Below are 55,158 nucleotides of genomic sequence, written 5' to 3' on the forward strand. Positions count from 1 at the left end.
CCAGGTTCGCGGCCTCACGCCGGTACTCCGGCGTGTACTTCTTGCGCTGTTGACTCACAATGAACATCCTCTCCTACGGACACAAGATCCGTACAAATAGGGTGTCCACTAAACGAGGGTAACCTCACATCTGCATGTAAGTGGGTAGGTAACCGAGGACGCCGAACATCGCGATACCCAGTACCAGTCCGGCCAGGGTGGTGAGCGTGAAATTGCGGTTGCGGAAGAACTGCAGCGGAATCAGCGGATCTTCCGCTCGGGATTCCACGAACACCAACACAACGGCGGCCACTAGGCAGGTTGCGATCAAACCGATGATTACAGGGTCAGACCACTCGTAGGTTGATCCACCCCAGGTGGTGAACAAGATCAGGGACACAGATGCGATGATCATAAATACGGTACCCAAGTAATCCCAGCGAACCTGTTGCTTTGGCAACGCCGGAATCTGGATGAATTTCCAGGCCACAGCGATCGCGAGCAAGCCCAGCGGGAGGTTCATCCAGAACGCCCAGCGCCAGCCAATTCCCTCGGTGAACCAGCCGCCCAGTAGCGGACCGAGCACCGCGGAGAGACCGAAGACGCCACCCATCACGCCCATGTAGCGCCCGCGCTCACGGGCTGGAATGATATCCGCGATGATCGCCTGGGAAAGAATCATCAGGCCACCAGCGCCAATGCCCTGCACTGCGCGGCCGGCAATGAGCAAGGTCATGGTGTGCGCGAGGCCGCCGAGCACCGATCCCACCAGGAAAATCACCAGGGCGCCGATGAAGAGGTGCTTGCGGCCGATGAGATCGCCGAGCTTGCCGTAAATTGGGAGCATCACGGTCTCTGCGAGGAGGTAGGCGGTGATCACCCAACTCATGTGGTCCATGCCGCCGAGCTCGCCGACGATCGTCGGTAGCGCAGTACCAAAAATCATCTGATCGAGGCTTGCGAGCATCATGGCCACCATGAGCGCAGAGAGTACCCACCAGGCGCGGCGCTGCTGTTCTGGGGTCATCACAGACCCTTGGGTTTGTGTAGTCGTGGTCAACAGGGGTTCCTTTGTTCGTTTAAGCGATGTGTCGGATACCTTGGAGCATTTGCTCGCCCAAGGCGCGGAGCTCTTCTGGTGCTAGGAAATTCTCATTACTGTTCGCAGCGGCACGCATGGCTGCAAAGCTCAGATTGCATAGCAATGAAGCCTCAACTTCCAGACTGAGCGCGGTGCGTCTTTGGTTTGGGTGAGCTTCCAAATAGCGCACGATGAGCGATTCAAAGTGCGGGTGGAGGTTGTGGACTCGGCTCATGAACTCGTGGAAGAGCGCAGGGTCTTGATCGATGATCGCCTTGCGGCGCCGCTGTGTTGCAGCGTCAAAGTAGAGGTCGTGCTCAGGGCTCAACGCGGCATTGGTGCACAGGCGTAACACCGCTAAGGGGAGGTCCGGGTGCACGGTAGTGAGGAAGCGCTGTTCTTCCTCCTCCGTTGGACGCCGAGGGCCCGTGCCCAGCACCGCTTGCTGTTTGTTTTGGAAATAGTTGAAAAATGTCCGCTTGGATACGCCAGCGGCCTGTGCGATCTCTTCCACCGTAACCAGTGAATAGCCGCGCTCCAATACCAAAGTTGTTGCGTGGAGTTCTATCAGTTTGTACTGGTTGATGTGTTTTGAGCGCCGGCTCGAGGCGGCATCGTGTTGCGGCATGGCTTGAGCATAATCCTGTTTTTGCACCGAGTGCAAAAAGTATGAAAACAACAGAAAAACCCACACCGTGTGGTGTGGGTTACAAAAGGTTTGTTTATTGAGATTCGGCCTCGTCGGTAGGATCCGCCGTAACCTCGCCGCGCTCAACGCGGGCTTGGGCTAGGGCAGTGCGGGCCTCGCGCAGCCAGGTGGGCTGATCCGCCAGCAATGCTTTGATTTCCGCAGTGGTGAGCGCGCGGTCGTAGTCATTGCGCTTCAATGCGGTGATGGTGATGCCGAGTTTTTGTGCCACCACGGGGCGGGGGTGCGGGCCTTCACGGCGCAAGTCAACCAGCCACTGTGGTGGGTTTTGTTGAAGGGCCACAAATTCATCATGGGTCAAAGCGTTTGCTTGGAACTCCTCTGGAGTGGCTGGCAGGTAGATGCCGAGCTTCTTTGCTGCGGTCTGGGGTTTCATTGCGGTGCCAGACGGCTTGCGCACAGATTCTTCATTCACAACCACAACGGTAGCATTGCGTGCATGCTGCACCTATCTTTTGTGACTGGCACCGAGCCCGGCAAGTGGTTTGAACGCTACCGTGACCGCACCACCTACGGCTTGGAAACCACCCCGAGCGATGACCCTCTGGCCCAACTCCTGGACCCAAGCGACCCCACCAACCTGGCCTTAGTACGCCTGCCGGACGAGCGTGCCCTCAGCGATACTCTCCACCTGGTGCGCCTGTACGAGGAGAGTCCAGGTGTGGCGCTGCCAAAAGAGCACACCCTCACTCTTTTTGAACCCGTTCCCGTGGCGGAGCTCGCCGGGGAACACGCCAACTATCTGTTTCCAAGTGCAGCCCCTGGAGACATCGCGGCGCTGCGGGATGCGCTCGGTGTGGTGGCTGCGAACGTCGGCTACGCAACCGGCCCGCGACCCTTGCTAAAGGTGCTGTCTGGAAAGCAGATTGAACATCGCGAGCTCGCCGGGGCGGATTTTGCCACGCAGATCGCGTTAGTGTGGCACAAAACTGATGATGGGGAGATGATTCAGGACTTCGTGGGCATTGCAAAGGGGCGCACTCTGGCCTCCTCACGCCAGGCCGATCAGCGGAAGAAACCAACGAAGAAGCGGGTGAAAAAGCCAGGACAACGCCCCGCGAAAAAGGCCAGCGGCAACCGAGGTGGCAGGAAGCGGAAATAGAAGGAACAATACTTGGTTATGACTAGCTTGGATTCCGGCCGCGACTTTGTGATTCGCCCATTCCGCCGCACCGACTTCGGCCAAGTGCAGCAGATCTACCTGTTAGGCCTCGGCACCGGGCACGCGTCCTATGAGACTGAGGCACCCAGTTGGGAGCACTTCTCCACCGCGAAACTGCCCGGGACGGTGTTTGTGGCCGTGGAAGCTGACGACGACGAAAAACTCCTCGGCTGGGTCTCCGCCGCACCCATCTCCACGCGCCGGGTGTTCCATGGCGTGGTAGAAGACTCCATTTACATGCACCCCGACGCCGCCGGCCGTGGAATCGGCGGGGCGCTGTTGGATGCGCTCATTGACAAGTGTATTGAACTGGGGAAATGGTCCATCCACTCGTGGATCTTCCCGGAAAACGAGGGTTCCGCAAAACTACATCTCTCCCGCGGCTTTGAAAAAGTGGGCACTTTCTCCCACCTCGCAAAAATGACCTACGGGGAGCTCGCGGGGCAGTGGCGCGACACCGACATCTACGAAAAGCTCCTCCCGAAGCCGGAGATTTCCGACGCCACCGCCGCGGGCGTTCACCCCGGAGGAGGCCACTAGGCCAAGTGGAAACGAACGGTGTCGCCGGGTCCGAGCTGCGCGGCACGGTCGCAACTTCGCGATGTGAGGACCGCGATCACCGGATAGCCGCCGGTCACGGGGTGGTCCGGGCCGAACACCACTGGCTGCCCATTGGGTGGGACCTGGATGGAACCCCGGACCATGCCCTCACTTTGCAACTCTCCGGTGCGGAAGCGTTCCAAGGGTTGCTCGCCCTGAAGGCGCAGGCCAACACGATTCGAGTCTGCGGTGATCGTGTACTCCTGACGCAAAAACAGCAGCAGGGAGTCAGCGGTGAACCAATCCTGGCGCGGGCCAGGGATCACCGTGAGCGTTTCCTGTTCCATCCTCTTCCACAACGTGGGTAGCGTGCGGATCTGCGGCCACCAGGCGGGGTCTTCCACCAGGTTATCCACGTGCAGGATATCGCCTACGCTCAGCGGGGCAGGTCCGAGCCCTGAAAGGACGTCAAAACTTGCCGAGCCAAGCTCGCATTCCACGGCAAATCCGCCGCGAACCGCGAGGTACGCCCGCAGCCCATATTCGGCGGGGCCGAGGGTGATTTCGTCGCCAGCCTCCACATCAAGCACATAGTTGGTGGGGCTATGCACCGTGGAGCCATTCGCCTTAGTGATGGTGATTGTGGCTTGGGTACCGGTCACCGCCACCATTGCCCTGTGCAGGCACCGCAAGTGCAGTCCACCCATGAGCACCTCAAGGACAGGCGCCTGGGGCTGATTGCCAACCGCATGATTGGCTCGGGCGGCAGAGAGGCGGTCGAACACCCCGGAAGCCCCCACACCCGTGGCGGCATATCCAAAGCGTCCTCGATCCTCAAACAATGCCAGCGGGCCCGTTGCTAAGACCTCAAACATGAGCTTTCACCTGCACAAAGCGCACCACATCACCCGGTTGGATGAGAGAGGGTTGCTCGCGGGTGGTATCCCACATCTGCGCATCCGTGTGACCAATCAATTGCCAGCCACCGGGTGAGGCCTTTGGGTACACCGCTGAAAAAGGTCCCGCAAGCGCCACCGACCCCGCGGGAATCTCGGTGCGGGGGCTGGTTCGCCGAGGCACCGCCAACGGGGCCTCATGGTGCGGCTGCAGATACATGAACCCTGGCGCAAATCCGCCAAAAGAGGCAATCCACTGCGTCTGACCATGCCAATCAATGAGCTCCGGCACGCTCATCTTTACCTGGTTCGCAACCTCCTGAAGGTCCTCGCCGGTGTACGTCACCGGGACTTCAACAACCTTCCCGCTGCCTTCCTCAGCCCCCGAATCCAACGTGAGGGAACCGACGATCCTGTGGGCGTCGGCAAGGCTAATCTTGCGCGTGTCCAGTGTGAGGAGCACAGTGTTTGCGGCGGGGACGATGTCTATGATCCCTGGAACCGCGGCCTTGCGCAGCGCGGCGTTGAGGGCTTGGACCTGGTTGCTGGGAAGGTCGATGAGCACCGCCTGGTCACCGCAGGGGAGGATCTCTATCATGGCTTGACCTCAACGCCTGCCTCTTGGAGGGCAGCGCGGATGCCGCGGGCCATTTCCACTGCGGCTGGGGTGTCGCCATGGACGCAGATGGATTCAGCTTGAAGGTGAAGGTCGGAGCCGTCGATGGCCACTACCGGCTCACCTGTCGCCAACGCCTTGGCTTGGGCAATAGCCGTCAGTGGATCGTGATGTACCGCGCCTGGGATATTGCGCGGAACCAGGGTGCCCTCAGGGGTGTAGGCCCGGTCAGCGAACGCCTCCTGAATGGTGCGCAGTCCAGCATCTGCCGCCCAACCCACAATCGGCGCTCCGGCGAGGCACATCAGGCGCAGATTCGGATCCACCGCCTGCACCGCAGCGATCACCGCCTTCGCCAACGCGGCATCTTGGGCGATGGTGTTATACATCGCACCGTGGGGCTTGACGTATTCCACCGAAACTCCAGCAGCCGCCGCTGCCGCCTGCACGGCGCCGATCTGGTACACCACCTCAGCAAAAAGATCATCCGGGGAGTAGGCGATGTTCCTGCGGCCGAAACCCTGAAGATCGCGGTACCCAGGATGCGCGCCCACTCGGACGCCGAGCTCTGCCGCCTTGCGGACTGTTGCCAACAGCACCTGCGGGTCTCCGGCGTGGAAACCGCATGCGATGTTCGCGCTGGAAACCACCTGGAGCATTTCGCTATCAGCACCAATGATGTATGCGCCGAAGCTTTCGCCGAGGTCAGCGTTGAGATCAATATGCGCCATGATTGCAATCCTAACGTTGTGTGCCGCTAGCCGGAGATGCCGAGCAATTGGAAGACGCCGCCGAAGCTACGCCATGCCAACCACCACGCCACCACCATCGCGGCGAGGCCAATGGCGATGAGCCACTTTGGGTATTGGTAGCCGTGCAGGAGATCCTTCGAACGCATCGCAGCTACATAAATGATGAGGGAGAATCCAATTGGCAACACCAGGCCGTTGAAGGCGCCGGCGAACACCAGCAGGGCGGCTGGCGCGGTGCCCAGCACCAGGAACACGCTGCAGCTCAGCACAATGAAACCGATGGTGATCCAGTTCTGCAGTTGCTTCTTTTCTGGCTTGTTGGCCACCAGGAAGGATGCAGAGGTGTAGCTCGCGCCAATTACGGAGCTGAGCGCGGCAGCCCAGAGGACCGCGCCGAAGAAGCGCAGGCCGATTTCACCGGCAGCGGACTCGAATGCCTGTGCCGCTGGGTTTGCCTTGGTGTCCAGCACCACGCCACCTGCAACAACACCGAGCACGGCGAGGAAGAGGGCAATGCGCATCACGCCGGTCAGCAAAATGCCAGTCACGGAGGAACGGGAGACTTCCTGGACGTGCTCCTTGCCGGTGAGGCCAGAGTCCAGCATGCGGTGTGCACCAGCGTAGGTGATGTAGCCACCCACAGTGCCGCCAACGAGCGTAGTGATGGTGAGCCAGTCCACCTGCTCGGGCAACACACTGTTGCGCAGGGCATCACCCACTGGTGGGTCAGACACGAAGGCAACGTAGATGGTCAGCGCCATCATGATGACACCCAGAGCAACCAAGATCTTGTCTAGTGCAGCGCCGAGCTGTTTGAACAGGAAGATAGCGATGGCGATTACCGCCGTGATTGCGCCACCAATTTTGGCGTCCAGGCCCAACATTGCGTTGAGCCCCAAGCCGCCGCCGGCGATGTTACCGATGTTGAACACCGCTCCACCGATGGCGATGAGCACCGCGAGCACCCAACCAAGGCCTGGCAGCACGCTGTTGCCCAACTCCTGGGCGCGCATGCCGGAAATGCCGATCACGCGCCACACATTGAGCTGCACCGCGATGTCAATGATGATTGAGACCACGATCGCGAAGGCAAAGGCGGCGCCCAGCTGTGCGGTAAACGTTGCAGTTTGGGTGAGGAAGCCCGGGCCAATTGCGGAGGTGGCCATCAGGAAGATCGCCCCGAGCAGGGTGCTGCGGGTAGTTGCGCTTGCTGCGGCCTGTTTCAGCGTGGGGCTGTGCTGTGGGGCACCGTTTTGTAGGGCACCGCTTCGCTGGGCACCGTGTGACTCTGGCATGTATCCCTCCTTGAACGTGACTTGTTCAACAATTTTGTTCAACAGTTGAGAGGATAGTAAGCCTTTGTAGTGCGCAACACAATATTTTGATCCAAATTATTTGAAACACTTTGCGCCAATTACACTCTGAGTTATGGCATCAACCCCTGCATCCCCTCGCACCAAGCCCGCGCGCCCGGTGAAACTCACAGTTCAGGCCGTCATTGAGCAGATATCGGAAGACATTCTGCACGGAACCCACTTGCCAGGGCAGCAGCTCCACGAGATTTCCATGGCGGGGGCACTGGGGGTATCGCGCAATACATTGCGTGAAGCGTTCCGGGGCCTGGTGCATAACGGGTTGTTGGACTACTTCCCGCACCGGGGAGTTTTTGTGCGGGTGATTACCACTGAACAGGCCCGAGAGCTCTACCGTTCCCGCCGAATCGTGCAGGTTGCCGTGCTGCAGGCGCTGGAACATGGCGAGCTACCCTCTCAAGCGGTTGCAAAAGGCCTCCAGGGGATGCGCAACGCCGTGGAGCGTGCCTTGGATGCTCGAGTGCAAGGGGACTGGATGGAGGTGGGTAGCCAGAACTACGCCTTCCACCAAGCAATGTTTGACCTTGCGGGTTCCGAGTACATAAGCAAAGCGGGCCGAGGGGTGCTCATGCAAACCAGGGTTGCATTTTTTGGGGCAAGCTCCGCTGAGCACATGCATGCGAGCTTTGTTGAACTAAACGTGGAGTTGCTTGACCTTCTGGAGCGGCAACAGTATGCCCAGGCCATCGCTGCGCTCCGCGCCTACCTGGATGTGGCAGAGGCACGGGTGGCGGAGTTGCTGCCCTAAGGAGGCACGGCAAAAGCCGTGAGGGGAGGGTTCCCTCACGGCTTTTTCGGTTGTGAGTAATGGTTAGTCGCGGTCGGTGTTTGCCATTGCGAGGACGTCGAGGCGCTTGTCCAGCTCTTCCTCAGTAAGGGTCTCGCCGTCCACAAAGCCCATGTCAATCACGGTCTGGCGGATGGTCTTGCCTTCCTTGAGAGCGGTCTTGGCAACCTTCGCTGCGTTCTCGTAGCCAATGGCGGAGTTCAGCGGGGTCACAATGGAAGGGGAGGACTCAGCCAGAGTGCGCATGCGCTCCTCGTTTGGCTCGATGCCGTCCACTAGGCGCTCAGCGAATACGCGGGCGGTGTTAGCAAGCAGGCGAGCAGACTCCAACACGTTGCGCGCCATCACCGGGATGAACACGTTGAGCTCAAAGGCGCCCTGGGAACCGGCGAATGCCACGGCGGCGTCGTTACCAATCACCTGGGCAGCAACCTGGGTTGCGGTTTCGCAGAGCACTGGGTTCACCTTGCCAGGCATGATGGAGGAACCTGGCTGCAGGTCTGGCAGGTGGATCTCGCCGAGTCCGGTCAGTGGGCCGGAGCCCATCCAGCGGATGTCATTGGCGATCTTGTTCAGGGAGACAGCAACGGTGCGCATTGCTCCAGAGAACTCCACCAAGCCGTCGCGGTTTGCCTGAGCTTCAAAGTGGTTCACGCACTCGCGCAGCTCGGATACGCCGGTGAGGCTCACCAGTTCAGCGGTGACCTTCTCGCCGAAGTCGGCTGGGGTGTTCAAGCCGGTGCCCACTGCGGTGCCGCCGATTGGCAGCTCGCCCAGGCGTGGCAGGGTGGCCTCGATGCGCTCAATGCCCGCCTCGATCTGGCGTGCGTAGCCAGCGAACTCCTGGCCCAAGGTAACAGGGACGGCGTCCATGAGGTGGGTGCGGCCGGACTTCACAACGTGCTTCCAAGCCTTCGCCTTCGCATCGAGGGAAGCGTGCAGCACCTTGAGGCCGGGGATAAGGTCCTTCACGGCTGCCTCGGTTGCCGCAACGTGGGTGGCGGTTGGGAAGGTGTCATTGGAAGACTGGCCCATGTTCACATGATCATTGGGGTGCACCTCAACGCCATTGTTCTTGGCAATGGAGGCGATGACCTCATTGGTGTTCATGTTGGAGGAGGTGCCAGAGCCGGTCTGGAATACATCAATTGGGAACTCGGCGTCGTGCTTACCCTCAGCGATTTCCTTGGCGGCAGCGATGATGGCGTCGGCCTGCTCGGCTGGGAGCAGACCACGATCCTTGTTCACCTGGGCACAGGCGGCCTTGAGCAGGCCCATTGCGCGGATCTGCGTGGATTCCAGACCGCGGCCGGAGATTGGGAAGTTCTCCACTGCGCGCTGGGTCTGTGCGCGCCACAAAGCGTTGACGGGAACCTTCACTTCACCCATGGTGTCGTGCTCAATGCGGAACTGCTGCTCGGTCATGTAAAAGATCCACCTTTTGTGTTGATGTGCAAAAACGTATGTGATGTTCCGGCATGCGCCAAGAACCCTTTGAACATTGTACGTCCGCGGCGTGACGCGCGGAAAAAAGGCCCACGAATGTGGGCCAGTTCACTTACTTGGCGTTCTGGGAGTAGTCCACTACGGAGTATTCCTGCAGCTTGGAAAGCTGGTGGACGGATTCAATGAAACGCACGGTGCCGGACTTGGAGCGCATCACCAGGGAACGGGTGGTTGCACCGTCCTTGCGGTAGCTCACGCCGCGCAGCATGTCACCATTGGTCACGCCGGTGGCCACAAAGTAGCAGTTGTCTGAGGTCACCAGGTCATTGGTGGTGAGCACCTTGCTGAGGTCATGGCCTGCGTTTCGCGCCTTGTCCGCTTCCTGCTCGTCTTTTGGTGCGAGCATGCCCTGGATTTCACCACCCATGCACTTCATTGCGCAGGCGGTGATGATGCCCTCGGGGGTGCCGCCGATGCCCATCATGATGTCCACGGAGTTCGTGTTTTGCGCTGCGGCTACTGCACCGGCAACGTCGCCGTCGCGGATCAAGCGTACCTTCGCGCCAGCATCCCGGATATCCCGGATGAGGGTCTCGTGGCGGGGGCGGTCCAGCACCACAACGGTGACCTGCTCAGGGGCAATGCCCTTTGCCTTGGCAACGGCGCGGATGTTGTGCTCCACAGGGGCCTGGATATCAATGGTGCCGGCGGCCTCCGGGCCCACAGCGATCTTGTTCATGTAGAACACAGCGGAGGGGTCATACATGGAACCACGTTCGGCAGCTGCTAACACGGAAATTGCATTCGGGCGGCCTTCTGCCATCAACGTGGTGCCGTCGATAGGATCTACGGCGATGTCTACCTCGGCGCCGTCGCCGGTGCCCACTTCCTCGCCATTGAACAACATTGGGGCTTCGTCTTTTTCGCCCTCGCCAATCACCACCACGCCGCGCATGTGGACGGAATTGATGAGTTTGCGCATGGCGTCCACTGCGGCGCCGTCGCCCTCGTTCTTCTTGCCGCGCCCCACCCAGCGGCCGGAAGCGAGCGCTGCCGCCTCCGTGACTCGAACGAGCTCGAGGGCGAGGTTACGATCCGGGATTTCCGCATTCATGCGAGATGCCTCCAAAAGTTGATACCTGTGCTACCCGTCTAATTTTGGCATTACTTTCGCCGAAAGTGTGGAAATTCTAACCCCAAAAGTGGTTAGCGGGTCCTGGAACCATCCACCCGTTCCTAACCCTCATCCCACTCGCATCCGCTGTTTCTGTTTGTCCAGCGTGCATGCCATACTGGTGAGCGTGGCTGAAGAAAAACCTCGTATTTTCCAAGACGGCAAAGACATCTTCTACTCCCTGGGTGCCATCGTGGTGGTGATGATCCTGGCCGTGGCGTTCACCGGCATGTGCAGCTTTGGGCGAGATACCGCGGAGAACGTGCCTGTCAACGAGGTTGATGCGCAAACATTCCTGAGCCTGGAAACCGGTGCGATGGACTTCCCCGTGCGATATCCCACCGTGATGGAGGAACAAGGCTGGGTCCCCAACTCTGCGCGGCGAATGGCTGTGGCAGGGGAGAGCGCAGTCTCCGTGGGCTGGGTGAAAGGCGTGGACGGCTACCTGCAGATGGTACAAACCGGCGTGCCCGCCCAGAACGCGGTGAAAGGCTTTGACCAAAACCCCCGCGAACTGGAACATAGCTACGAGGTAGATGGCGCAACCGTAGAAGTGTACGGTTCTCAGGAGCGTGATGTTCGCGACATCCGCGTGGTGGACCTCAGCGACGTCCGCATGATCTTTACCGGCGCCGCCCAGGACGAGGAGTTCAACGCCCTCATCTCCGCGGCCGTGTCTACTCCTCCTCTGTAGTCTCCTCCTCAGAAGCCACACCGAGGGCCTGCTCCACGCGCTTCGCGGCACCGTCGAGCTGCTGCTCACACCGCGCGGCCAACGCCTCACCCCGCTCCCAATATGCCAGCGCCTCATCCAAGCTCATCTGACCGAGCTCCAAGATGCGCACGATTTCCACGAGCTCATCGCGAGCCTGTTCGTAACTAAGTTCCTCAACTGGGGTAAAAACGCTCATTATCTTCCTTACTTCGCTGCTTGAGTTTGCATGGCTGCCGCGGTGATGGCGCCGTCGGCAACGCGAATGCGCAACTGGCTCCCCGGGGGAGATTGCATGATCGACGTCACCACCTCGGGCTCCGACCCGTCCCTTGGCAACACCTGGACCACGGCATAACCGCGCGCCAAGGTAGCGCCCGGGCCCAATGTGGTAACTTGCGAGCGCAACCCCGCAACCTGCGCCCGCTCCTTGTCTAGCCTGTGGCCAATTTCGCGCCTGACCTGCCCTAATGAGCGCTGCACCTCGTCTCTGCCGGCGGTGATTCGTACCATGGGATCAGCCAAAACCGGTCGTGAGCGGAGCGCCGCGAGTTGCTGGTGCTGGGTGGTTACCCAACCGCGCAGGGCGTGGGCGTTGCGCACGCGTAGTTCTTTGATGAGCGCGATTTCCGCGATGACATCGGGGACCACCCGCTTGGCGGCGTCGGTAGGAGTGGCGGCGCGCAGGTCCGCGACGTTGTCAAGGATCGGCGTGTCTGGCTCGTGGCCGATGGCTGAGACAACCGGGGTCTGCATCTGAGCCACCTGGCGCTGCAAGGCTTCCTCGGAAAAGGGGAGGAGGTCTTCTACCGAGCCGCCGCCGCGGGCCACGATGATCACATCTACCTCAGGGTTGGCCTCCAACTCCTGCAGTGCAGCGACTACTTCTGTGACGGCGCGGGCGCCCTGCACCGCGGTGTTGCGCACGGTGAAACGCACTCCCGGCCAGCGAGACTGAGCCACCGCCAGGACGTCGCGCTCAGCCGCCGAACCGCGGCCGGTGATTAATCCGATGTTGTTGGGCAAAAAGGGGAGGGGCTTTTTGCGGGCGGGGTCGAATAACCCTTCAGCGGCCAGTTGGTGGCGCAGCCGCTCAATGCGGGCGAGGAGTTCACCCACACCCACCTGGCGGATCTCTGTGACCCACAAAGAGAAGGAGCCCCGGCCGGAATAGTAGGCGGGCTTGCCATAGACGGCGATCCGGTCTCCGTCTTGCAGGTTCAACGCCCGCATCAACTGCGTGTTGCAGGTGATCTGGACGCTTTCTTCCTTTTCTGGGTCCCGCAGCGTGAGGTAGCTCAGTTTCCAGGAGGGTTTTATGCTGAGCTGGGTGATTTGGCCTTCCACCCACACAAAGCCCAAACGCTCAATCCACGCCTTCACCTTGGCATTAAGCACACTCACCGGCCACGCGGCCTCTGGTGAGTGCGCTGCCTGCTCTGCTTGGCTCATCGTTTTTGCCCGCCTTCTTGCTGCATTCCACCATCATATAAGCTCTTACAAGCCGAGCTCGGGAAATAGGTTAGGCTGGTTGCCATGACTGACGCAGCAAACCCAGCAAACGCAACCACCGAAAGTGCCTTAGCCCCGACCCCTGGCCACGGGCGCGTTCTTCTGGCTGCGCCACGAGGCTACTGCGCTGGCGTGGACCGTGCCGTGGAGACCGTGGAGAAAGCACTGGAAAAGTACGGTGCACCCGTGTACGTGCGCAAAGAGATTGTGCACAACCGCTATGTTGTGGATACCCTCGCCGAACGTGGCGCGGTGTTTGTGGATCAAACCTTTGAAGCGCCAGAAGGTGCTCACCTGGTGTTTTCTGCCCATGGTGTGAGCCCAGCGGTCCACGAAGAAGCCCGTAGCCTCTCCTTGAAAACCCTGGACGCCACCTGTCCACTGGTAACCAAAGTGCACAACGAGGTCAAGCGCTTCGCTCGCGATGGCTACCACATCCTGCTGGTGGGCCACGAGGGTCACGAGGAAGTAGAAGGCACTGCCGGTGAAGCTCCCGACGTCACCCACCTGGTAGATGGCGTGGAAGGAGTAGAGAAGCTCCCTGATTTCCTGCACAACGAGAAGCTGGTGTGGCTTTCCCAAACCACGCTATCTGTGGATGAAACCATGGAGATCGTGAAGCTGCTGCACGAAAAATTCGAGCACCTCCAGGATCCCCCAAGCGATGACATCTGCTACGCCACCCAAAACCGCCAGGTAGCGGTGAAGGCAATCGCCGCAGACAGTGACCTTTTCATTGTGGTGGGTTCCCAGAACTCATCGAACTCCAAGCGCCTCGTGGAAGTAGCCCTACAGGCCGGTTCTAAGGCGGCGTACCTGGTAGATTACGCCAAGCAGATCGACCCATCATGGCTGGAAGGCGTACACACCGTGGGCCTCAGCTCCGGGGCGTCCGTGCCGGAAATCTTGGTGCAGGAAGTACTGGCGTTCCTTGCTGAGCGCGGCTTTAGTGATGTGGAAGAGGTCACCACCGCAGCGGAGAAAATCACTTTCGCCCTGCCGCGCGACCTACGGCCGCAGCACAACTAATCTTCTGCGTAGAGGTCCTCGCTGAATCGGCGAGGGCCTTTGTTCTGAGCTGGCTGCGGGGTGACTGGCTGCGGGGTGGCTGGCTTTGGTGCCTGAACGGGCTTCGCGCTGGGTTTGGGAGCATACGTGCGCGCGCCGCGGGTCTCGGGGGAGTCCAAAGACGAGCGCCTGTTGCGCCGCGGGTTGCGTGCAAGCAATTCCTCAACCGTCACTGATCCTGAGGTCCTGGAGCGTTGCGCCTGCGTGCGGCTCTTCGTGGCTGCTTGCTGGAGAACGTCGTTACTGCGCTGCTGATGCTCCCGCGCGCGTTCTGCACGAGCCGCGCTGTTACGTTGCTGGCGGCGCAGCAGGCCGACGCGCCCAAAGGCGAGTGCCGCTGCCGCGAGGGTGGTCAGCGCCATCCACGGGAAATGTTGGGTGAGCGGATAGATTGAAGTGACAAGTTGTGTGCGGCCAAACGCGTTTCCCGAGCTCATCACCACAATAAAACCCGCCGCCAGCACGCTGAGGCTAAACCAAAATGGCAGTGCAGCCACAAATAAAAACAACGCCTTGGGTTCCGTGATCAGCGCAAACACAAGCGCGAACACCACGAAGAGTACCAAGTGGAAGGTGCTGATGGTGCCCGCGTAGACGCTAAACAATGTTCCCACCGCGAGCGCTATGAGCAGCGCTGTGTACGCGGTCCACAGGGAAAACCCGTAGAAAGGACCATTGGCAGCGTGGCTGCGAGCGCGCTTGCGGGGAAAAGCTTGAGACACGAGACTACATTCTACCGATCGTGGAGGCGTCCGAACAATTGCGTGAAGCGATCAGAGGCATCGGTGATCCGGTTGCGCTTGGCGGCGCGAACTTTGCCGGCTTCCTCGCCGTATTTACCGGACATCGAGCCGGCGAAGGTAGCGAACTCGATCTGGTCGGCCGTCTTTTCGCCACTTCGCAGCGCCGTCATATCTTGGAGGTAGCGCAACAGCACCGCAACCATGGCCGCGAATGGCACGGCCAGCAATGCACCCACGATCTGGAAGAGGCTGCCACCCACGGTCACTGAAAACAGAATGATCACAGGGTGCAGGTCCATCGCCTTCGACTGCAGCATAGGGGAGAGGATATTGCCCTCGAGCTGCTGTACCGCGATGATGATCACCAGCACGATGATCGCCTCTGTGATACCGAGTGACACCAACGCCACCAGCACCGCCAGGAAACCAGCGACGAAGGCGCCAACCAGCGGCACAAACCCGGCAATGAAGGTGAGCACCGCAAGCGCCAAAGCCATTGGCACGCCCACGATCACCAGGCCCAGGCCAATGAACACCGCGTCCACCAAACTCACGATGGCCTGCGCTCGGATGAAACCGCCGAGGGTGATCCAAGACCGAGTGAGCCACTCAGTAAGGTGCCAGCCTGCGCGGCGGCCAACAACTGAGCGTAGCCACGGCAGGAAGCGGTCGCCGTCTTTGAGGAAGAAGAAGGTCAGCACCAGCACCATACCGAGGGTGACCAGTGCACTCGTGGCAGCGCCGATGCCTGAGAAGATTTCGCCCGCAATGGAGCCACTGCGCTGTTGCACCCATTGCACCGCGCGGTTGATTTGCTGGTTGAGTTCGTCAGCGTCCAGATTCAGCGGCGGGCCCTGTGCCCAGATCTGCAGCGTCTGGATTCCCTCGAACGCTTGGAAATACAGGGTTTGGGATTGCCGCCCAATGTCTGGGGCGATCATCCAAATGAGTGTGCCAAAGGCACCAAAGGAGGCCAGGATGGTGAGCAGGGCAGCCACACCGGGGTGCAAGCCGGCTTTCCGCAACGCTAAGGTGGGCGGCCACAGGACGGTGCACACAATCAGGGCCAAAATGAGCGGCAGCAGGCCGCGCCAGAATTGCTGGATCAGGTAGAAGCTGGCAAAGGTCGCGGCGGCAATAATCAGCAGGCGCAGGCTCCATTGCGCGAGGACCCGCACGCCGTCCGCGATCACCTCAGTTCGGTCAACCTCGCCACCTGCGGCCTCCAGCTCTTCAAACACCTGCTCAGCTTGCTCCGCCGAGGGAGAGTCGCTGGGATGCAAAAACGCCTCACGTTCCGCACCGGAATCCGCGTTGGTAGTAGCGCTCGAATTCGGGGCGTCTTCATGAGGCGTTTGAGGTGCATTGGGAGCGTTCACAGCTCACCATTTTGCACTATTGCGCACTATTTTGCTTCCTCCTGGGCAATGAGTACTTCATCGGTGGCGTACTCGGCATCACCGAGTTGGCCGGAGGTTTCATCAGGGTGCTTCATCAAGGAAGTGAGGGAGAAGGCGAACCCGCCCCAGATCACCACGATGAACAGCAGCATCATCATGATTGCCATACCGGACATGGTTATTTCTCCTCTCGAGTCTTGCGGTACTGCTCAACTGCAAAGCCGGCTACCCGCTGAGGGTCGTATTTGCGTGGCTTGCCAGGGATGCGGGTGAGCACTGGCTCCACGCCGAAGTCCGAGCCAGGAGGGCCGTCGATTGGGGTGTCCTTCGGCCAAGAGAGCATACTCAGCACCAGCGATGCCACAACAATCAGGCCAATCACGCCCCAACCAAACCAACCAAGTTGGGTGGTGGTGTATCCACCGTAAGGTTCCGCAATCAGTCCGGCGATCTCCTGGAACAGCGTGAAACCCAGCACCAGGGTGGTCACGTTGATCACACAGATGCGCCAAATGGTGCCAACCTGGAAGGAAGACACCATGTTGAGGTGTGCTGAGAATTCCTCGATGCGGCGCAAAATCCAGTCGATCACGATGATGGAAATCAAGGCGATGGCCACGATGCCGATGTTGTTGGTGAACTTGTCCATGATATCCAGCGAGGCAAGCCCCGAGGTGGTAGAGAACAGCACCAAGGAAATCACAGCCATGAGCAAACCAGTTGCAATTGCGGTGGTCTTGCGCGGCAAGTTCAGCTTGTCCTTGACGGCGGAGACCACAACCTCGAACAGGGAGAACAGGGAGGTGAAGCCGGCGATGGTCAAGGAGCCGAAGAAGAGCACACCGAACAGCGCGCCAAACGGCATCTCATTGATCACGGCAGGGAAGGCTACAAAAGCCAGGCCAATACCGGAGGTAGCCACCTCATCCACGGCAACCCCTTGACTCAGCGCCATGAAGCCCAACGTTGCAAACACGCCAATGCCTGCGAGCACTTCGAAGGAGGAGTTTGCGAACGCAGTGGTGAGCGCGGTACCAGTGAGATTGGAGCGCGGCTTGAGGTAGGAGGAGTAGGTGAGCATGATGCCGAAGCCCACTGAGAGGGAGAAGAAGATCTGGCCGTAGGCCGCAACCCAAACGGTGGGGTTCTTCAGTGCTTCCCAGTTCGGGGTAAAGAAGGCGTTGAGGCCATTGATTGCGCCATCCAAGAACAGCGCGCGCACCACCACGATGATAAACAGCACGGTGAGCAGCGGCATGAAGAACTTGGACACGCGGCCAATGCCTGCGTCCACGCCCATCGCCAAGACGACGATCGCTGCAATCCACACGAGCGCCAGGGCGAGGGTGATCGATGGCACGAAGTCCAAGGAGAACGCAGCGGTTTCATCGAATTGCAGGAAGTCCGCAAAGAAGTAGGTGTTGGTGTCCGCACCCCAGGCGCGGTTGAAGGACTTTACGGTGTAAATGGCGGCCCAAGCGATGATGGCGGCGTAATACACGGTGATGAAGAAGCTGATTCCTACCTGGATCCAGCCCACAGCCTCTGCTTTCGGGTGGAAGCGGCGGAACACCAGTGGTGCGGAGCCGCGGTAGCGGTGGCCCAATGCAAAGTCGAGGAACAGCAGTGGGATGCCGGCGGTAAGAAGTGCTACGAAGTAAGGCACAAGGAATGCGCCGCCACCGTTTTCGTAAGCTACGTAAGGGAAGCGCCAAATGTTGCCCAAGCCCACAGCGGAACCGATAGCTGCGAGGATAAACACCCACCGTGAGGAGAATGTTTCGCGGCGCTGACTCTGAGTTTCCATGAGCCAACCTTTCAAAATAATGATTTTCAGGTTTCAGGCGCTTGCTCGGTGGTGCTTGGTGGGCTCCTGGGTAAGCGCGTGCCCTCACACAGTGGCCTGCGAGTAAGGGTGGTTGCAGGACTGTGAGGAGGTGAAGGTACGCCTAAAACTACTGCATAAACGGATTTAATCCCAACATGTGGGAAACCAAAAGTTGGGGGAGTGGGCAGTCCCGCGGGGAAAAGTGCAAGAAAAGATTGCTAGGATAGCCCCTTGTGAGTCTTACACTTGGTATCGTCGGCCTGCCTAACGTGGGCAAGTCCACCCTTTTCAATGCCCTTACCCGCAACGACGTCCTCGCGGCGAATTACCCCTTCGCTACGATCGAGCCCAACGTCGGTTTGGTGGAGCTGCCGGACACCCGCCTGAACCGGCTCGCCGAAATCTTCGGCTCTGAGCGAATCCTGCCCGCAACCGTCTCTTTTGTGGACATCGCCGGCATCGTGAAGGGTGCTTCCGAGGGCGAGGGCATGGGCAACGCCTTCCTGGCGAACATTCGCGAAGCCGACGCCATCTGCCAAGTTGTCCGCGCATTCGCCGATGACAACGTGATTCACGTGGACGGCAAGGTGGACCCCTCCACGGACATTTCCGTGATCAACACCGAGCTCATCCTCGCGGACCTGCAAACCATTGAGAAGGCGTTGCCGCGGCTGGAAAAGGACGCGAAGAAAAACAAAGACCTTGCTGAAGTGGTGTCTGCAACGCAAAAAGCCAAGGAAATCCTGGAGGATGACCGCACCCTGTTCTCTGCAGCAAAGAACGGCGAAATCGACCTCACGCTCATCCGCGAACTGCACCTCATGACAGCCAAGCCGTTCCTTTACGTATTCAACTCCGACGAGGAAGTGCTCACTGACGACGCGCGCAAGGCTGAACTTCGGGCACTGGTTGCTCCGGCGGATGCGGTGTTCTTGGATGCAAAGACGGAAACCGACTTGCTGGAGCTTGACGAAGAAGAAGCCATGGAACTGCTGGAGTCCGTTGGCCAAACCGAGCCTGGCTTGCACTCTCTGGCTAAGGCTGGCTTTGCCACTTTGGGCCTGCAGACCTACCTCACCGCCGGCCCCAAGGAAACGCGCGCCTGGACGATCCACAAGGGTGACACCGCCCCAAAGGCAGCCGGCGTCATTCACACCGATTTCGAGCGTGGCTTCATCAAGGCCGAGATCGTGTCCTTTGATGACCTCGACGCCGCCGGCTCCATGGCAGAAGCCCGAGCCCAAGGCAAGGTCCGCCAAGAAGGCAAGGACTATGTGATGGCTGACGGCGACGTGGTGGAGTTCAAGTTCAATGTGTAGCTAGGTGCTGTCGGTCGAGGCGGGGGCTCGACCAGGGTGCAATGCCTAGGAACCAGGCGCTTTACTAGCTGATGATTGACTACTTGCTGAGTACTCAGTATTCTGACGCTATGGGTGAACGTAGTGAACGTACTGAACGTCGTATTGAACTTGAACTGACCCAAGCCGACGCAGCTCGACAGGCTAAGGTCTCTCTCGCGACTTGGCGACGCTGGGAATCTGACCCTGACTCGGTTAGTGTGAAAACTCGGATCGCTTGTGGGGACGTTCTCGAGGGTACTTCTGCGTTCGAGCGAGCGCTCGTAAAATCGGCTGAGGCGTTCACGAGTTCATGGCGAAATTCGCCTCGGCTTACGCCACGGCAAGCTTATGCAATAGCTGTCGAGCTGGACAGTTGGGCCGATGGTGAGATTGCGGAGTGGCTGCAGGATCCGAGTGCACCACTCCACGAAGTTGCTCCTTTTTGCCATTTCGATCTTCGCGTCATGATGCTTGTGGGGGAGAATCGGGCCTGGGTAGAAGGTGTCAAGCAACGCTGCCGAGTCATCTCAAACGAAATCGAGGCGGGCACGCTTCCCTTTGACCGTACAGGGCCTCTAATCGACGAGATTCTGATCGGCGCAGCACTCGATGGTGCGCAGTCGTTGCTGAAGGACATGCCTGAACTCTTCGAACGGATCCCGTCGCAGGGTGCCGTCGATGATGATGACGACTTTTACCTGATCGGGGACGACGACTGGGACGTTGTATCGGATGGTTTCGATGATATCTGTAGATGGGACGAATGGGAGGTTCCGATCCTACAAGGGCACCCGCTTCTTCCTGCTATTCTGGCCGAACGTCACCCATTCACTTGGTTCGATGGGGGCGAGGCCTCCGGGAGAGGCTACTTACAGCGACTATCAGGTCTGGTTGTCGATGAATAAACCTACGGCGCGGTGCATCGCATTGAACCACCAGGTAGAGCTGACCCGCTTCCTTGACCTGAAGCGGGCACAGGGTGTAGACTTGAACCAACACGACAGGCTTGCTTCTCGCGATGAGACGCGGGTCTGTTCTTTTTTGTCCGCGCCCCGGTGTCTGGGGACACGAGGGTGATGATTGCGTGACGACTCCGGATAGTTCTTATGCGAAACCTTTTCTAAGTGTCCCCGAACAGATTCGCCGACTACGTTCGCGTGGCATGGACTGCGGCGATGACGTGTACGCGTCCAGCATCCTCGAAAAATACGGATATTATCGGCTCTCGGGGTACTGGCACATCTACCGTGACCACCCTGAGCCTCCTGGACCCCGGTTCAATGATGCTGGCCAAGAGATCCGTCTGGACACGTTCTTACCTGGGACCAGCCTAACCCGTGTCGTGGCGCTCTATGAGTTTGATCACGAGCTCCGCGGCAGGCTCGGGGACGCGCTCAGTATCATCGAGACGGCGTTCCGTTTTTTCATCGGTCACCGACTCGGTAGGATCGGCACATTCGCGCACCGCGATCCTGAGGCTTTAGGCGCAATGACGCGGGCTCCACAAGAGTCACCGCTGCTGCGCACTGTACCGACCACCGCTTACTGCGAATGGCTCGAAGAATACGACCGCCACGAGAGACGCGCGAAAGGAGACTTCGTTCTTCACTTTCGTGAGCATTACGGCCCTCACTTACCGATTTGGGTGGCCACGGAGGTGATGTCATTCGGACTGCTGAGTAACCTTTACAAACTAATGCCACAGTCTGACCAGGAGATTCTCGCTGCACGCTTCCAAGTCCACTCCGCCGATGGTCGTGGAGATCGCGGCGCACTGGCCAACTGGCTTAATTCCCTCAGACAGTTGCGCAACATTTGCGCTCACTATGGCCGTGTGTGGAATCGCGCTTTTGACGTCCTAATTGACGCGCCCGGTCAGGCACGCAAAAGCAACGAGGATCTCCTTGCTCCGCTCGTTGATAATAGGGTGAACAACAAGCTCTACGGCGTGCTCCTTGTGATGAGATACCTTCTGTTGAGCATCGATCCCGCTGACAACAGCGTGGCGGACCTCGTTAGATATATCGAGCAGCGGTCCCGCGACCTTGGTTTTGGCATCGGGCAACTGGGATTCCCACAAAATTGGATGCAGAACCCCCTTTGGGATAGGGGTTTTCACATTGATCGTGGACCAATGGTTGCCGCTAGTTTGCTTGACCGAGTAGACATCCTCACTGCGGCTCAAACTCGTGCAACTCTTACTTTTGCGGAGCCGAGGCCCACGGCGAAGTCTCGCACACCCGAACAGTGGGCAGCAGCTAAACGGGCAGCTCAGAAAAGCCTTCTTCGCGCATACCGCAGCCATGAAGTAGTCATTGAGGTTGAATTAGGAGGCCTGAGGTATTATCCCTCCTTCCAGTTCCGCGGCGGAAAGATCATTGACGCCCTTGCTGAGATCAACAAAGAGCTCCTCTCTTCGTGCACACAACTGAATGGGACTGACAAAGCGAGGGCGCTGCTGGACTGGTGGCAGACTCCACTTCCAAACCTGGTTCCAAATGCGATTGGGGGCAACCAGTCACCGCTCCACCTGTTGAACCAGGTCCCGGAAGCACAGTTCGAGGCGATAGTGCAAGAGGCGGGCGCACTGAAGACATTCAATCCGTAGGCGTGCCTGCTTCTTTGATCGAGCATCTGATGGCCTACAGACTATTGGAGGAATGCATACTGAAATACTTGCCGGGTGTTTTGCTATTGCGCACGAATTCTGGATCAACTCACGTTGCCTGAGCCACACGAGGCGGCGGCAGATAAAAATTGTAGACCATCTGTATCAGCAAAACTTGGTGGAGCTTAGATTGAACGAGTTTCGCAGCTCACATCCACCCGAGCAGGGCATCAATTTCGCGTTTCGCCTGCTCAGCGCCGGCTTCGTAGTTTGCCTGAAGTTTTGCTAATTTGCGCTCGGAGTTGCCGATCAGCATGCGTTCCGGGTAATACACATACGCCGCGCCGCTTTGCTCCAGTGCGTCGATCTCATCGGCGGTGGCGTTGTACCGTTCATGGCGAGTGCCTATGGCGCGTGCGACAGCGGGGTAGCGGCGCAGTACTCGCCCAGCGGAGCTCGGCTTCCGACGAAACCCTCGCGGCCGCGAACGCAACACCACAAAACGCTCGTAGCCAGCCTCTTTGGCCGCATCTAGGGCCAGGCCTCCAGAGGCACCAAGAGCGCCATCTACATAGGGGGCACCGTCAATGTAGGTGATTGGCATGAACAGGGGCATGGTGGAGCTTGCGCGTACACGTACCACAAGATCGTCTACGGTTGGGCAGTCCTGTTTGCCCCAATGCACTGTCTCCCCGGTGTCCGCGCGCATGGCACTGATGTCCATTGCGCTGGGATGCTGCCGGAATGCCTCAAAGTTGAAGGGGTAGGGCCCTTTGGTGGATTCCTCGTAGATAAAGCGCGAGTTGAAATACCCCTGGCCGCGCAGCCAGGAACCAAAGCCCCCTGCCCGCGGGTCCACCACCATGTCGATGAAGCTGGCTTTGGCCCGCTCCGCATCCCTGGATAAGTACGCCACAGCCAGCGACGAGCCCGCACTGATCCCCGCAACCATCCCGAAGTCCTGGCGCGCGTCGATAAGCAGCTCCACCATGGGGGCGAGGTAGCTGTTGCGCGTGCCGCCGCCTTCAATGATCAGCGCAGTGCCGCTCATGCTGGTGCTTCTTGTGTGGAATGAAGTGCATGATGGCCACTACGACCGCGCCCACGATGAGGCCGAAGATGAGGGAGAAGAATGTGTCTACCAGCCACATCACAAAACCGCCCAGGTGCTCCACCTTGTCCGTCATGGAGTGGACAAAGCCGTAGGGAGCGTGCCAGCCGAGCTCGTCGAGGCCCACGAGGAGGATATGGCCGCCAACCCAGAGCATGGCGAACATGCCGATGAATGCAATGACCTTGAGCACCTTTGGCATTGCGGAAACCAGCCCGCGGCCAAAGCGCTGAGCAGCTCCGCTTTCTTTCTTGGTGAGCGCCAGACCCATGTCATCCATCTTGACCAGCAGCGCCACGGCGCCGTACACGCCCACGGTTACTGCGATTGCCACGGTGATCAGCACGGCAGCTTCCATCCAGATGGTTTGGTCAGCCACCTCGTTGAGGGAGATCGCCATGATTTCCGCGGAAAGGATGAGGTCCGTGGTGATTGCGCCGCGGACCAGCGAGTCTTCGTCCTTGGCGCCTGCCTCGTCCTCTTTTTCATGCTGCTGGCCGGAGACCAGCTCCCACACTTTCTCTGCACCCTCAAAGGCCAGGTACACGCCGCCCACCATCAGGATCGGGGTGAGCGCCCACGGTGCGATGGCGTTCAACACCAACGCGATGGGGAGGATGATCACGAGCTTGTTGAACATCGAGCCCTTGGCGATACGCCAAATGATCGGCAGCTCGCGGGCGGGCTGCACGCCCTGCACGAAACGCGGGGTCACGGCGGCGTCGTCTACCACCACACCCGCAGCTTTCGCGGAAGTTTTTGCGGCAGCGGCCGCCACATCGTCAACGTTTGCCGCTGCGGTGCGCGCGATCAGCGCGACGTCATCAAGCAGGGCAGCGAGTCCACCGGCCATAACAATTACATCCCATCTTGAAGGTGATTCGTCCCGCTCATTCTATGCGTTGGGAAAGCAGATTCCTCATAGAGCGCACTCTTTGTGATGTAATTGCGGAATGGAAGTCTTGTTTGCGTTTGGTCTCACCTTGTTTGCGGGGCTTTCCACGGGGATTGGCGGGGCAATTGGCGTTGCCACCAAAAGGTCCACTGACCGTTTCCTCGCCGCCACGTTGGGGTTTTCCGCCGGAGTGATGCTCTACGTCTCCTTCATGGAGATCTTGCCCAAGGCCACCGAGGAACTGGGCGCTGCATTGGGGGAGGTGCCCGGGAACTGGGCAGCGGTAGCATGTTTCTTTGCCGGGATTTTGCTGATCGCTGTGATCGACCGCCTGGTTCCCACGGCCATCAATCCACATGAGCGGCAGGGGGTGGAGCAGCGTAAGCGCGCCATGAAGCAGATGGGTGTGCTCACCGCCATCGCAATTGGTATTCACAACTTTCCGGAGGGCTTTGCCACCTTCCTGGCGGGCCTTACAGACCTGTCTATTGCATTGCCCGTGGCCGTTGCTATTGCAATTCACAACATCCCGGAGGGTATTGCGGTGGCTGTGCCCATGCGGGAGGCAACCGGGTCCAGGAAAGCGGGCTTTTGGTGGGCGTTCATCTCCGGCCTTGCGGAGCCCGCGGGGGCACTCGTTGGATACCTTATTCTCTTGCCATTTTTGGGTCCGGTTGCGCTGGGGGTGGCGTTTGGCATGGTGGCAGGCATCATGGTGTTTATCTGCCTGGACGAGCTTCTGCCTACCGCGGTGGCCACAGGCAAACACCACACCGCTATTTACGGGCTGATCGGGGGCATGGCAGTGATGGCGCTTTCACTGCTTTTGTTCCTGTGATATAAACATGAAATTAGTTCTACGGGTGCTCAAAAAGTGGGCTGAGAAAGACCGTTGAACCTGATCCGGGTAATACCGGCGATAGGGAGTGAACGATGCAACGTTGGCGTGTTATTGATATCCTCATTGCTTCCGTTTTGGGCATTGCCTGCGGATTGCTGTTTTGGATTTGGAATTCTATTGGCTACGCGTGGTACACCGCCGCGGACGCGTTAACACCTGGTTTCGGGGGTATAGCCACTGGCATTTGGCTGATCGGCGGGCCAATTGGTGCCCTGGTGATTCGCAAGCCGGGTGCCGCGATCTATGTTGAGGTGCTGGCTGCCGCGGTGAGTGCGGCGATTGGCAACCAGTGGGGGATTGAAACCCTGTATTCGGGTCTTGCCCAGGGCATTGGTGCCGAGATCCTCTTCTTGATCTTCGCGTACCGCCGCTTTGGCCTGGTTGTTGCGGCGCTTTCCGGCGTCGGTGCCGCTGTAGGTGCCTTCCTGTTGGAGCTTGTGACCAGCGCAAATTACGCAAAGTCCTTGGCTTTCAATCTCACTTACCTTTCCACGATGGCCATCTCCGGCATCATCCTCGCCGGTGGTCTGGCGTACTTCTTGGTCAAGGCTTTGGCCGCGACTGGCGCCTTGGACCGTTTCGCCGCAGGCCGTGAGGCGCGGGAACTGGTGTGATTCCTGGTGAAGTTGTAGCGCTTGGCTATGGGTACCGCCACGCCAGCCGCAAAAACCCCGCATTCACGGGGCTAGACTTCCATATTCGCCCAGGCCAGCGAGTGCTGCTGCTGGGGCCCTCCGGGGCGGGCAAATCAACACTCCTCGCTGCAATAGCAGGGCTTGACGACGAAGGCGAGCACTTCGGCAAAATTGCAGCCACCGGCACCGTTGGCATGGTGCTTCAGGACCCCGACTCCCAGGTGATCGCTTCCAAGGTTGGCGACGACGTGGCCTTTGGCTGCGAAAACCTCCAGGTGCCGCGAGAGGAAATCTGGCGCAGGGTGCCGATTGCCCTGCAGAAGGTGGGCCTGGACCTGCCGCTAGACCACCCAACAGCGCAGCTTTCCGGCGGCCAAAAGCAGCGCCTCGCGCTGGCAGGGGTCCTCGCGATGGGGGCGGACATCGTTCTGCTGGACGAGCCAACCGCGAACCTCGACCCCACGGGAGTAGAAGAAGTGGTGCGCGCGGTGGCTGCGGTGGATGCCACTGTAATCATTGTGGAACACCGGGTGTCTACCTGGATTGAGCAGGTAGACACCCTCATGGTGCTCACTGAAACTGGATCCGTGATCATGGGGCCGCCGGAAGAGATTTTGGCTGAACACGGGCAATGGCTTGCTGAGCAAGGCGTGTGGATCCCCGGGCAGGACCCGCATTTTCCGCCGGCGATTGCCAAGGATGCTCCAGCGGTGATTGAAACCCGTGACCTTGTGGTCGGGTGGGACGCTCCGGTGACCGGGCCTTTGAATCTCCACTTCCCTGAAGGAGTTTCAACGGTGATCACTGGGCCAAACGGTGCGGGAAAATCAACCCTGCTGCTCACGCTCGCCGGATTGTTACCACCACAAAGTGGCCAGGTCCGCGTGAACCTGGATTTGGGGCCGGACCCGTGGAAGTGGAAGTCGGCTCAGCTTGCCCAGCGTTTTGGCTACGTGTTCCAAGACCCTGAACACCAATTCGTGACGGCGTCGGTAGAGGATGAGCTAGGGGGACAGGGCGGCGATCTCCTTGCCCGCTTGGGTCTTGCACACCTGGGCAAAGCGAATCCTTTTACACTCTCCGGTGGGCAAAAGCGCAGGCTGTCCGTTGCCACCTGTTTGGTGAATTCCCCGAAAGTGGTGTTTTTGGACGAGCCCACGTTTGGCCAGGATCGCACTACCTTCCGCGAGCTCGTAGGCCTGCTGCGTGAGCTCACAGACAGGGGCACAACGGTGATTTCTGTCAGTCATGATCCCTTGTACTGCCGTGCGATGGGGGACAAGGTGGTGGCGCTGTGAACCCCTTGGCCAGGATCATCGGGCTCGCGGTGCTCACCACGCCGTTGCTGCTGAGCGTGGATGTTGTCTCTGCGGCGGTGGCGCTCACGTGTACGGTGCTGTGTGCGCCGCTGCTGGGCGTCGGCTGGGCAACGCTTTTGCGCCGCGGCGTGCCGATATTTTTGGCAACGCCTATCGCGGGCATTTCCATGGCGCTCTACGGACGGCCTGAGGGCAGGGAGTATGCGTCGTTTCTCTTTGCCCACATCACGGATAATTCGCTGCAGTTGGCGCTCGCGATCATGGTTCGCGTGCTCGCCGTGGGTCTGCCGGTGGTGGTGCTACTCGGAAACATCGACCCCACTCGCCTCGGCGACGCCCTCGCGCAAATCCTTAAGCTCCCCAGCCGCTTCGTGATCGCCGCTGTGGCCTCCACCCGTTTGATTTCGCTCTTTCAGCGCGATTGGCAGTCCCTTGCACGTGCGCGCCGAGCCCGCGGTATCGCGGATCAGGGCCGCATTAAAAACGCTTTCTCCATGGCGTTTGGCCTGTTGGTGTTGGCGTTGCGCAGGGGGTCGAAGCTGGCCACCGCCATGGAGGCCCGCGGTTTCGGACGCTTCTCTACTCGCACCTTTGCCCGGTCTTCCTCCTTCGCCGCCGTTGATTACGCGCTCATCGCTGGTTGCGCCGCCATTTCCACCACCGCCCTCACCACTGCAGTGCTCACAGGCTCCTTTAGGTTCCTCGGCGCATGATTGTGCTTATCGACGGGCCATCGGGCGCCGGGAAAACAACGTTCGCTGGGCAGCTTGGGGCGGTGCTTGGCTGGCCCGTGGTTCACCTGGATGATTTTTATCCCGGTTGGGGTGGTCTCGCGGCGGCGCGTGACATGGTGGTGCGAGACGTCCTGGGGAGGCGGGGTTTCTGGCGTTGGGATTGGGAACGAAATGTTCGCGGTGAGTGGGTGGACCTTGATTACGAGCACCTCATCATTGAGGGGGTGGGGGCGATTTCTTCGGAGTCCCTGGACGTGGGGGAGACGTTCGCGGTTGTGCTCACTGCCCCCGAACAGGTGCGCCGGGAACGTGCCTTGGCTCGTGATCCCTATTACGAACCTTATTGGGAGATGTGGGCATGCCAAGAAAAGGAGCATTTCGCGCAGTTGCCGTGGGAAAGGGTGCACGTCATTCGGGGGTAGGGAAGTGTACCCCTGTAGTGGCTTTTTGTGGGAACGGTGGCCAAGCATACAGTTTTGGCATGTTTAAGGGTATGAGCTGCAGTGATGGCCTAAATGAACTGTAGGTAAACCGGACATTTCCTGCTACCTGATAGTTATTGTGATGTGCTTTGGACCTCTACGGGCTTGCATGACGTACGTCACGCATTATTATCCCTCTTGTCCCGTAGTTCATAGAGAATGAGGTTCACTTATGACCCTGAAGAAGACCTTTGCGGTGGGCATGTCCGCCGCCCTGGCACTTGGCCTTGCCGCTTGCTCCAGCAACAACTCGGAGAACGCTGCATCCTCGGATTCCGGCACGAACTACGTGTTGGCGAACGGTTCTGAGCCACAGAACCCTCTGATCCCAGCGAACACCAACGAGACCGGCGGCGGCCGCATTGTGGACCTCATCTACTCTGGCCTCGTTTACTACGATTCCGAAGGCCAGGCTCACAACGAGCTCGCCGAGTCCATCGAGCTCGAAGGCGAGAAGACCTACCGCATCACGCTGATCGAGGGTGCTACCTTCGCAGACGGCACCGCGATCACCGCCGAGCACTTTGTGAACACCTGGAACCACGCAGTGCGTGAGTCCCTGCTCAACGCCTACTTCTTCGAGCCAATCCTCGGCTACGAAGAGGGCGCTGAATCCATGGAGGGTCTCCAGGTTGTGGATGATCGCACCTTCACCGTTGAGCTCACCCAGCCAGAGTCTGACTTCCCAACTCGCCTTGGCTACTCCGCGTTCTACCCACTGCCTGCAGAGGCGCTTGAGGACTACGCAGCATTCGGCGAGAACCCAGTGGGCAACGGCCCTTACAAGCTGCTCGAGTGGAACCACAACGCTGACCTCACCCTCGTTCCAAACGAGAACTACGACGGCCCACGTGCCGCTCAGAACGACGGCGTGAAGTTCGTCTTCTACGCTTCCCAGGACGCTGCATACGCAGACCTGCTGGCCGGCAACCTGGACGTGCTCGACGCAGTGCCAGACTCCGCATTCTCCCAGTTCGAGTCCGAGCTTGGTGACCGCGCTGTGAACCAGCCTGCGGCTATCTTCCAGTCCTTCACCATCCCTGAGAAGCTGGAGCATTTCTCCGGCGAAGAGGGCGTGCTGCGCCGCCAGGCAATCTCCCTGGCTATCGACCGCAACGAGGTGACCGACAAGATCTTCCAGGGCACCCGCACCCCAGCAACCGACTTCTCCTCCCCAGTGGTGGACGGCTACTCCGATGCCATCGAGGGCAACGACGTGCTGGAGTTCAACCCAGAGCGCGCACGTGAGCTGTGGGCACAGGCTGACGCCATTTCCCCATGGTCCGGTGAGTTCACCCTCTCCTACAACTCCGACGGTGGCCACCAGGCATGGGTTGACGCTGTGACCAACCAGCTCAAGAACAACCTGGGCATCGACGCGATCGGCAACCCATACCCAGACTTCAAGTCCCTGCGTGACGACATCACCAACCGCACCATCTCCGGTGCATTCCGTACCGGCTGGCAGGCAGACTACCCACTGGTCTCCAACTTCCTGGTTCCGCTCTACGCAACCGGCGCAAGCTCCAACGACGGTGACTACAGCAACGCAGAGTTCGACGCACTCCTCAAGGAAGCTGCAAGCGCTGACTCCCCAGAAGCAGGCATCGCTCTCTACCAGCAGGCACAGGCAATCCTGATGCGCGATCTGCCTTCCATCCCACTGTGGTACTCCAACGTGACCGGTGGCTCCTCTGAGGCTGTCTCTGGCGTGGTCTTCACCTGGAAGTCCGTACCTGAGTACCAGTCCATCACCAAGAGCTAAATAGCGTCCTCACCCTCGCCCCGCCCTAGGCGGGGCTTCGGTGTGTACCCAGAAAAGAGATCACCACAATGTTGCGCTACATTGGGCGGCGCCTGCTCCAGATGATTCCGGTCTTCTTCGGCGCGACGCTCCTGCTCTACGCACTCGTCTTCCTCATGCCCGGTGACCCCGTCGAGGCACTTGGTGGCGACCGCGGCCTCACCGAAGCTGCGCGTCAACGCATCATGGAAGAGTACAACCTCGACAAACCATTTATCGTGCAGTACTTGCTCTACATCAAGGGCATTTTCATGCTGGACTTTGGTACCACTTTCTCAGGCCGCCCAGTAGCTGAGGCGATGGCGAACGCCTTCCCGGTGACGCTCCGTCTGGCAGCAATGGCGTTGGTCTTTGAGGCGGTATTCGGCGTGATTTTCGGTGTGATCGCCGGTGTGCGCCGCGGTGGAATCTTTGACTCCACAGTCTTGGTAACCTCCCTGATCGTGATCGCCGTGCCTTCCTTCGTGATCGGCTTCGTGTTCCAGTACTTCGTTGGTGTGAAGTGGGGCCTGCTGCCCGTCACGGTGGGCTCCAACGTTTCATTTAAGAGTTTGCTCATGCCGGCGATTGTGCTCGGCGCCCTTTCCTTCGCCTACGTGGTGCGTCTGACCAGGCAGTCCGTGAGTGAAAACCTCCGCGCGGACTACGTTCGGACCGCTCGCGCCAAGGGCCTGAGCAATGGCGCCGTGACCACCCGCCACGTCCTCCGAAACTCGATGATCCCAGTGGCCACTTTCCTTGGTGCCGACCTCGGCGCCCTCATGGGCGGCGCCATCGTTACCGAGGGCATCTTTGCCATCAACGGCGTGGGCGGCACCATCTACCAGGCAATCATCAAGGGCGAGCCCACCACAGTGGTGTCCTTCACCACCGTCCTCGTGATCGTGTATATCGTTGCGAACTTGCTCGTGGACTTGATCTACGCAGTTCTGGACCCAAGGATTCGTTATGCATAGTGAACGCTTTGTAGCTGAAACAGATGAAACCGGCTTGGGTGCCGTAGACGCCGTCGCCGACGAGTCAGCCCCCACCTCAGTCTGGGGCGAGGCCTGGAAAACCTTGCGCCGCCGCCCCCTGTTCTGGGTGTCCGCAACATTGATCCTGATCGCACTGCTGCTGGCACTGGTCCCGCAGTTGTTCACCTCTACGGATCCCAACTTCTGCGAGCTCAACAACTCCTTGAATTCGCCTACCGACGGTCACCCGTTTGGCTTTGACCGCCAAGGCTGCGATATCTACGCCCGCACCATCTACGGCGCGCGTGCGTCGGTAGCCGTGGGTGTGCTCACCACCATCGCTGTGGTGCTGATCGGTACCACGGTGGGCGCGTTGGCTGGATACTTCGGTGGCATCCTCGACTCCCTGCTGTCTCGCCTCACGGACATCTTCTTTGCTGTGCCGCTGGTGCTCGCTGCAATCGTGGTGATGCAGATGTTCAAGGAGTCGCGCACGATCGTCACCGTGGTGGTAATCCTGGCACTCTTCGGCTGGACCAACATCGCCCGCATTACCCGCGGCGCCGTGATGGCCACCAAGAATGAGGAGTTCGTCACCGCCGCCCGCGCGGTTGGTGCCTCCAAGTGGAAGATTCTTACTTCCCACATCCTGCCCAACGCAGCAGCGCCAATCATCGTGTACGCAACGGTGGCGCTGGGTACCTTTATCGTTGCAGAAGCCACCCTATCCTTCCTGGGTATCGGCCTTCCTCCGAGCGTGGTGAGCTGGGGCGGCGACATCGCAAAGGCGCAAACCTCTCTGCGTAGCCAACCCATGGTGCTCTTCTATCCCGCTGTTGCGCTTGCCGTGACCGTGCTGAGCTTCATCATGATGGGCGACGTTGTTCGCGACGCCCTGGACCCTAAGGCGAGGAAGAAATGAACCCACTCGTAGAAATCAAGGACCTGAAGGTCTCCTTCAGCTCCACCACCGGCACCGTGGATGCCGTGCGTGGCGTCAACCTCACCATTTACCCAGGCCAATCCGTGGCGATCGTGGGCGAGTCCGGCTCCGGCAAATCCACCACCGCCATGGCGCTCATTGGCCTGCTCCCCGGCAACGGCAAGGTCACGGGCGGCCAAATCCTCTTTGAGGGCAAGGACATCACCCACCTCAAGGACATGAAAGAGTACCGAGGCAACCAGATCGGCCTCGTGCCTCAGGACCCAATGAGCAACCTCAATCCCGTGTGGCGCGTTGGTACCCAAATCAAGGAAGCCTTGCGCGCCAACCGTGTGGAAGGCGACCACAACAAGCGCGTGGCCGAACTCATGGAAGAGGCAGGCCTCCCGAAGGGCCGTGAAAAGCAGTACCCGCACGAATTCTCCGGCGGCATGCGTCAGCGTGCGCTCATCGCCATGGGCTTGGCTGCGCGGCCAAAGCTCCTCATCGCCGACGAACCCACCTCCGCCCTGGACGTGACCGTGCAAAAGCGCATCCTTGATCACCTCGAGGGCCTCACCGAAGAACTCGGCACGGCAGTGCTGTTCATCACCCACGACCTCGGCCTGGCGGCGGAGCGAGCAAGCCACTTGGTAGTGATGCACCGCGGGCGCATTGTGGAGCAGGGGCCGTCGTTAGAGATTCTGCGCGACCCACGCCACCCATACACCCAGCGCCTCGTGAAAGCCGCTCCCTCTCTTGCCTCCGCGCGCATCCAGTCTGCGCAGGAAAAGGGCCTGGAGTCGAGCGAGCTCCTCACCCACGGTACTGCTGGCCAGGAGGTTATTCGTGTGGAGAACCTCACCAAAGACTTCAAAGACCTGCGTGCGGTGGACAACGTGTCCTTCGGACTTAAGCAGGGCACTACCTTGGCAGTGGTGGGGGAGTCTGGTTCCGGCAAATCCACCGTGGCCAACATGATCCTTAACCTGCTGGAACCCACCTCCGGCAAGGTGTACTACAAAGGCACCGACCTTTCGACGCTCAACTCGAAGCAACTCTTCGAAATGCGCCGCAAACTCCAAGTGGTGTTCCAAAACCCATACGGTTCATTGGATCCCATGTACTCTATTTTCCGCTGCATCGAGGAACCCCTCGTGGTGCACAAGGTAGGGGACCGGAAGTCGCGCGAGAAACGAGTTGCAGAGCTCCTCGACATGGTTGCCATGCCCCGATCAGCAATGCGACGTTACCCCAACGAACTTTCCGGTGGTCAACGCCAACGCATCGCTGTTGCCCGCGCGCTCGCACTCAACCCAGAAGTGATTGTGCTCGACGAAGCCGTATCCGCCCTGGACGTGCTCGTGCAAAACCAGATCCTGGAACTCCTTGCAGAGCTCCAGAGTGAGCTCTCTTTGAGCTACCTCTTCATCACCCACGACCTTGCCGTGGTGCGCCAAACCGCAGATGAAGTGGTGGTAATGGAAAAGGGCAAGGTAGTAGAGCAAAATACCGCCGACGAGCTCTTTGCCAACCCTCAGCAGAAGTACACCCAAGACCTGATCAACGCAGTGCCAGGCCTTAGCTTGGATCTATAAGCTCCACGCTTTCGGCCCACTTCAGGTCAACGCCTACGGAGCGGAGCCACGCCATGGGATCATCCCCATGGCGAATAATCCCTTCCACTGCGTTTAGGGTGGTCTCAATAGCTCGCTCTGCTTCCTCCGCACTAATCAAACCAGCGGAGGTAGCGGCAGCGAGCTCATCAATATCCTGGACCGCCACAGCGCCCCCTTCCCGCCACACAAGATCCACATACAGATCCCTGGTGGTCCACTTGCCATCGACTTCGCGGATGTCAGCTACGTCAATGTAGAGGTCTTCGCGGTCAATGCCTTCGCGGTAGTGGAACACATTGACCCGCAAACCGAGATCCGGCAGCAGCCAGCTTTCCAAGTAGCCAAAATTCGGGTGGTTTGCGCCCCGTGCCATATACAGGCCGAATTCAGTTTCTTTGAAGCTATCTACCTCGCGCAGGAAGCCTTTAGGATCCGTGTTCGTGAGGGCTTTGACATCAAAAGTCTCTTGCTTCACTGGATGCATCATTTCACCTCGAACAAAGCTGCGGTGGGAAGGTAAGAACACTGGTTTGCCGCGCCTTCTGCAAGCGCTATCACGGTGCCATGGCCTGTTGCTGCCGTGCCTGACAAAGTGATGGGCCCTTCAGGATTGATCCCGTGGAATTCCAACTCGGTGCGCCCATACTGCAAGGTGTTGATATTGAACCAGTGGACATTCATATCTTGACGCCCCTGAGCTGGGGGAGTGCCGAGCGCGGTGAACACAAAGGTAGTTTCACCGGCCTTGGCGCCCGGAAGTGGGATTTCGGTGGGGCCAGGAACAGCGATGGTGGAAGCGACTGCGTTTCCGCCCTCGATGCATCCCAGGCCGAGGCTTGGCCAATAGAACTGTGTGAAGTGAGGAGCGTTTTCCGGCATCGGGACACCGCCACCTGTGCCTCTGAAGAAGTCCGCAATAGGTGGTGGGAGCTGCTCCAGGATATGGGGCGCTGGGCGGCCGAGTTCATCAAGGAGCGGCGCTGCTTGAGCCGGGGTTGCTGGAAGTAGCAGTAGGGCGGCGATGCAAAGACGCTTCAAATATACTCCTGTCACACGAGTTTACTTTAGTAACTTCAGTTTCTATGTCAAGCTATTTCCTAGATCGAACTCCGTGATCATTTCGTTACAAGACGTGCATAAAGGCGTGATGTGCAGTAGTGTTTTGCTAATGCATATTCACCCTGAGTTTCGCAACGTAGCAATCGTCGCTCACGTTGACCATGGCAAAACTACGCTGGTAAACGCAATGCTGGAACAATCCGGCGTTTTCGGAGACCGCGGTGAAGTGACCGACCGAGTGATGGACTCCGGTGACCTGGAAAAGGAAAAGGGCATCACCATCCTCGCTAAGAACACCGCTATCCGCCGCAAGGGCATGGGCAAAGATGGCGCTGATCTGGTGATCAACGTGATCGACACCCCAGGGCACGCTGACTTCGGTGGCGAGGTTGAGCGTGGCCTGTCCATGGTGGACGGCGTGGTTCTCCTGATCGATGCTTCTGAGGGGCCACTTCCTCAAACCCGCTTTGTGCTGGGCAAGGCGCTTGCGGCAAAAATGCCAGTGATCATCGTGGTGAACAAAACCGACCGCCCTGATGCGCGCATTGATGAAGTGGTGGAGGAAGCACAGGATCTCCTGCTGGAACTCGCCTCTTCGCTCGATGATCCAGAGGCGGCGGAGGCGGCTGAGCAGCTTTTGGATCTGCCTGTTTTGTACGCTTCGGGGCGTGAGGGCAAGGCTTCCGTGGAGAATCCTGGAAATGGCAATGTTCCAGACGCTGCAGATCTGACTGCACTCTTTGACGTTATCTACGATGCACTCCCAGAGCCCTCGGCAACCGTTGACGCCCCTCTCCAGGCGCACGTGACAAACCTTGACTCTTCCTCCTTCTTGGGCCGTATCGCACTCGTGCGCATTCACGCCGGCACCTTGAAAAAGGGCCAGCAAGTTGCCTGGATTCACTATGACGACGAGGGCAACCAGCACGTCAAGAATGTTAAGATCGCGGAGCTGCTGAAGACCGTTGGTGTGTCTCGCGAGTCCACCGATGAAGAGATGATCGCCGGTGACATTGCTGCTATTTCGGGTATTGACAACATCATGATCGGTGACACCCTGGCGGACGTGGAGAACCCTGTTGCGTTGCCGCGGATCACCGTTGATGAGCCAGCGATTTCCATGACCATCGGCGTGAATACCTCTCCACTTGCCGGTCGCGGTGGCGGTGACAAGTTGACCGCTCGCGTGGTGAAGGCGCGTCTTGATCAAGAGTTGATCGGTAACGTCTCCATCCGTGTGCTCCCTACTGAGCGTCCGGATGCCTGGGAGGTCCAAGGCCGCGGCGAAATGGCTCTTTCCGTCCTGGTTGAGACGATGCGCCGAGAAGGCTTCGAGCTCACCGTAGGTAAGCCACAGGTGGTGACCCACATTGTGGATGGCAAGGTCTTCGAGCCTTTCGACCACATGGTGATTGATACTCCGTCCGAATACCAGGGTGCGGTGACGCAGTTGATGGCCAACCGCAAGGGCACCATGACCTCCATGGCAAACCTGTCCGGTGACTGGGTGCGTATGGAGTTCGATGTCCCAGCTCGTGGCTTGATCGGCTTCCGTACCACTTTCCTCACCGAGACCCGTGGCGCAGGTATTGCAAATTCCTACTCCATCGATCCTCGTGAATGGGCAGGCGAAATCAAGGACCGTGCCACTGGCTCCCTGGTTGCAGACCGCTCCGGTCAGATCACGGCATACGCCCTGCAGCAGCTTGCGGATCGCGGTTCCTTCTTCGTAGAACCAGGCCTGGAAGCCTACGAGGGCATGGTTGTGGGCGCCAACAACCGTGATGAAGACATGGATGTCAATATCACGAAGGAAAAGAAGCTCACGAACATGCGCTCTGCTACTGCAGACGCAACTGTGACTCTCGCGAAGGCTCATGTGCTTTCCTTGGATGAGGCCATGGAATTCTGTGGGCAGGACGAATGTGTGGAGGTCACTCCAGATGTTCTCCGAGTTCGGAAAGTGATCCTTAACGCAACCGAGCGTGCACGTGCGCGCTCTCGCGAAAAGGCTCGCAACAAGGGCTAGGCGGCCTTTTGGGCTGCCGCCCATTTTTCATACCTGCCACGCATTTGCTCCAGCGTGTAGGCGTTTCTCCTCAACGCGGGAGCAAGCGGGCCTTGCGGCTGGGTGTACATAATGCTGCCGTCGGGCATCACCCACTTTGTGTCAAAGGTATTTGGGTCAATTTCGCAAGAGACGATTTTCCGAGTCTTCAGAAGATGGTGTGCCCGACACAGGCACTGGGCGTTCTCGATGGTTGTCTCACCGCCATCGCTGTAGGGCACCACATGGTCGATGTCTGAGTTCCAAGCGCTGTTGTCGCACCCTGGGAATCGGCATACTCCATCTCGGGCCTGGATTTCCGCACGTTGCTGCTCGCTGAAGTGGTAACCATTTGCTTCAGATTTCTTTCTTGAGCGCGCATACGTGTATGCATCACGTGGATAGAAAGAATAGTTTTCGCAGTGAACCACATCTTCTCCTTGTGGTTGAAAGAGGTGAAGCTTCACTGAGATATCGGCGCGCTCGTGGAGCAGGTGATTCAGCGCTTCCACTGGGGTGCAGTCGTGCCTTGCTTGTAGCTTGGCTAGCGTCTTCTCAAAGAGCTTGGCGGTGACAGGATCGAGGCTGGCCTCGCAAATCACATTGCTCCCTCTTTTCGCAGGGCGGAAAGAGATTCGCTGCGCTGAGCCCGCCTTGCCTGCGTCGGGAAGCGGTTCGATGACCTGCCTGATTGTCCTGCAGCGTTCGGCAAATGTTCTTGGGCCTGGAAGTGCCTGCATTGGTGAAGTGGGTTCCAAGAAGTGCCTGACGGCGGCGTCGTACTCGGGGTACAATTCGCGAGCAAGGCCTCCCGCCGCTTCTCCGATTGCGATGATTCGGCCTAAATCCAGAATCCAAGTCTGTTCAATGTACGAACGCACATTCTCTAGATCGGAGACAACTAGGAGAGCTTGCATGATTTGCTTGACGCGGTGCCGCGTGGCACCTGTCTGGGCGGAAAGTATTGCCGCAAGGGCCGGAAAATCTTGATCCTTACCCTCCTTGATAAAGTCCATGAACAGTGAATATGTAAGTTTGTTGATGTTTCTTTGCGTAGAGGCAACTGCGGAGTCTTCTGCTTCAAGAGCATAGAAAGTTCGTATTGGAACGACGGTGTGAGTCATGTTTCCCCCTGTTTCGTTGAAGTGCTGTGAGTGCTTGCGCATTTCGAACGTGTGAGCTAATCTTAACTCATCGAACGTGTGACGTAAAGGGGTTGGGGGAAACTTGGCGCAAACTCCCAGCCTGGCACCGATATCTGGTGTCTGATGGATGATTTTGGAAGCACTACACTGAAGGGTCATGAGAATGCGTTCATTCCGCGCGCTTTTGGCAGCCATCATCGCGGGCGTCATTTTGACGGCTTGTGCTGCTAATCCTGGGCCGCCACCACTCGCGGAGGAGCAGGCTCCCTCACCAAGTGCCTCGGTGCCAGTGGAGCCTCCAGTAACAACTCGAGTGGATTTGGTGTTGGGAATTGACCCCGTGGCTTCGGGATTCAATCCTCATTTACTCAAAGATGATTCGGCGTTTACTCGCATGCTTGCGGAGCTCATTTTCCCCAGTGTGTTTGAGGGAGGTGAGTTGAATCGGGATCTTGTTGTCTCGGCGGAGGAGGTGGAGCCGTCGGAGGCGGAGATTGTGCAGACAATTCGCTATGAAATTGCGCCGGAGGCTCAATGGAGTGATGGAACACCGATAACGGCACAAGATTTCGGTTTCATGCAGCGTGCAATGACAACGACTCCAGGGGTCATCGATGCCGCGCCTTATCGGGCAATTAGCAATGTACGGTCCTTGGACTCGGGGAAAACCGTGGAGGTGGATTTTTCACAAAGAATGATCTACTGGCCGGTGTTGTTTCGCAATTTGCTCCCGAGCCATTCAATTGAAGACTTCGGTTCAAGTCTGAATTCAGGAGTCCCTGCTTCAGGGTGGCGCTATTCTTTTGACAATTTTGACCGGGCGCGCGGGATTGTCACGATCAACCGGAATGACAGATTCTGGGGTGCCGAACCGGCGAACCATGACACGATTCAGTTCCGCGAGATTCGCTCCGCGGCTCAGGCGGCCGATCTACTGCGGGCTGGGCAAGTGGATGCTGTCGATGTGACGCCAACGCAAACTATGCAACAGGCTCTTGCCCTGTTACCGCAAACCGATCTCAGTACCTATTCCAGCGGGCGCACCTTGCAACTTGTTGCAAACCGCAATCTCGAACGCAATCAGCGAATCCAGTTGCAGAATCTGCTGAACCGCGAGCTCATAGCGCAAATCGCTCTTGGGCGTACCAATGACATCGTGGTGCCACCGATTGAAGCGAACACAGTGTTCGATCCAAACGGCACGACCTTGCAAGGCCGATCAGTGCGGATCGGCGTGGATCCGAGTGATTCGGCTGCAGCACAAGCGGCCAGAGCTGTGGTTGATCTCCTCACGCAGCAAGGGTTCGAGGCGGAGCTTGTCTCTACCGACGCCCAACGTCTCTACGGACAAGTGCTGAGAGCGGGGGAGGTTGACGCCATCATGACGTGGTATGAAGCCCCTTCGGTAAATGCATTGCAATGCGGAGCGAACCTCGCGCGTTTCTGCAATGGAGTTACAGACCAAGAAATCGCCCAGACTCTTGCAGGGGATATGTCGCCAGAGCAGTTTGACCAAGTGGCGGCAATGATCAACGGCAACGAGCATTACGTGACCCCTATAGCACTTGACCAAAGGCTCCGAGCAGCTGGTCCTGGTGTTCGAACGGGGGAGGGGGTATCAACACATGGATCGCGGAGGAACAATGAAGGTTGTAGTAGTACACGCCCACCCAGATGACGAAGCACTCTGGACAGGCGGATTGTTGGCACAAATGGCGGCACAAGGTCATGACGTCCTCGTGGTCACCTGCACGCTGGGTGAAGAAGGAGAAGTGATCCCAGAAGAACTCGCCCAACTCGTCGATGCCGACCAGCTCGGCGGTTATCGATATTGGGAGCTGCAGCAATCACTAGAGATCCTAGGATGTGAAGGGGCCTTCCTCGGCGGAGTAGGGAGGTGGCGTGATTCGGGGATGGTGGTCAGCGATCACCCGAGGGCGTTTGCCAATGCGGGTGCCGAAGCCGTGGAGCAGCTCACAGAAATCCTCCTTAGCGCACAACCAGACCTGCTCATCACCTATGGACCTGATGGTGGTTATGGCCACCCGGACCACATCAAGGCGCATCAGATAACCCACGAGGCGGCGAAGCACTTGGGCATCACCAACATTTGGTGGGCGGTGACAGTGTTGGAAGACGTCACATTGGAGAACGTTCCGAAAACTTGGCGCTTGCCGCTACCTGGCGAGATCGCCTCCGTTGCGGAAGCAGACATTTGCATTGAGCTCTCAGAATCAGACTTCAAAAAGAAAGCCCAGGCGATGGCCGCGCACCGCACTCAGCTCATGGTGGAAAACGAGATATTTGCGCTGAGCAATCGCATCGCTCAACCGCTCTTGCGGAGGGAATATTATGAGTCACGTCACTGAACGAGTGGTCCCCACGGATCATCGACCATCTGAGATCTTTATGGGGCTGTTCTGGCTATCAATCGGTGCGGCCATCTCCGTGCTCCTGGAGGTGGTCTACCTTGGTACATGGATCGCTGGCGTGCCGGTGCCTTTCACCATCGTGCTGGCTTTCTTCTTTAACCTGGTGCTGTGCCGGACCGCATGGCTATGGAGCCCGAGGCTCGCATTGGTTCCACTCGGGGTGTGGCTCATAGGCTACTTCCTTATGGGAAACATGCTGGGCTCCAATTTCCGATCCATCGCCTTGCTTTTATTTGGTATTGCAGGCGGCGTGTATGGATGTATGCGCGCAAGCCGCTAGAATCGTTAAGTCCGATCAAATCATTGAGAAAGAAGAGGAAATGACGTACACAATCGCACAGCCCTGCGTTGATGTCATGGACCGCGCATGCGTAGAAGAATGCCCAGTGGACTGCATCTACGAAGGCAAGCGCGCCCTTTACATTCACCCAGATGAGTGCGTGGACTGTGGTGCATGCGAGCCGGCATGCCCCGTGGAAGCAATCTTCTACGAAGACGACGTCCCAGATGAGTGGATCGAATATAACGATGCCAACGCAGCCTTCTTCGATGACCTCGGCTCTCCAGGTGGAGCGGCCAAGCTCGGACCACAAGACTTTGACGCCCCATTGGTAGCTGCGCTGCCTCCGCAGGCATAGCTCATGTTGCCCGATTTTCCCTGGAACCGCCTGGAACCAGCAAAAGCGAAGGCAGCCCAGCACCCCGAGGGCATCATTAACCTCTCGGTCGGGTCTCCGGTAGATCCAGTTGCCCCAGGCATCCAGCTCGCACTCGCTGAGGCTGCCTCTGCCTCTGGTTACCCCCAGACCATCGGTACCCCGCAGCTTCGAGATTCGCTGATTCGCGCTATTGATCGCCGCTTCGGCGTGCAGGTTGAGTCCGTGCTACCGGTCATTGGTACCAAGGAAGCGATCGCATGGCTACCCACCATTCTGCGTTCAACCAAGGTCGTTATTCCAACGATTGCATACCCCACCTACGAGGTTTCGGCACTCCTTGCTGGGGCGCAGGTGCAGCGCGCTGACGATCCGGCAGACTTTGACCCCGACGCGAAGCTGATTTACATCAATTCGCCGTCGAATCCGACAGGTGAGGTGGCAAGCCCCGAGCGCCTGCGCGCAGTAGTTGAGTGGGCGCGAGAACATGATGCAGTGGTGGCCTCGGATGAGTGCTACCTCGGGCTGGACTGGTCGGATTCCGCCGTGTCCGTGCTTGCGGTGTGCGAAGGAGACTACTCAAACGTCATCGCCATCAACTCACTGTCAAAAACTTCAAATCTCGCGTCCTACCGCGCAGGGTTCTTGGCTGGTTGTCCAAAGCTGATCGCGGAAATCACGGAGGTACGCAAGCATGCGGGACTCATGGTGCCGGGGCCAATCCAGGCGGCTTTCGCTGCTGCGCTAGACGACGACGCCCAGGAGGCAGCTCAAAAGCTTCGCTATGCGAGTCGCCGTGCGAAGCTCATGAGGGCTTTTAATGACGCTGGTTTTGAGATTCATCACTCGCAGGCAGGGCTGTACCTGTGGATGACACGCAACGAGGATTGCTGGAAGACGGTGAATTGGTTGGCTGAGCGTGGCATTTTGGTTGCCCCTGGAGAGTTTTACGGGGAGCAGCAGTTCGTGAGGGCAGCGCTTACCGAAACGGATGAAGCCATCGCCGCTGTGGCGGGGCGCCTATGAACGCGTTGAGGCAGTTCCTGCAATTCGGCATCGTTGGCGCCTCTGGAACTCTGGTGAATTTGGTGGTGGTGGTTTTAGTAAAGAAGATCGTCCCATATTCAGAGCATGAGCCGTTCATGAACCTGTTTGGCTCTGCATTTCACATTCGCTGGTACCACGTGTTTATGACCATCGCGTTCATCGTGGCAAACACGTGGAACTACCAGCTCAACCGAATGTGGACCTTCAAGGCCAAGAATTCGTGGTGGAGTGGCTACTTGCCATTCCTACTCACGGGTGTCGGAGCGTTCCTGGTGAATCTGGCAACGCTGACCCTGTTGATGAACCCAGAGTCTCCGCTTGCCCTGCCTTCGGATATTTTTGATGATTCCACCGGCTTCCGCACCAAGTTCTATTGGGCTTCGGTGATTGCCATCTTGGTGGCGATGCCGGTGAACTTCATCATCAATAAGCTCTGGGCGTTTAGGAGTTCTTATGAAGTGCCTCGTTAAGGGACACTTCGCGCTTCCAGCCGGTGGCCTCCACGGCGCCGGTTTGGGAGTTTCGGCGGAATAGGAGATTGGAGGCGCCGGAAAGCTCGGATGCCTTCACTACCTGGCCGTCAACCAGGACCTTGGTTCCGGCGGTGACGTACAGGCCTGCTTCAACTACGCAGTCGTCGCCAAGGGAGATACCCACTCCGGCGTTTGCGCCGAGCAGGCAGCGCTCGCCGATGGAGATGACCTCTTTACCGCCGCCGGAAAGGGTGCCCATGATAGAGGCGCCGCCGCCTACGTCAGAGCCATCGCCAACAACAACACCGGCGGAGATGCGGCCTTCTACCATGGAGGCGCCCAGGGTTCCGGCGTTGAAGTTCACGAAGCCTTCGTGCATGACGGTGGTGCCTTCGGCGAGGTGGGCGCCAAGGCGAACGCGGTCTGCGTCACCGATACGCACGCCGGTGGGGATGACGTAGTCCACCATGCGGGGGAATTTATCAATCAAGTGAACCGTCAGGTTTGGCAGCTTAGCGCGGACTTCTTCGAAGCCTTCGATCTTGCAAGGGCCGTAGTTGGTCCACACAACGTTTTGGAGGAGGCCAAAGACGCCGTCGAGGTTGAGGCCGTGTGGCTTGACCAGGCGGTGGGAGAGGAGGTGGAGGCGGAGGTAGGCGTCGAAGGCGTCGATTGGGGCGGCGTTCAGGTCCGCGATTTCGGTGCGGATTTCTACGCGCTCGACGCCGCGGATCTCGTCGCGGGTGGAGGCGCCGAGTTCGGTGCCGGTGTTGGTGGTTTCCTCAAGGGTGGGGTTTGGGTACCAGGCGTCAAGAACAACGCCGTCGGAGATTGTGGCAAAGCCTGTTGCAATAGTCATGGGTGTCACTTTACCGCGAAGGAGAGGCCAACGATGCCGGCGAACAGCACCGCCACGGAGATCACCTGCGGTCTGGTGCTTGGGTCTGCGATCATGAGCAGGACCAATGCGCCGATGGCCATGAGGGTGAGGATCGGCAGCCATGGGTGACCCCACATGCGTACGGTGGAGACTTCAAGTTTGGAGTGCAGCTTGAGGTAACTCAGCACGATCATGATCCATACCACGATGAGGCTGCCGCCCACGGCGTTGAGGAGGAAGGTAAGCAACCCTGGTGGGTTCCAATACTGCAGGCCCACGGAAACGAACGCGAAGAACATGCTCAGCAGCACTGCATTGGTGGGCACCCCTTGGGCGCTGAGGGAACGGAACGCCTTGGGGGCGTCGGAACGCTCTGCAAGCGAGAAACAAAGACGCGAGGTGCCGTAGATCTGGGCGTTGAATGCGGAGAGAAGCGCCAGGACGATCACTGCTTCCATGAGGCCCACCACGCCTGGGATGTTGGCCATGCCGAGGACGATGGTGAATGGGGATTCTGCGGCGGATTTGGCTGCGCCGAGGGAGCTAGGTGGCACGAGGAATGCGATGACCAGCACGGAACCCAAGTAGAAGACGAGGATGCGCCAGATCACGGAGCGGATCGCGGTGGCAATTGCTTTGCGGGGTGCTTCAGATTCCGCCGCGGCCATGGTGACGATTTCAATGCCGCCGAAGGCAAAGGCCACTGCCAACAGACCTGCTGCTACGCCGGGGATGCCGTTAGGCATGAAGCCCTCCGCCATGAAGTAGCTCTCCTGGGTGAAGATCAAGTACACGCCCACCACGAGGAACACCACAATCACGGCAACTTTGATGAAAGCGAACCAGAACTCAAATTCACCGAAGCCGCGCACGTTGGCCAGGTTGACCACGGCGAAGAACACCACGCATACCAGCGCGGGAATCCACGGGGAGACTCCGAACCAGGCACCCATGATGGCGGCGGCGCCGGTCATTTCCGCGCCCATCACCATGATGAGGGTGAACCAGTACAGCCAGCCGAGGGAAAAGCCTGCCCAGTGGCCAAAGGCTTGGTCGGCGTAGATGGAAAAGGAGCCGGAGGCTGGACGTGCCGCGGCCATCTCGCCCAGCATCTGCATCACGCAGATCACGATTGCCCCGGCAATCATGTAGGCAATCAAGACGGCGGGTCCTGCGGCGGCGAGCCCTACGCCGGTGCCGAGGAAGAGCCCGGCGCCGATTGCGGAGCCGAGACCCATCATGGTGAGGTGGCGGGTCTTGAGGCCCGTTCCAAGTTGGTTCATGAGTGTTCCTAAATTGCTCGTGCCACTGGTTGGCCAGATTCAATTTTGATCGACCAGTTGGACTGGCCTTCAAGCGAGGATGCAGGCAGGGTTTGCCCGTCGTGGGCGTAGTACAACGGTGTTTCCGGGTCCAGGACCACGTTGTTGCCCACGTGGACGTTGTCGCCCAAGTTGATGCCCAGCACTGCGCAGGAAACACCGAAGGAACAGTCGTTTCCTACGGTCATCTGCCCCTGTCCGGGCACAAGGGAAGCGGAGATTCCGACGTCCACCCCGGACCCAATCCGCATTCCTGAGTACAAACGCCCCTCAACCCGGCAGGCCCCTAGGGTTCCGGCGTTGTAGGAGACGTAGCCTTCGCGCAGCACTCGGGTGCCAGGTGCGAGGTAGGCGCCGAGGCGCACGCGCTCGGCCTCAATGATTTCCACGCCGGAGGGCACCACGTAGTCCACCATGCGGGGGAGGCGGTCAATGCCGTAGACGTGGATAAGCCCGCGGGAGCGCAGTGATGTGCGCACGTCTTCAAAGTTATCCGGCAGGCAAGGGCCCTTGTTGGTCCACACCACGGGGTGGAGGTGGGAGATGGAAATGTTGATGTCGTGGGGCTTCACCAAGCGGTGGGAGAGCAGGTGGAGGCGCAGGAAGACGTCGTGGGCGTCCTGAGGGGGTTCGCTGAGGTCCGCGATGGTGGTGCGGACCGCCACCTGCTCCACCATGCGGTCTTCATCCAGGCGGACCAGGGAGAGCAGGCGGGCCGGGAGGTCGTGGGCACCGAGGCGTTCGGTGCCGGAGGAGCTTGGATTGACGTCGAGCTGCGGGCTTGGGTACCAGGTGTCCAGTACGGTGCCGTTCATCGCAATGTTTGCAATACCTATAGCATGAGCTCCCAGAACTGTCATGGATTTTATGCTAGTACACGGTAGGCTACGTACCATGCTCGATCTCACTACCTGCCCAATTGCACTCACAGCCGCCCTGGTGGACATCCCAAGCCCCTCCCATCATGAACAGGAAGTTGCGGATGCTATTGAAGAGGCGCTTAAGCCTTTTGCGGAGGTGATCCGCCACGGGAACACGGTAGTGGCCCGCACGCATCGGGGGTTGGGGAGTCGGGTAATCCTGGCGGGGCATGTGGATACTGTGCCCATCGCAGATAATGTGCCGTCGAAACGCAAAGGCAACATTTTGCACGGCTGCGGCACCGTGGACATGAAATCTGGGCTCGCGGTGTATTTGCACGCCTTTGCCACCTTGGCCAATGATCCTGCGCTGCGCCACGACCTCACGCTCATCGCATACGAAGGCGAGGAGGTTGCCAGTGAGTTCAACGGCCTGGGGCACATCGATCCTGCGCTGCTGCAGGGGGATCTCGCGCTGCTGGGGGAGCCTTCCGGGGCGATGATCGAGGCGGGTTGTCAGGGCTCCATCCGGTTTCGGGTGCGTGCCCATGGCGAGCGCGCCCACTCTGCGCGCAGTTGGCTCGGTACGAACGCCATGCACCTGCTGGCACCGGTGATCAGCAACATTGCGGCCTACCAGGCGCAGGAGATTGAGGTGGACGGCTGCCTCTATCACGAGGGGCTGAACATCGTGCACTGCGAATCCGGCGTGGCCACCAACACCATCCCCGATGAGGCCTGGATGTTCGTGAACTACCGCTTTGCCCCACACCGTAGCGTGGACGAGGCTATTCAGCACGCGCTTGAAGTGATGGACCTGCCGGAGGGCACGAGCTACGAGATCGACGATGCCGTCCCAGGCGCGCGGCCGGGGCTGGACTCGCCGGTGGTGCAGGGGCTGCTGGAGGGCCGGGAGTTCCGTGCGAAGTACGGCTGGACGGATGTCGCGCGCTTTTCCGCGCTCGGGATCCCCGCACTGAACTTCGGTCCCGGAGACCCCTCCTACGCCCACAAGCGGGACGAACAATGCCCCGTTGAGATGATTACGGAAGTCTCCGATACCCTTATCGCATATCTGAAAGGGAGCAAATGACCAATCGCAACATCATCGGCCCGATCCAAACCCGCGAACCAAAATCCAGCACGTATGACCAACGCCTGCTGGAAACCAAGGCGGACCACGACTGGCTCCACGCCGACCCCTGGCGCGTCCTGCGCATCCAAAGCGAGTTCGTGGCCGGCTTCGATGCCCTCGCCGAGCTCCCGCGAGCAGTCACCGTGTTTGGCTCCGCCCGCATCAAAGAGGGCCACCCCTACTATGAGCAGGGGATGCAGTTGGGCAAGAAGCTTTCCGACGCCGGGTACGCGGTCATCACCGGCGGTGGCCCCGGACTCATGGAAGCGGGCAATAGGGGATGCTGTGAAAACGATGGCATGTCCGTTGGCCTGGGCATTGAGCTGCCGATGGAGCAGGGCCTCAACAACTGGGTAGACCTGGGCGTGAACTTCCGCTACTTCTTTGCCCGTAAAACCATGTTCCTCAAGTATTCCCAGGCGTTCGTATGCCTCCCCGGAGGGTATGGCACGCTCGACGAACTGTTTGAAGTGCTCTGCATGGTGCAGACAGGCAAGGTCACCAACTTCCCAATCGTGCTGTTGGGCACCACATTCTGGGGGCCGCTGGTGGAGTGGATCAAGGACCGCCTGGTGGAGGAGGGCATGATCAGCCCCAAGGACGTGGACCTGTTCCTGCTCACGGACAGCGTGGAGGAGGCAGTGGAGTACATCGTTGAGCGCCACAAATAACCTTGCCCAGGTGATGGCGATCGTCAACATCACCCCAGACAGCTTCTATGACCAAGGCGCCACCAACTCCTTGGACCTTGCCGTGGCCCGCGCCGGGGATGTGATCGCGCAGGGTGCCGGGATCGTGGACATCGGCGGTGTAAAAGCTGGCCCCGGCGCCGTGGTGACCACCTCCGAGGAGATCGAGCGGGTTGTACCGGTAATTCAGGCCGTCCACGCAGCGCATCCCGACGTCACCATCTCCGTGGATACCTGGCGCAGTGAAGTAGCCGATGCGGCGATTCAGGCCGGTGCGACCTTGGTGAACGACACCTGGGCGGGCCACGACCCCGAGCTTTCCGCCGTGGCCGGGCAGTACCAAGTGGGGTATGTGTGCTCTCACACCGGTAGCGTGATTCCCCGCACGAGGCCCCACCGCGTGCGCTTTGATGACCTCTTGGCCCAGGTTATCCAAGAGACCACCAGCCAGGCAGAGCTCGCAGTCAGTCGTGGGGTGCCAGAGGAACGTATCTTGATCGATCCAACGCACGACTTTGGCAAAAACACCTTCCACGGCCTGGAGCTGCTGCGCCGGATTGACGAGTTGGTGGCCACCGGCTGGCCCGTGCTGATGGCGCTTTCAAACAAGGACTTTGTGGGTGAAACCCTGGACCGCCCCGTGCGCGAACGCGTTGCGGGAACTCTGGCCGCAACCGCCTGGGCGGCGCAGCACGGCGTGGCGGCCTTCCGCTCCCACGAGGTGGCCGAAACGGTGGATGTGATCCGTATGGTCGCCGCAATCCAAGGCAAGGTTGCACCCTTGAACACCACTCGGGGGCTTGCGTGAATATCAGCGTGATCATCCCCGCGCTCAACGAGGAAGCCACCGTTGGGGAAGTGGTTCGCACGGTACTTCCGCAGGCCAGCGAGGTGCTCGTCATCGATGCAGACTCAACCGACGCCACCGCCACGGAAGCCGCCCGCGCCGGGGCCACCGTCTTAAACTGGCGCGACATCCTGCCGGATCCCGTCTGGGCGGGCAAGGGGGAATCCTTATGGCGCGGGGTGTGGGCCGCGCGAGGTGACGTGGTGGTGTTCATCGACGCCGACCTCACCACCTTCGCCCCTGACATCGTGAGCAGGCTCACCGGCCCCTTTTGCGACCCCACCATCCACATGGTCAAAGCCGCATACACCCGAGCTCTGAACGGCGAGCCTTCGGGCGGCGGCAGAGTAACCGAGCTCACCGCAAAGCCCCTGCTTAAAATGTTCTTCCCGGAACTCAGCCACATTTCCCAGCCCCTGGGAGGGGAGTACGCGATCCGCCGCAACACCGCCCTGACTATGCCCTTTGTCTCAGGATACGGTGTGGAAGCGGGGTTGCTCATCGACGTGGCCAAGGCGCACGGTCCCAGCAGCGTGGTAGAGGCCCCTTGCGGTGTCCGGGCGCACCGGAACCGGCCGTTGGCGCAGCTTGGGCCAATGGCTGAGGTGGTTGCTTCCACTATTTTGTCTCGCGTTGAGGGGTGCGGGGTTGCAGGCCCTGCAACTCGTGCGCCTCATGTTGGGTAGTATGGATCGAGCTAGTGGATGAAAGGAATGTTGGAATGGCAGCGATGAAGCCCCGCACCGGTAACGGCCCTATGGAGGCGGTTATCGAATCGCGCAAGATTGTGATGCGCATCCCCACTGACGGAGGTGGCCGCCTGGTGATCGAGCTCAACAATGAAGAGGCCGCTGAGCTCGGCGCACTGCTCACCGAGGTTTCAAGTTAAGTGCTCTCACACATCATTGATGTTCTTGCAGATCCCATCGATGGATCTGACCTCAAGTTGGTGGACAACCGCGTGGTTTCGGCCACCGGCCACAGCTATGACGTAGCCAAGCAGGGGTACGTCACCTTGGCCGGCGGCGCCGGACTGCGCTATTCGGGTGACGACACCTCGATGATCAAAGCTCGGGAAACCTTCCTTTCTCGCGGCCACTTTGCCCCGTTTGTGGAGGCAGTTTCCGAGGCGTTGAGCTACACCAGTGAGGCGCCCGTGATCGCGGAGATCGGCGCAGGTACCGGTTACTACCTCTCCCACGCGCTGGATTCCATTGAGGATTCCCGCGGGGTGGGGTTGGACGTCTCCGTGCCCGCGGCAAAACTGCTGGCCAAGTGCCACCCGCGCGTTGGTGCTGTGGTTGCTGACGCCTGGGCGCGGCTGCCCATCAAAGATTCCTCCGTGGACGCCATCGCGGTGGTGTTCGCCCCGCGCAACGCAGCTGAGTTTGCTCGCGTGCTCAAGCCGGAAGGTGAAGTGGTGGTGCTCACCGCAGACACCGGGCACCTTGGCGAACTGCGCGAGCCTTTGGGAATCATCGACGTTGAACGCGGCAAAGTCCAACGCATGATCGAACAGGCAGCCGGACACCTGGTACCGGTGGATACCCCACAGGATGTGGAGTTCACCATGCGCCTAGACCAGGAATCCATTGCCACACAGATCGGGATGAGCCCCTCTGCGCGCCACATTCACGCAGACATCCTGGCGGAACGCATCGCGGCCCTGCCCGCCACCATGGAAGTGACGGCCAAGGCCAAGATCACCCGCTTCCGTAAGGCCTAACGTACAGGGCCTTCCCAGGGGGACAGTCGAGCGTCGCGCGAGAACTTCTCGCTGCGGCGCTCAATTGTTGCACCGTCGGAAGCGGTGACCACGAACTCCTCGATGCTGCCATTGAAGTAGACGCGGCTGGCCATGGCCACCTGGCCGCCGTCGGCAAACACCTCCACCGTGGAGCCATCCACGATGATGGTGAGGGTATCCGGCGCGCTCAGTGGGGCGATTGCGGCGTCATTGCCGCGATCGAGCTCGAGCAGGTCACCGCGGTGGGTGAGCACCGCTGCGGTGTGGCCGATCGAGTCCACTAGCTCAATGCGCACTTCTTCGCCCTGGGGGACTTCAAGCGTGCCCACCCACAAGGCGGCGTTATCCGCCTGCTCAATGGCGGACACCAGGCCAGCGGCTGGGGTTTGGAACAACCTGCCGCCTTGGAGTGTGACCTTGCGAGGGAGGGAAAGGCAGTTCGCCCAGCCTTCCTCGGCCAAGCTTTTGTGCGTGCTGGGGTCATCCAAGCGGCCAATGCCATTCATCAGGCCAAATAGGTGGGTATGGTCCAGGTTTGCAGTGGCCGTTCGGGGGCGGGTGAAGTCATGGCCGTAGTCAATGCGCTCGAAACCGTGCGTCACCTCAAACGTAGTGCCGTTGAGCTGGCCCACCAGGTAGCCCGAGCGGTCCACGCCATTGATCTCCACAGTGATCAGCAAGATGTCATAGATCTGCCCATCCACTTGGTCGCGAAGACGAATAACGCGAGGGGCAACGATCTCTCCGTGCACCCCGGTCTCGCCGTTGAACTCCAGCGGTCCCGCGTAGCGCCAATCCAGGCCGTCTGAGGATTCCAAAATGTGCAGGCTTGGGGTCTTACCCGCCACTGCCAACATGATCCAACCGCTCTCATGATCCGTAACCACGCATGGCGAGCGGAAATTCACCACCCCCGCTTGGTCGGAAACGGCCGTGTGGTGCCCACCAACCACCGCGCTGAGCTGCGAGGCTTCATTTGAGACCTCCTCGCAGGTGGCGGGCAGGTCTTCGATGGACGCTACCTTGATGCACGCACCCTCGGCGCTGATGGAGGTGTAGTAGAGGTCCACCACATCGCCCCGAGCCACCACGGACCCCGCCCGGAGCTGGGTCTCCGCGCCTTGGGGTGCAAGGACGTCGTCGCATTCTTCCCAACCGTACGCATCAGAGCTCACCTGATGCCCCCACCTGGCGGCGTCGGAAAGCTTTGGCCGGAATTGCAGGAATACGTGCCAGTCCTGGCCGTCGTGGAGGAGTCCGGCGGGTGCGTCGAGGACGCCGGTCTCAGCGGTGATGTGAAGCTCGGGGCGGTGGACCATAGGGGTTCCTTTCCTAACGCAGGGAGTTGTACACATCCACAGTTTGCTGGGCGATTGCGTCCCAGGAGAAGTCCTCTACAGCGCGGGCGCGGCCGGCGAGGCCGAAGGAACGGGCGAGTTCTGTGTCGCGAACCACCTGGTTGACCTTCTCCGCAATCTCACGCTCAAAGTCCTCTGGCTGGGCTTCGTCGTAGTTCACCAACAGGCCAGTTGAGCCGTCCCGGACCACCTCGGGGATACCGCCAACGTTCGAGGCCACCACCGCGGTGCCGCAGGCCATAGCCTCCAAGTTCACGATGCCCAGTGGCTCGTAGATGGAGGGGCACACGAAGACCTCGGCAGCGGAAAGGATCTCCTGGATCTTGTCCCTGCTCAGCATCTCCTGGACCCAGAAGATACCGCTGCGCCTGGACTGTAGCTCTTCTACCAGCGCCGTGGTGTGTGCCGCGATCTCCGGGGTGTCCGGAGCGCCAGCGCACAGCACGAGCTGCACGTCCTCATCGAAGTGCGCCGCGGCCTTCACCAGGTGCTCCACGCCCTTCTGGCGGGTGATGCGGCCGACGAATGCCACGATGGGCTTGCCCAGGTCCACACCGAGCTCCTCCAGAACTCCGCGGCCTTCACGGGGCTGCCACAGCTCGGTATCAATGCCGTTGAGCACCACCTTGACGCGGTCGGGATCGATCCGGGGGTAGGCCTCCAGAACGGATTCGCGCATCTTCGCGCTCACCGCGATCACCGCATCCGCGTACTCCATCGCGTTGCGCTCGGACCAACTTGATACCTCGTAGCCGCCACCGAGCTGCTCACGCTTCCACGGGCGATCCGGCTCCAAGGAGTGGGCGGTGACCACGTGCGGGATGCCGTGCAGGCGCGCGGAGAGGTGCCCGCCCAACCCGGCGTACCAAGTATGGGAGTGCACAACATCAGCACCGGCGGTTGCCTCCGCCATTCGCAAACCCGTGGAAAGAGTTTGGATCGCCGCGTTGGCATCCTTGAGCATGGGGTCTACGCCATGGACGTAGACGTCTTTCTCATCCCTGGGAGCACCCATGCAGTGCACGTCCACATGGGCAATTTCGCGCATAAAACGAGTGAGTTCGGTGACGTGGACGCCTGCGCCGCCGTAGATCTCCGGCGGGTATTCCTTGGTGAGCATTGCGACTTTCATGCCCTCGAGGTTACAGCGCAATTGCGGGCTTATGTGTGTTCTAAGTATCTAAATTGCATTTCTCCTGCGCATCTCACATATACCAGTTACATTGGTGGCGTGAGGAACCAATACAATGCCCTAGCCATCGTTCTTGCTGGCGGTGAAGGCAAGCGCCTTTTCCCGCTCACCGAGGACCGCGCCAAGCCCGCAGTGCCTTTTGGCGGAAATTACCGACTCATCGACTTTGTCCTTTCCAACCTGGTCAACGCCGGATACCTCAAGATTTGCGTGCTGACTCAGTACAAGTCCCACTCACTGGACCGTCATATTTCTCAGGCCTGGCAGTTTAGCGGACCTACTTCCCAGTACATTGCCTCCGTTCCAGCGCAGCAGCGCCTAGGCAAGAGGTGGTACCAGGGTTCTGCGGACGCAATCCTGCAATCGCTGAACCTGATTTACGACGAGCAGCCAGATTACGTTCTGGTATTCGGCGCGGACCACGTGTACCGCATGGACCCAGAGCAGATGGTTGAGGAGCACATTGCCTCCGGCAAGTCCGTCTCCGTGGCTGGCATCCGCGTCCCCCGCTCTGAGGCTTCGGCATTTGGCTGCATCCAGTCCGACGAACACGGTAACATCACCGAGTTCTTGGAGAAGCCAGCAGATCCACCGGGCACCCCTGATGACCCAGAGGTCACCTACGCCTCCATGGGTAACTACGTTTTCACCGCGAAGGCACTGGTGGACGCCCTCAAGGAAGACGAGAACAACCCCGATTCCACCCATGACATGGGCGGGGACATTATCCCTTACTTTGTGAAGCGCGGCGACGCCCACGTGTACGACTTCTCCAATAACGAAGTCCCAGGCTCAACCGACCGCGACCGCGGCTACTGGCGTGATGTCGGTACCATTGACGCCTTCTATGAGGCCCACATGGACCTGATCTCCGTGCACCCAGTGTTCAACCTCTACAACCGCAAGTGGGCGATTCACTCAACTGACGGCGGCGAGCTGCCTCCGGCGAAATTCGTCCAAGGCGGCATTGCGCAGTCCTCCATGGTTGCCCAAGGCTCCATCATCTCCGGCGCCACCGTGCGCAACTCGGTGCTCTCTACCGGCGTGATCGTGGAAGAGGGCGCCACCGTGGAAGGCTCCGTGCTGATGCCCGGCGTGCGCATTGGCAAGGGGGCAGTGGTGCGCCACTGCATTCTGGACAAAAACGTTGTGGTAAACGACGGCACCCTTATTGGCGTGGACCGCGACCGTGACGCTCAACGCTTTGCCATCAGCCCAGGCGGCGTGGTGGTAGTTGGCAAGAACCAAACGGTGTGACAAAAAATCCCCCTTCAAGGGGGATTTTTTATGGCTTCACGATGAGCGTGGTGCCCGCGCCGATTGGAAGGCGAGACACATGCACGCCTTCGAGCGTTTGGAAATACTGATCCGCCTCGCGGGCGGCAACGGTGTCCCGGTCCTTGCGGGTCTCATCCGCCAACGTGCCGTCCAACAGGGCGTCTGCCAGCACAATCGCGCCACCAGGGGCGAGCAGTGGGAGTGCGGCGTCCACGAAGGCCTTGAGGTCCAGCGGTGCGATCTCGCCGTAGACCAGGTTGTAGCTGCCGTGTGCGAGCCTGCCCATCACATCGAGTGGGCGGGAAGGCAGAAAACGCACGCGGGAGGGGGAGTATCCGGCGTCGCGGAACGTGGCCTTAGCACGTTTTTGGTGGTCCGCCTCTGGGTCAATGCAGGTGAGAATCCCGCCTTCAGCCATGCCTGCGAGCAAATACAGGCCGATCACGCTGGCGGTTGGGGTGACGGCGATCGCCCCGGTTGCCTTGGTGAGCGCCGCAAGGGAGCTCAGCAGGGTGCCGGTTGCGGCGTCCGGGGTGGGGAGGCCAAACTCGGCTGCGTCTTCAAGCGCCGCCTCCAGGGAGGGGCTAGTGGTGGATTCGATGTATTCGCGAAGTACGTCGCTTGGATGTTGTGCGCTCACACCAAGAAAGTCTAGCTAATGGCGGGAATATACCGCTGTATTAAGGCGTTGTGGGGGTAAGTGACAGGAAACTGGCAGGTTTCTCAATGGAAGCCTGCAAGTACATCAGGCAAGATGGAGCACATGCAAGCAGATCTCGAGTTGAGCGGCACCGCGGCATTTGACGCCGGACAAGCTGAAATGCCTTCCTGGGGCGAGTTGGTGGCTGAACACGCAGATTCCGTGTATCGCTTGGCCTACCGCCTCAGCGGCAACCAGCATGACGCGGAGGACCTCACGCAGGAAACCTTCATGCGGGTATTCCGTTCCCTGAACAACTACCAGCCGGGGACTTTTGAGGGCTGGCTGCACCGCATTACCACCAACCTGTTTTTGGATATGGTGCGCCACCGCCAGAAGATCCGTATGGAGGCCCTGCCGGAGGATTACGAGCGCGTGCCGGGCAACGAGATGTCACCTGAGCAGGCCTACAACGTGGCCCACCTGGACCCGGCGCTGCAGGCGGCACTGGATCAACTCGCCCCTGACTTCCGCGTAGCAGTTGTGCTTTGTGATGTGGTGGGCATGAGTTATGACGAGATCGCTGACACCCTCGGCGTGAAGATGGGCACCGTGCGCTCGCGTATCCACCGCGGCCGTTCCCAACTGCGTGCTAGCTTGGAGGCACAAGCGGCAACGAATGAGGATGCTCAGTTGTTGCTGCAGCGCTAAGGAGGGTTGTGATGGCTGACCAAGTGCGGTTTCTATCCATCGAATTTGCAACGGTGCGCAAAACGCTGCACGCCGTTGACCACCTAGGCCCGGAGGCCGTTGCGGCCTATGTGGACGGGGAGTTGATGCCCCAAGCGCGGGAGCGCGCGCAGATCCATGTTGCCCAGTGCGATGAATGCCGGGGGGAAATTGAGCGGCAACGACGCGCCTCGGCCCGGCTTCGTGCAGCCTGCGAGGTGCACATTCCCTCAGCGCTGCTGGATAAATTGCAGGCCCTCGGCACCCAAGTTCCGCAGGTGGAAAAGGTGGAAAAAGGGGTGTTTCGCAAGTTGAAACGTCGAGGGTAGGCTTGGGGACGTGTTTTCATCTATTGGCTGGGTAGAGATCTTCTTCATTTTCGTGGTCGCTCTCATCGTGATCGGCCCCGAACGCCTACCAGGCGTGATTAAGGACGTTCGCGCTGCCATCTATGCGGCACGAAAGGCAATCAACAACGCCAAGGCAGAGCTAGACGGCGAGTTCGGCCAAGAGTTTGA

General features: G+C 59.4%; 58 protein-coding genes, 2 pseudogenes and 1 riboswitch (1 of these 61 only partly in view). Of the genes and pseudogenes, 34 read left to right on the forward strand and 26 right to left on the reverse strand.

Features of this window, described 5'->3' with window-relative positions:
• Positions 1-127: 127 nt before the first annotated feature.
• From NQ018_RS05910 to NQ018_RS05920, 3 genes and pseudogenes are all read right to left on the reverse strand, one after another.
• A pseudogene (locus tag NQ018_RS05910) lies at positions 128-1,006 on the reverse strand (MFS transporter); the annotation flags it as partial.
• A gap of 52 nt (positions 1,007-1,058) precedes the next feature.
• The gene (locus NQ018_RS05915; protein ID WP_257059466.1) at positions 1,059-1,688 is read right to left on the reverse strand and encodes a TetR/AcrR family transcriptional regulator; all 630 of its coding nucleotides are present in this window, start codon (positions 1,686-1,688) and stop codon (positions 1,059-1,061) included.
• Positions 1,689-1,782: 94 nt separating this feature from the next.
• Positions 1,783-2,145, reverse strand: a complete 363-nt coding sequence (locus NQ018_RS05920) for a DUF5997 family protein (protein ID WP_257037755.1) — start codon at positions 2,143-2,145, stop codon at positions 1,783-1,785.
• Positions 2,146-2,208: 63 nt separating this feature from the next.
• Here NQ018_RS05920 and NQ018_RS05925 point away from each other — a divergent pair, with 63 nt between their 5' ends.
• The gene (locus NQ018_RS05925; protein ID WP_257037731.1) at positions 2,209-2,871 is read left to right on the forward strand and encodes a type 2 periplasmic-binding domain-containing protein; all 663 of its coding nucleotides are present in this window, start codon (positions 2,209-2,211) and stop codon (positions 2,869-2,871) included.
• Positions 2,872-2,889: 18 nt separating this feature from the next.
• Positions 2,890-3,471 (forward strand): GNAT family N-acetyltransferase, encoded by a 582-nt coding sequence (locus NQ018_RS05930; RefSeq protein WP_257037730.1) that lies wholly within the window; start codon positions 2,890-2,892, stop codon positions 3,469-3,471.
• On the opposite strand, the gene NQ018_RS05935 is transcribed toward NQ018_RS05930, so the two are convergent.
• The 4 genes from NQ018_RS05935 to NQ018_RS05950 are packed head-to-tail and all read right to left on the reverse strand — an operon-like array spanning position 3,468 to position 7,030.
• Positions 3,468-4,346 carry a 5-oxoprolinase subunit C family protein gene (locus NQ018_RS05935; RefSeq protein ID WP_257053949.1) on the reverse strand — a complete coding sequence of 293 codons (879 nt, stop codon included), beginning with the start codon at positions 4,344-4,346 and terminating at the stop codon, positions 3,468-3,470. The two genes, NQ018_RS05930 and NQ018_RS05935, sit on opposite strands and share 4 nt — an antisense overlap.
• Positions 4,339-4,965, reverse strand: coding sequence for a 5-oxoprolinase subunit PxpB (gene pxpB / locus NQ018_RS05940; protein WP_257059468.1), 627 nt, complete (start codon positions 4,963-4,965; stop codon positions 4,339-4,341). The genes NQ018_RS05935 and pxpB overlap by 8 nt, the downstream gene beginning before the upstream one ends.
• Positions 4,962-5,714, reverse strand: coding sequence for a LamB/YcsF family protein (locus NQ018_RS05945; RefSeq protein ID WP_257059471.1), 753 nt, complete (start codon positions 5,712-5,714; stop codon positions 4,962-4,964). Before NQ018_RS05945 ends, pxpB begins: the two co-directional genes overlap by 4 nt.
• 26 nt (positions 5,715-5,740) lie before the next feature.
• Positions 5,741-7,030 carry an NRAMP family divalent metal transporter gene (locus NQ018_RS05950; protein WP_257059474.1) on the reverse strand — a complete coding sequence of 430 codons (1,290 nt, stop codon included), beginning with the start codon at positions 7,028-7,030 and terminating at the stop codon, positions 5,741-5,743.
• Between the two features lie 133 nt (positions 7,031-7,163).
• Between NQ018_RS05950 and NQ018_RS05955 the strand changes: the two genes are divergently transcribed.
• Positions 7,164-7,856: a GntR family transcriptional regulator gene (locus tag NQ018_RS05955; protein WP_257059476.1), complete on the forward strand. Its 693-nt coding sequence runs from the start codon at positions 7,164-7,166 to the stop codon at positions 7,854-7,856.
• Positions 7,857-7,919: 63 nt separating this feature from the next.
• Here NQ018_RS05955 and NQ018_RS05960 read toward each other — a convergent pair whose 3' ends face one another.
• Entirely contained in the window at positions 7,920-9,320 is a 1,401-nt protein-coding gene (locus NQ018_RS05960; protein WP_257037724.1) for a class II fumarate hydratase, read from the reverse strand.
• Between the two features lie 133 nt (positions 9,321-9,453).
• On the reverse strand, positions 9,454-10,455 hold the full coding sequence (gene glpX / locus NQ018_RS05965; protein ID WP_257059478.1) for a class II fructose-bisphosphatase: 1,002 nt from the start codon (positions 10,453-10,455) through the stop codon (positions 9,454-9,456).
• Positions 10,456-10,642: 187 nt separating this feature from the next.
• On the opposite strand from glpX, the gene NQ018_RS05970 reads away from it, so the two are divergent.
• Complete coding sequence (locus NQ018_RS05970) at positions 10,643-11,209, forward strand: DUF4245 domain-containing protein (RefSeq protein WP_257059482.1); 567 nt, start codon at positions 10,643-10,645, stop codon at positions 11,207-11,209.
• Here the strand turns inward: NQ018_RS05970 and NQ018_RS05975 are convergent.
• Both NQ018_RS05975 and xseA read right to left on the reverse strand, forming a co-directional pair.
• On the reverse strand, positions 11,193-11,426 hold the full coding sequence (locus tag NQ018_RS05975) for an exodeoxyribonuclease VII small subunit (RefSeq protein ID WP_257059485.1): 234 nt from the start codon (positions 11,424-11,426) through the stop codon (positions 11,193-11,195). The genes NQ018_RS05970 and NQ018_RS05975 overlap by 17 nt on opposite strands.
• 8 nt (positions 11,427-11,434) lie before the next feature.
• Entirely contained in the window at positions 11,435-12,679 is a 1,245-nt protein-coding gene (gene xseA / locus NQ018_RS05980) for an exodeoxyribonuclease VII large subunit (protein WP_257059487.1), read from the reverse strand.
• A gap of 84 nt (positions 12,680-12,763) precedes the next feature.
• Here xseA and NQ018_RS05985 point away from each other — a divergent pair, with 84 nt between their 5' ends.
• Complete coding sequence (locus tag NQ018_RS05985; protein ID WP_257059489.1) at positions 12,764-13,768, forward strand: 4-hydroxy-3-methylbut-2-enyl diphosphate reductase; 1,005 nt, start codon at positions 12,764-12,766, stop codon at positions 13,766-13,768.
• On the opposite strand, the gene NQ018_RS05990 is transcribed toward NQ018_RS05985, so the two are convergent.
• The 4 genes and pseudogenes from NQ018_RS05990 to NQ018_RS06005 all read right to left on the reverse strand — a co-directional run bounded on the left by NQ018_RS05990 (position 13,765) and on the right by NQ018_RS06005 (position 17,757).
• Entirely contained in the window at positions 13,765-14,529 is a 765-nt protein-coding gene (locus NQ018_RS05990; RefSeq protein WP_257059491.1) for a DUF6542 domain-containing protein, read from the reverse strand. The genes NQ018_RS05985 and NQ018_RS05990 overlap by 4 nt on opposite strands.
• 74 nt (positions 14,530-14,603) lie before the next feature.
• Positions 14,604-15,791, reverse strand: a pseudogene (locus NQ018_RS05995) (AI-2E family transporter); the annotation flags it as partial.
• A gap of 164 nt (positions 15,792-15,955) precedes the next feature.
• Positions 15,956-16,126, reverse strand: a complete 171-nt coding sequence (metS, locus tag NQ018_RS06000; RefSeq protein WP_257037717.1) for a methionine/alanine import NSS transporter subunit MetS — start codon at positions 16,124-16,126, stop codon at positions 15,956-15,958.
• 2 nt (positions 16,127-16,128) lie between these two features.
• On the reverse strand, positions 16,129-17,757 hold the full coding sequence (locus NQ018_RS06005; protein WP_257037716.1) for a sodium-dependent transporter: 1,629 nt from the start codon (positions 17,755-17,757) through the stop codon (positions 16,129-16,131).
• A gap of 254 nt (positions 17,758-18,011) precedes the next feature.
• On the opposite strand from NQ018_RS06005, the gene ychF reads away from it, so the two are divergent.
• From ychF to NQ018_RS06020, 3 genes are all read left to right on the forward strand, one after another.
• Entirely contained in the window at positions 18,012-19,097 is a 1,086-nt protein-coding gene (gene ychF / locus NQ018_RS06010; RefSeq protein ID WP_257059493.1) for a redox-regulated ATPase YchF, read from the forward strand.
• Between the two features lie 110 nt (positions 19,098-19,207).
• Positions 19,208-20,023 (forward strand): helix-turn-helix domain-containing protein, encoded by an 816-nt coding sequence (locus tag NQ018_RS06015; RefSeq protein ID WP_257037714.1) that lies wholly within the window; start codon positions 19,208-19,210, stop codon positions 20,021-20,023.
• Between the two features lie 257 nt (positions 20,024-20,280).
• Positions 20,281-21,726: an Abi family protein gene (locus NQ018_RS06020; protein WP_257059497.1), complete on the forward strand. Its 1,446-nt coding sequence runs from the start codon at positions 20,281-20,283 to the stop codon at positions 21,724-21,726.
• A 208-nt stretch (positions 21,727-21,934) separates the two neighbouring features.
• On the opposite strand, the gene NQ018_RS06025 is transcribed toward NQ018_RS06020, so the two are convergent.
• Together NQ018_RS06025 and NQ018_RS06030 are read right to left on the reverse strand one after the other, a co-directional pair.
• A complete protein-coding gene (locus NQ018_RS06025) occupies positions 21,935-22,777 on the reverse strand; it encodes a patatin-like phospholipase family protein (RefSeq protein ID WP_257059499.1) in 843 nt (280 codons plus the stop codon).
• Complete coding sequence (locus NQ018_RS06030) at positions 22,752-23,690, reverse strand: DUF808 domain-containing protein (RefSeq protein ID WP_257059502.1); 939 nt, start codon at positions 23,688-23,690, stop codon at positions 22,752-22,754. Before NQ018_RS06030 ends, NQ018_RS06025 begins: the two co-directional genes overlap by 26 nt.
• Before the next feature lie 100 nt (positions 23,691-23,790).
• Between NQ018_RS06030 and zupT the strand changes: the two genes are divergently transcribed.
• The 9 genes from zupT to NQ018_RS06075 all read left to right on the forward strand — a co-directional run bounded on the left by zupT (position 23,791) and on the right by NQ018_RS06075 (position 33,083).
• On the forward strand, positions 23,791-24,570 hold the full coding sequence (gene zupT / locus NQ018_RS06035; protein WP_257037710.1) for a zinc transporter ZupT: 780 nt from the start codon (positions 23,791-23,793) through the stop codon (positions 24,568-24,570).
• Between the two features lie 11 nt (positions 24,571-24,581).
• Positions 24,582-24,676: riboswitch (TPP riboswitch) on the forward strand.
• Positions 24,666-25,247 (forward strand): ECF transporter S component, encoded by a 582-nt coding sequence (locus tag NQ018_RS06040; protein ID WP_257037709.1) that lies wholly within the window; start codon positions 24,666-24,668, stop codon positions 25,245-25,247. Its footprint overlaps the riboswitch before it by 11 nt.
• Positions 25,247-26,566 (forward strand): ABC transporter ATP-binding protein, encoded by a 1,320-nt coding sequence (locus NQ018_RS06045; RefSeq protein ID WP_257059713.1) that lies wholly within the window; start codon positions 25,247-25,249, stop codon positions 26,564-26,566. Before NQ018_RS06040 ends, NQ018_RS06045 begins: the two co-directional genes overlap by 1 nt.
• On the forward strand, positions 26,563-27,300 hold the full coding sequence (locus tag NQ018_RS06050) for an energy-coupling factor transporter transmembrane component T family protein (protein WP_257059511.1): 738 nt from the start codon (positions 26,563-26,565) through the stop codon (positions 27,298-27,300). Before NQ018_RS06045 ends, NQ018_RS06050 begins: the two co-directional genes overlap by 4 nt.
• Positions 27,297-27,743: a nucleoside/nucleotide kinase family protein gene (locus NQ018_RS06055; RefSeq protein ID WP_257059523.1), complete on the forward strand. Its 447-nt coding sequence runs from the start codon at positions 27,297-27,299 to the stop codon at positions 27,741-27,743. The genes NQ018_RS06050 and NQ018_RS06055 overlap by 4 nt, the downstream gene beginning before the upstream one ends.
• 232 nt (positions 27,744-27,975) lie before the next feature.
• Positions 27,976-29,568 carry a peptide ABC transporter substrate-binding protein gene (locus tag NQ018_RS06060; protein ID WP_257059525.1) on the forward strand — a complete coding sequence of 531 codons (1,593 nt, stop codon included), beginning with the start codon at positions 27,976-27,978 and terminating at the stop codon, positions 29,566-29,568.
• Positions 29,569-29,636: 68 nt separating this feature from the next.
• Entirely contained in the window at positions 29,637-30,563 is a 927-nt protein-coding gene (locus NQ018_RS06065) for an ABC transporter permease (RefSeq protein ID WP_257037705.1), read from the forward strand.
• Entirely contained in the window at positions 30,556-31,485 is a 930-nt protein-coding gene (locus NQ018_RS06070; protein WP_257037704.1) for an ABC transporter permease, read from the forward strand. Before NQ018_RS06065 ends, NQ018_RS06070 begins: the two co-directional genes overlap by 8 nt.
• Positions 31,482-33,083, forward strand: coding sequence for a dipeptide ABC transporter ATP-binding protein (locus NQ018_RS06075; protein WP_257059528.1), 1,602 nt, complete (start codon positions 31,482-31,484; stop codon positions 33,081-33,083). The genes NQ018_RS06070 and NQ018_RS06075 overlap by 4 nt, the downstream gene beginning before the upstream one ends.
• Here the strand turns inward: NQ018_RS06075 and NQ018_RS06080 are convergent.
• Both NQ018_RS06080 and NQ018_RS06085 read right to left on the reverse strand, forming a co-directional pair.
• Entirely contained in the window at positions 33,067-33,588 is a 522-nt protein-coding gene (locus NQ018_RS06080) for a ribonuclease FAU-1 family protein (RefSeq protein WP_257059715.1), read from the reverse strand. The two genes, NQ018_RS06075 and NQ018_RS06080, sit on opposite strands and share 17 nt — an antisense overlap.
• Positions 33,588-34,157 carry an Rv1157c family protein gene (locus NQ018_RS06085; RefSeq protein WP_257059530.1) on the reverse strand — a complete coding sequence of 190 codons (570 nt, stop codon included), beginning with the start codon at positions 34,155-34,157 and terminating at the stop codon, positions 33,588-33,590. Before NQ018_RS06085 ends, NQ018_RS06080 begins: the two co-directional genes overlap by 1 nt.
• 115 nt (positions 34,158-34,272) lie before the next feature.
• Between NQ018_RS06085 and typA the strand changes: the two genes are divergently transcribed.
• Positions 34,273-36,192, forward strand: a complete 1,920-nt coding sequence (gene typA, locus NQ018_RS06090; protein ID WP_257059532.1) for a translational GTPase TypA — start codon at positions 34,273-34,275, stop codon at positions 36,190-36,192.
• Here typA and NQ018_RS06095 read toward each other — a convergent pair.
• A complete protein-coding gene (locus NQ018_RS06095) occupies positions 36,189-37,334 on the reverse strand; it encodes an HNH endonuclease signature motif containing protein (protein WP_257059534.1) in 1,146 nt (381 codons plus the stop codon). The two genes, typA and NQ018_RS06095, sit on opposite strands and share 4 nt — an antisense overlap.
• 184 nt (positions 37,335-37,518) lie before the next feature.
• On the opposite strand from NQ018_RS06095, the gene NQ018_RS06100 reads away from it, so the two are divergent.
• Genes NQ018_RS06100 through NQ018_RS06125 form a run of 6 tightly spaced genes read left to right on the forward strand, consistent with a single transcriptional unit; the run spans position 37,519 to position 41,960 of the window.
• Positions 37,519-39,033, forward strand: coding sequence for an ABC transporter family substrate-binding protein (locus NQ018_RS06100; protein WP_257059546.1), 1,515 nt, complete (start codon positions 37,519-37,521; stop codon positions 39,031-39,033).
• Positions 38,999-39,724, forward strand: coding sequence for an N-acetyl-1-D-myo-inositol-2-amino-2-deoxy-alpha-D-glucopyranoside deacetylase (gene mshB / locus NQ018_RS06105; RefSeq protein ID WP_257059548.1), 726 nt, complete (start codon positions 38,999-39,001; stop codon positions 39,722-39,724). Before NQ018_RS06100 ends, mshB begins: the two co-directional genes overlap by 35 nt.
• Positions 39,708-40,067 carry a hypothetical protein gene (locus tag NQ018_RS06110; RefSeq protein ID WP_257059551.1) on the forward strand — a complete coding sequence of 120 codons (360 nt, stop codon included), beginning with the start codon at positions 39,708-39,710 and terminating at the stop codon, positions 40,065-40,067. Before mshB ends, NQ018_RS06110 begins: the two co-directional genes overlap by 17 nt.
• A 40-nt stretch (positions 40,068-40,107) precedes the next feature.
• A complete protein-coding gene (gene fdxA, locus NQ018_RS06115) occupies positions 40,108-40,425 on the forward strand; it encodes a ferredoxin (RefSeq protein ID WP_257037694.1) in 318 nt (105 codons plus the stop codon).
• 3 nt (positions 40,426-40,428) lie between these two features.
• Complete coding sequence (dapC, locus tag NQ018_RS06120) at positions 40,429-41,469, forward strand: succinyldiaminopimelate transaminase (protein ID WP_257059553.1); 1,041 nt, start codon at positions 40,429-40,431, stop codon at positions 41,467-41,469.
• Positions 41,466-41,960 carry a GtrA family protein gene (locus NQ018_RS06125; protein WP_257037692.1) on the forward strand — a complete coding sequence of 165 codons (495 nt, stop codon included), beginning with the start codon at positions 41,466-41,468 and terminating at the stop codon, positions 41,958-41,960. The genes dapC and NQ018_RS06125 overlap by 4 nt, the downstream gene beginning before the upstream one ends.
• Here NQ018_RS06125 and dapD read toward each other — a convergent pair.
• Genes dapD through NQ018_RS06140 form a run of 3 tightly spaced genes read right to left on the reverse strand, consistent with a single transcriptional unit; the run spans position 41,932 to position 45,025 of the window.
• A complete protein-coding gene (dapD, locus tag NQ018_RS06130; RefSeq protein ID WP_257037691.1) occupies positions 41,932-42,822 on the reverse strand; it encodes a 2,3,4,5-tetrahydropyridine-2,6-dicarboxylate N-succinyltransferase in 891 nt (296 codons plus the stop codon). The genes NQ018_RS06125 and dapD overlap by 29 nt on opposite strands.
• Before the next feature lie 5 nt (positions 42,823-42,827).
• Entirely contained in the window at positions 42,828-44,126 is a 1,299-nt protein-coding gene (locus NQ018_RS06135) for an amino acid permease (protein ID WP_257059555.1), read from the reverse strand.
• 8 nt (positions 44,127-44,134) lie between these two features.
• Positions 44,135-45,025, reverse strand: a complete 891-nt coding sequence (locus NQ018_RS06140) for a DapH/DapD/GlmU-related protein (RefSeq protein ID WP_257059557.1) — start codon at positions 45,023-45,025, stop codon at positions 44,135-44,137.
• Between the two features lie 34 nt (positions 45,026-45,059).
• Between NQ018_RS06140 and dapE the strand changes: the two genes are divergently transcribed.
• Genes dapE through NQ018_RS06170 form a run of 6 tightly spaced genes read left to right on the forward strand, consistent with a single transcriptional unit; the run spans position 45,060 to position 49,422 of the window.
• Positions 45,060-46,118 carry a succinyl-diaminopimelate desuccinylase gene (dapE, locus tag NQ018_RS06145; protein WP_257059560.1) on the forward strand — a complete coding sequence of 353 codons (1,059 nt, stop codon included), beginning with the start codon at positions 45,060-45,062 and terminating at the stop codon, positions 46,116-46,118.
• Entirely contained in the window at positions 46,115-46,831 is a 717-nt protein-coding gene (locus tag NQ018_RS06150) for an LOG family protein (protein WP_257037685.1), read from the forward strand. Before dapE ends, NQ018_RS06150 begins: the two co-directional genes overlap by 4 nt.
• A gap of 13 nt (positions 46,832-46,844) precedes the next feature.
• Positions 46,845-47,657: a dihydropteroate synthase gene (folP, locus tag NQ018_RS06155; protein ID WP_257059719.1), complete on the forward strand. Its 813-nt coding sequence runs from the start codon at positions 46,845-46,847 to the stop codon at positions 47,655-47,657.
• On the forward strand, positions 47,654-48,382 hold the full coding sequence (locus tag NQ018_RS06160; RefSeq protein WP_257059565.1) for a glucosyl-3-phosphoglycerate synthase: 729 nt from the start codon (positions 47,654-47,656) through the stop codon (positions 48,380-48,382). The genes folP and NQ018_RS06160 overlap by 4 nt, the downstream gene beginning before the upstream one ends.
• 35 nt (positions 48,383-48,417) lie before the next feature.
• Positions 48,418-48,585: a DUF3117 domain-containing protein gene (locus tag NQ018_RS06165; RefSeq protein ID WP_257037683.1), complete on the forward strand. Its 168-nt coding sequence runs from the start codon at positions 48,418-48,420 to the stop codon at positions 48,583-48,585.
• Complete coding sequence (locus tag NQ018_RS06170; protein WP_257059568.1) at positions 48,586-49,422, forward strand: methyltransferase domain-containing protein; 837 nt, start codon at positions 48,586-48,588, stop codon at positions 49,420-49,422.
• Here the strand turns inward: NQ018_RS06170 and NQ018_RS06175 are convergent.
• Positions 49,419-50,762, reverse strand: coding sequence for a glycoside hydrolase family 32 protein (locus NQ018_RS06175; protein ID WP_257059569.1), 1,344 nt, complete (start codon positions 50,760-50,762; stop codon positions 49,419-49,421). The genes NQ018_RS06170 and NQ018_RS06175 overlap by 4 nt on opposite strands.
• A 13-nt stretch (positions 50,763-50,775) precedes the next feature.
• Positions 50,776-51,933, reverse strand: a complete 1,158-nt coding sequence (glgA, locus tag NQ018_RS06180; RefSeq protein WP_257059572.1) for a glycogen synthase — start codon at positions 51,931-51,933, stop codon at positions 50,776-50,778.
• A 90-nt stretch (positions 51,934-52,023) separates the two neighbouring features.
• Between glgA and glgC the strand changes: the two genes are divergently transcribed.
• Positions 52,024-53,250 carry a glucose-1-phosphate adenylyltransferase gene (gene glgC / locus NQ018_RS06185; RefSeq protein WP_257037751.1) on the forward strand — a complete coding sequence of 409 codons (1,227 nt, stop codon included), beginning with the start codon at positions 52,024-52,026 and terminating at the stop codon, positions 53,248-53,250.
• Positions 53,251-53,278: 28 nt separating this feature from the next.
• On the opposite strand, the gene NQ018_RS06190 is transcribed toward glgC, so the two are convergent.
• On the reverse strand, positions 53,279-53,911 hold the full coding sequence (locus NQ018_RS06190; protein WP_257059575.1) for an O-methyltransferase: 633 nt from the start codon (positions 53,909-53,911) through the stop codon (positions 53,279-53,281).
• Between the two features lie 114 nt (positions 53,912-54,025).
• On the opposite strand from NQ018_RS06190, the gene sigE reads away from it, so the two are divergent.
• The 3 genes in view from sigE to tatB are tightly spaced (at most 11 nt apart) and all read left to right on the forward strand, a layout consistent with a single transcriptional unit that may run on beyond the window.
• Positions 54,026-54,622, forward strand: a complete 597-nt coding sequence (gene sigE, locus NQ018_RS06195; RefSeq protein WP_257059577.1) for an RNA polymerase sigma factor SigE — start codon at positions 54,026-54,028, stop codon at positions 54,620-54,622.
• A gap of 11 nt (positions 54,623-54,633) precedes the next feature.
• Complete coding sequence (locus NQ018_RS06200) at positions 54,634-54,969, forward strand: zf-HC2 domain-containing protein (protein WP_257059580.1); 336 nt, start codon at positions 54,634-54,636, stop codon at positions 54,967-54,969.
• A gap of 10 nt (positions 54,970-54,979) precedes the next feature.
• A protein-coding gene (tatB, locus tag NQ018_RS06205; RefSeq protein ID WP_373566905.1) for a Sec-independent protein translocase protein TatB crosses the window boundary here: on the forward strand, positions 54,980-55,158 show its beginning. 205 nt of this gene lie beyond the right edge of the window; the window shows 179 of its 384 coding nt (coding positions 1-179); it begins with the start codon at positions 54,980-54,982; its stop codon lies off the right edge, out of view.

Source organism: Corynebacterium kozikiae (genome assembly GCF_024580965.1).
Lineage (GTDB): Bacteria > Actinomycetota > Actinomycetes > Mycobacteriales > Mycobacteriaceae > Corynebacterium > Corynebacterium kozikiae.

Bases quoted from the DNA above. Each gene is read 5' to 3' on its own strand.
- NQ018_RS06025 (WP_257059499.1), bottom strand. From the start codon at position 22,777: ATGAGCGGCACTGCGCTGATCATTGAAGGCGGCGGCACGCGCAACAGC.
- pxpB (WP_257059468.1), bottom strand. From the start codon at position 4,965: ATGATAGAGATCCTCCCCTGCGGTGACCAGGCGGTGCTCATCGACCTT.
- NQ018_RS06070 (WP_257037704.1), top strand. From the start codon at position 30,556: ATGCATAGTGAACGCTTTGTAGCTGAAACAGATGAAACCGGCTTGGGT.
- NQ018_RS06015 (WP_257037714.1), top strand. From the start codon at position 19,208: ATGGGTGAACGTAGTGAACGTACTGAACGTCGTATTGAACTTGAACTG.
- NQ018_RS05985 (WP_257059489.1), top strand. From the start codon at position 12,764: ATGACTGACGCAGCAAACCCAGCAAACGCAACCACCGAAAGTGCCTTA.
- NQ018_RS06075 (WP_257059528.1), top strand. From the start codon at position 31,482: ATGAACCCACTCGTAGAAATCAAGGACCTGAAGGTCTCCTTCAGCTCC.
- NQ018_RS06080 (WP_257059715.1), bottom strand. From the start codon at position 33,588: ATGCATCCAGTGAAGCAAGAGACTTTTGATGTCAAAGCCCTCACGAAC.
- glgA (WP_257059572.1), bottom strand. From the start codon at position 51,933: ATGAAAGTCGCAATGCTCACCAAGGAATACCCGCCGGAGATCTACGGC.
- fdxA (WP_257037694.1), top strand. From the start codon at position 40,108: ATGACGTACACAATCGCACAGCCCTGCGTTGATGTCATGGACCGCGCA.
- dapE (WP_257059560.1), top strand. From the start codon at position 45,060: ATGCTCGATCTCACTACCTGCCCAATTGCACTCACAGCCGCCCTGGTG.
- NQ018_RS05925 (WP_257037731.1), top strand. From the start codon at position 2,209: ATGCTGCACCTATCTTTTGTGACTGGCACCGAGCCCGGCAAGTGGTTT.
- NQ018_RS05945 (WP_257059471.1), bottom strand. From the start codon at position 5,714: ATGGCGCATATTGATCTCAACGCTGACCTCGGCGAAAGCTTCGGCGCA.
- NQ018_RS06055 (WP_257059523.1), top strand. From the start codon at position 27,297: ATGATTGTGCTTATCGACGGGCCATCGGGCGCCGGGAAAACAACGTTC.
- xseA (WP_257059487.1), bottom strand. From the start codon at position 12,679: ATGAGCCAAGCAGAGCAGGCAGCGCACTCACCAGAGGCCGCGTGGCCG.
- NQ018_RS06030 (WP_257059502.1), bottom strand. From the start codon at position 23,690: ATGGCCGGTGGACTCGCTGCCCTGCTTGATGACGTCGCGCTGATCGCG.
- NQ018_RS06140 (WP_257059557.1), bottom strand. From the start codon at position 45,025: ATGACAGTTCTGGGAGCTCATGCTATAGGTATTGCAAACATTGCGATG.
- NQ018_RS05950 (WP_257059474.1), bottom strand. From the start codon at position 7,030: ATGCCAGAGTCACACGGTGCCCAGCGAAGCGGTGCCCTACAAAACGGT.
- dapC (WP_257059553.1), top strand. From the start codon at position 40,429: ATGTTGCCCGATTTTCCCTGGAACCGCCTGGAACCAGCAAAAGCGAAG.
- NQ018_RS05935 (WP_257053949.1), bottom strand. From the start codon at position 4,346: ATGTTTGAGGTCTTAGCAACGGGCCCGCTGGCATTGTTTGAGGATCGA.
- dapD (WP_257037691.1), bottom strand. From the start codon at position 42,822: ATGACTATTGCAACAGGCTTTGCCACAATCTCCGACGGCGTTGTTCTT.
- NQ018_RS05955 (WP_257059476.1), top strand. From the start codon at position 7,164: ATGGCATCAACCCCTGCATCCCCTCGCACCAAGCCCGCGCGCCCGGTG.
- NQ018_RS06020 (WP_257059497.1), top strand. From the start codon at position 20,281: ATGGACTGCGGCGATGACGTGTACGCGTCCAGCATCCTCGAAAAATAC.
- glpX (WP_257059478.1), bottom strand. From the start codon at position 10,455: ATGAATGCGGAAATCCCGGATCGTAACCTCGCCCTCGAGCTCGTTCGA.
- NQ018_RS06175 (WP_257059569.1), bottom strand. From the start codon at position 50,762: ATGGTCCACCGCCCCGAGCTTCACATCACCGCTGAGACCGGCGTCCTC.
- NQ018_RS05930 (WP_257037730.1), top strand. From the start codon at position 2,890: ATGACTAGCTTGGATTCCGGCCGCGACTTTGTGATTCGCCCATTCCGC.
- sigE (WP_257059577.1), top strand. From the start codon at position 54,026: ATGGAGCACATGCAAGCAGATCTCGAGTTGAGCGGCACCGCGGCATTT.
- NQ018_RS06150 (WP_257037685.1), top strand. From the start codon at position 46,115: ATGACCAATCGCAACATCATCGGCCCGATCCAAACCCGCGAACCAAAA.
- NQ018_RS06110 (WP_257059551.1), top strand. From the start codon at position 39,708: ATGAGTCACGTCACTGAACGAGTGGTCCCCACGGATCATCGACCATCT.
- NQ018_RS05975 (WP_257059485.1), bottom strand. From the start codon at position 11,426: ATGAGCGTTTTTACCCCAGTTGAGGAACTTAGTTACGAACAGGCTCGC.
- NQ018_RS05915 (WP_257059466.1), bottom strand. From the start codon at position 1,688: ATGCCGCAACACGATGCCGCCTCGAGCCGGCGCTCAAAACACATCAAC.
- NQ018_RS06125 (WP_257037692.1), top strand. From the start codon at position 41,466: ATGAACGCGTTGAGGCAGTTCCTGCAATTCGGCATCGTTGGCGCCTCT.
- typA (WP_257059532.1), top strand. From the start codon at position 34,273: ATGCATATTCACCCTGAGTTTCGCAACGTAGCAATCGTCGCTCACGTT.
- NQ018_RS05920 (WP_257037755.1), bottom strand. From the start codon at position 2,145: ATGAAACCCCAGACCGCAGCAAAGAAGCTCGGCATCTACCTGCCAGCC.
- NQ018_RS06040 (WP_257037709.1), top strand. From the start codon at position 24,666: ATGCAACGTTGGCGTGTTATTGATATCCTCATTGCTTCCGTTTTGGGC.
- NQ018_RS06005 (WP_257037716.1), bottom strand. From the start codon at position 17,757: ATGGAAACTCAGAGTCAGCGCCGCGAAACATTCTCCTCACGGTGGGTG.
- NQ018_RS06060 (WP_257059525.1), top strand. From the start codon at position 27,976: ATGACCCTGAAGAAGACCTTTGCGGTGGGCATGTCCGCCGCCCTGGCA.
- NQ018_RS06065 (WP_257037705.1), top strand. From the start codon at position 29,637: ATGTTGCGCTACATTGGGCGGCGCCTGCTCCAGATGATTCCGGTCTTC.
- NQ018_RS06095 (WP_257059534.1), bottom strand. From the start codon at position 37,334: ATGACTCACACCGTCGTTCCAATACGAACTTTCTATGCTCTTGAAGCA.
- NQ018_RS06100 (WP_257059546.1), top strand. From the start codon at position 37,519: ATGCGTTCATTCCGCGCGCTTTTGGCAGCCATCATCGCGGGCGTCATT.
- NQ018_RS05960 (WP_257037724.1), bottom strand. From the start codon at position 9,320: ATGACCGAGCAGCAGTTCCGCATTGAGCACGACACCATGGGTGAAGTG.
- metS (WP_257037717.1), bottom strand. From the start codon at position 16,126: ATGTCCGGTATGGCAATCATGATGATGCTGCTGTTCATCGTGGTGATC.
- zupT (WP_257037710.1), top strand. From the start codon at position 23,791: ATGGAAGTCTTGTTTGCGTTTGGTCTCACCTTGTTTGCGGGGCTTTCC.
- NQ018_RS06135 (WP_257059555.1), bottom strand. From the start codon at position 44,126: ATGAACCAACTTGGAACGGGCCTCAAGACCCGCCACCTCACCATGATG.
- NQ018_RS06165 (WP_257037683.1), top strand. From the start codon at position 48,418: ATGGCAGCGATGAAGCCCCGCACCGGTAACGGCCCTATGGAGGCGGTT.
- NQ018_RS06200 (WP_257059580.1), top strand. From the start codon at position 54,634: ATGGCTGACCAAGTGCGGTTTCTATCCATCGAATTTGCAACGGTGCGC.
- folP (WP_257059719.1), top strand. From the start codon at position 46,845: ATGGCGATCGTCAACATCACCCCAGACAGCTTCTATGACCAAGGCGCC.
- mshB (WP_257059548.1), top strand. From the start codon at position 38,999: ATGAAGGTTGTAGTAGTACACGCCCACCCAGATGACGAAGCACTCTGG.